At 57.0% G+C, this 57,671-nt stretch carries 54 protein-coding genes (2 of these 54 only partly in view); 47 read left to right on the top strand and 7 right to left on the bottom strand.

The window, feature by feature from the left end:
- The 5 genes from accB to scfB all read left to right on the top strand — a co-directional run.
- Positions 1-427 carry the 3' portion of an acetyl-CoA carboxylase biotin carboxyl carrier protein gene (gene accB, locus HW273_RS08715; protein WP_179011577.1) on the top strand. It extends 38 nt beyond the left edge of the window, so only the last 427 of its 465 coding nucleotides appear in the window; its start codon lies beyond the left edge, outside the window; the stop codon is at positions 425-427.
- A 13-nt stretch (positions 428-440) separates the two neighbouring features.
- Positions 441-1,811 (top strand): acetyl-CoA carboxylase biotin carboxylase subunit, encoded by a 1,371-nt coding sequence (accC, locus tag HW273_RS08710; RefSeq protein ID WP_179011575.1) that lies wholly within the window; start codon positions 441-443, stop codon positions 1,809-1,811.
- Entirely contained in the window at positions 1,792-2,559 is a 768-nt protein-coding gene (locus HW273_RS08705; RefSeq protein WP_179011573.1) for a LamB/YcsF family protein, read from the top strand. Before accC ends, HW273_RS08705 begins: the two co-directional genes overlap by 20 nt.
- Positions 2,560-2,783: 224 nt before the next feature.
- Positions 2,784-2,930 carry a six-cysteine ranthipeptide SCIFF gene (gene scfA / locus HW273_RS08700; protein WP_179011571.1) on the top strand — a complete coding sequence of 49 codons (147 nt, stop codon included), beginning with the start codon at positions 2,784-2,786 and terminating at the stop codon, positions 2,928-2,930.
- 141 nt (positions 2,931-3,071) lie between these two features.
- Entirely contained in the window at positions 3,072-4,511 is a 1,440-nt protein-coding gene (scfB, locus tag HW273_RS08695) for a thioether cross-link-forming SCIFF peptide maturase (RefSeq protein ID WP_179011564.1), read from the top strand.
- 99 nt (positions 4,512-4,610) lie between these two features.
- Here the strand turns inward: scfB and HW273_RS08690 are convergent, their stop codons facing one another.
- The gene (locus tag HW273_RS08690) at positions 4,611-5,177 is read right to left on the bottom strand and encodes a zinc-ribbon domain-containing protein (protein ID WP_179011562.1); all 567 of its coding nucleotides are present in this window, start codon (positions 5,175-5,177) and stop codon (positions 4,611-4,613) included.
- Between the two features lie 11 nt (positions 5,178-5,188).
- Entirely contained in the window at positions 5,189-6,013 is an 825-nt protein-coding gene (locus HW273_RS08685) for a Cof-type HAD-IIB family hydrolase (protein WP_179011560.1), read from the bottom strand.
- A 107-nt stretch (positions 6,014-6,120) separates the two neighbouring features.
- Here HW273_RS08685 and HW273_RS08680 point away from each other — a divergent pair, with 107 nt between their 5' ends.
- The 12 genes from HW273_RS08680 to HW273_RS08625 all read left to right on the top strand — a co-directional run bounded on the left by HW273_RS08680 (position 6,121) and on the right by HW273_RS08625 (position 22,057).
- Positions 6,121-7,827: an AAA family ATPase gene (locus HW273_RS08680; RefSeq protein WP_179011558.1), complete on the top strand. Its 1,707-nt coding sequence runs from the start codon at positions 6,121-6,123 to the stop codon at positions 7,825-7,827.
- A gap of 84 nt (positions 7,828-7,911) precedes the next feature.
- Positions 7,912-9,111, top strand: a complete 1,200-nt coding sequence (locus tag HW273_RS08675; protein WP_179011556.1) for a sigma-70 family RNA polymerase sigma factor — start codon at positions 7,912-7,914, stop codon at positions 9,109-9,111.
- A 25-nt stretch (positions 9,112-9,136) separates the two neighbouring features.
- A complete protein-coding gene (locus HW273_RS08670; RefSeq protein WP_179011554.1) occupies positions 9,137-10,366 on the top strand; it encodes a M20 family metallopeptidase in 1,230 nt (409 codons plus the stop codon).
- A 249-nt stretch (positions 10,367-10,615) separates the two neighbouring features.
- On the top strand, positions 10,616-11,254 hold the full coding sequence (locus tag HW273_RS08665) for an RpiB/LacA/LacB family sugar-phosphate isomerase (RefSeq protein WP_179011552.1): 639 nt from the start codon (positions 10,616-10,618) through the stop codon (positions 11,252-11,254).
- Positions 11,255-11,622: 368 nt separating this feature from the next.
- A complete protein-coding gene (locus HW273_RS08660) occupies positions 11,623-14,205 on the top strand; it encodes a transglycosylase domain-containing protein (RefSeq protein ID WP_179011550.1) in 2,583 nt (860 codons plus the stop codon).
- 59 nt (positions 14,206-14,264) lie between these two features.
- Positions 14,265-14,879: a YigZ family protein gene (locus HW273_RS08655; RefSeq protein WP_179011548.1), complete on the top strand. Its 615-nt coding sequence runs from the start codon at positions 14,265-14,267 to the stop codon at positions 14,877-14,879.
- Positions 14,880-14,961: 82 nt separating this feature from the next.
- Positions 14,962-16,800 carry a translational GTPase TypA gene (gene typA, locus HW273_RS08650; protein ID WP_179011545.1) on the top strand — a complete coding sequence of 613 codons (1,839 nt, stop codon included), beginning with the start codon at positions 14,962-14,964 and terminating at the stop codon, positions 16,798-16,800.
- An 84-nt stretch (positions 16,801-16,884) separates the two neighbouring features.
- On the top strand, positions 16,885-17,769 hold the full coding sequence (gene dapA, locus HW273_RS08645) for a 4-hydroxy-tetrahydrodipicolinate synthase (protein WP_179011543.1): 885 nt from the start codon (positions 16,885-16,887) through the stop codon (positions 17,767-17,769).
- Between the two features lie 292 nt (positions 17,770-18,061).
- The gene (gene dapB / locus HW273_RS08640; RefSeq protein ID WP_179011541.1) at positions 18,062-18,817 is read left to right on the top strand and encodes a 4-hydroxy-tetrahydrodipicolinate reductase; all 756 of its coding nucleotides are present in this window, start codon (positions 18,062-18,064) and stop codon (positions 18,815-18,817) included.
- A 25-nt stretch (positions 18,818-18,842) separates the two neighbouring features.
- Positions 18,843-20,279 carry an adenylosuccinate lyase gene (gene purB / locus HW273_RS08635; protein ID WP_179011539.1) on the top strand — a complete coding sequence of 479 codons (1,437 nt, stop codon included), beginning with the start codon at positions 18,843-18,845 and terminating at the stop codon, positions 20,277-20,279.
- 222 nt (positions 20,280-20,501) lie between these two features.
- Positions 20,502-20,687, top strand: a complete 186-nt coding sequence (locus HW273_RS08630; RefSeq protein ID WP_179011537.1) for a phosphate ABC transporter substrate-binding protein — start codon at positions 20,502-20,504, stop codon at positions 20,685-20,687.
- Between the two features lie 83 nt (positions 20,688-20,770).
- Positions 20,771-22,057: an adenylosuccinate synthase gene (locus HW273_RS08625; protein ID WP_179011535.1), complete on the top strand. Its 1,287-nt coding sequence runs from the start codon at positions 20,771-20,773 to the stop codon at positions 22,055-22,057.
- Between the two features lie 71 nt (positions 22,058-22,128).
- Here HW273_RS08625 and HW273_RS08620 read toward each other — a convergent pair whose 3' ends face one another.
- Positions 22,129-23,445 (bottom strand): ATP-binding protein, encoded by a 1,317-nt coding sequence (locus HW273_RS08620; protein ID WP_179011533.1) that lies wholly within the window; start codon positions 23,443-23,445, stop codon positions 22,129-22,131.
- A gap of 428 nt (positions 23,446-23,873) precedes the next feature.
- Between HW273_RS08620 and HW273_RS08615 the strand changes: the two genes are divergently transcribed.
- The 10 genes from HW273_RS08615 (at position 23,874) to HW273_RS08570 (ending at position 34,774) form a co-directional block, all read left to right on the top strand.
- On the top strand, positions 23,874-25,169 hold the full coding sequence (locus HW273_RS08615) for an ATP-binding protein (RefSeq protein ID WP_179011531.1): 1,296 nt from the start codon (positions 23,874-23,876) through the stop codon (positions 25,167-25,169).
- A gap of 166 nt (positions 25,170-25,335) precedes the next feature.
- The gene (locus tag HW273_RS08610; RefSeq protein ID WP_179011529.1) at positions 25,336-25,863 is read left to right on the top strand and encodes a cysteine hydrolase family protein; all 528 of its coding nucleotides are present in this window, start codon (positions 25,336-25,338) and stop codon (positions 25,861-25,863) included.
- Between the two features lie 936 nt (positions 25,864-26,799).
- Positions 26,800-28,455, top strand: coding sequence for a biosynthetic-type acetolactate synthase large subunit (ilvB, locus tag HW273_RS08605; RefSeq protein ID WP_179011527.1), 1,656 nt, complete (start codon positions 26,800-26,802; stop codon positions 28,453-28,455).
- A 12-nt stretch (positions 28,456-28,467) separates the two neighbouring features.
- Positions 28,468-28,716: an acetolactate synthase small subunit gene (gene ilvN, locus HW273_RS08600; RefSeq protein WP_179011525.1), complete on the top strand. Its 249-nt coding sequence runs from the start codon at positions 28,468-28,470 to the stop codon at positions 28,714-28,716.
- A 240-nt stretch (positions 28,717-28,956) separates the two neighbouring features.
- Positions 28,957-29,970, top strand: coding sequence for a ketol-acid reductoisomerase (gene ilvC / locus HW273_RS08595; RefSeq protein ID WP_179011523.1), 1,014 nt, complete (start codon positions 28,957-28,959; stop codon positions 29,968-29,970).
- Between the two features lie 147 nt (positions 29,971-30,117).
- The gene (gene ilvA, locus HW273_RS08590; RefSeq protein ID WP_179011521.1) at positions 30,118-31,317 is read left to right on the top strand and encodes a threonine ammonia-lyase; all 1,200 of its coding nucleotides are present in this window, start codon (positions 30,118-30,120) and stop codon (positions 31,315-31,317) included.
- A 40-nt stretch (positions 31,318-31,357) separates the two neighbouring features.
- Positions 31,358-32,992, top strand: coding sequence for a biosynthetic-type acetolactate synthase large subunit (gene ilvB / locus HW273_RS08585; protein WP_179011519.1), 1,635 nt, complete (start codon positions 31,358-31,360; stop codon positions 32,990-32,992).
- Complete coding sequence (gene ilvN, locus HW273_RS08580; RefSeq protein ID WP_179011517.1) at positions 32,992-33,480, top strand: acetolactate synthase small subunit; 489 nt, start codon at positions 32,992-32,994, stop codon at positions 33,478-33,480. Before ilvB (HW273_RS08585) ends, ilvN (HW273_RS08580) begins: the two co-directional genes overlap by 1 nt.
- A gap of 149 nt (positions 33,481-33,629) precedes the next feature.
- Positions 33,630-33,998: a RidA family protein gene (locus HW273_RS08575; protein ID WP_179011515.1), complete on the top strand. Its 369-nt coding sequence runs from the start codon at positions 33,630-33,632 to the stop codon at positions 33,996-33,998.
- A 323-nt stretch (positions 33,999-34,321) separates the two neighbouring features.
- Complete coding sequence (locus tag HW273_RS08570; RefSeq protein WP_243206774.1) at positions 34,322-34,774, top strand: type IV pilin protein; 453 nt, start codon at positions 34,322-34,324, stop codon at positions 34,772-34,774.
- Between the two features lie 152 nt (positions 34,775-34,926).
- Here HW273_RS08570 and HW273_RS08565 read toward each other — a convergent pair whose 3' ends face one another.
- The 3 genes from HW273_RS08565 to HW273_RS08555 form a co-directional block, all read right to left on the bottom strand.
- Positions 34,927-35,619: an MBL fold metallo-hydrolase gene (locus HW273_RS08565; protein WP_179011512.1), complete on the bottom strand. Its 693-nt coding sequence runs from the start codon at positions 35,617-35,619 to the stop codon at positions 34,927-34,929.
- On the bottom strand, positions 35,616-36,008 hold the full coding sequence (locus HW273_RS08560) for a VOC family protein (RefSeq protein WP_179011509.1): 393 nt from the start codon (positions 36,006-36,008) through the stop codon (positions 35,616-35,618). The genes HW273_RS08565 and HW273_RS08560 overlap by 4 nt, the downstream gene beginning before the upstream one ends.
- Before the next feature lie 148 nt (positions 36,009-36,156).
- Positions 36,157-36,999: a YitT family protein gene (locus HW273_RS08555; RefSeq protein ID WP_179011507.1), complete on the bottom strand. Its 843-nt coding sequence runs from the start codon at positions 36,997-36,999 to the stop codon at positions 36,157-36,159.
- Positions 37,000-37,312: 313 nt separating this feature from the next.
- Here HW273_RS08555 and HW273_RS08550 point away from each other — a divergent pair, with 313 nt between their 5' ends.
- From HW273_RS08550 to HW273_RS08515, 8 genes are all read left to right on the top strand, one after another.
- On the top strand, positions 37,313-38,050 hold the full coding sequence (locus HW273_RS08550; RefSeq protein ID WP_179011505.1) for a hypothetical protein: 738 nt from the start codon (positions 37,313-37,315) through the stop codon (positions 38,048-38,050).
- A 127-nt stretch (positions 38,051-38,177) separates the two neighbouring features.
- Positions 38,178-38,924, top strand: coding sequence for a pseudouridine synthase (locus HW273_RS08545; protein WP_243206773.1), 747 nt, complete (start codon positions 38,178-38,180; stop codon positions 38,922-38,924).
- The gene (gene ligA / locus HW273_RS08540; RefSeq protein WP_179011503.1) at positions 38,902-40,887 is read left to right on the top strand and encodes an NAD-dependent DNA ligase LigA; all 1,986 of its coding nucleotides are present in this window, start codon (positions 38,902-38,904) and stop codon (positions 40,885-40,887) included. Before HW273_RS08545 ends, ligA begins: the two co-directional genes overlap by 23 nt.
- A gap of 7 nt (positions 40,888-40,894) precedes the next feature.
- Positions 40,895-41,773 carry a prolipoprotein diacylglyceryl transferase gene (gene lgt / locus HW273_RS08535; protein ID WP_179011501.1) on the top strand — a complete coding sequence of 293 codons (879 nt, stop codon included), beginning with the start codon at positions 40,895-40,897 and terminating at the stop codon, positions 41,771-41,773.
- 113 nt (positions 41,774-41,886) lie between these two features.
- Positions 41,887-42,639, top strand: a complete 753-nt coding sequence (locus HW273_RS08530) for an enhanced serine sensitivity protein SseB C-terminal domain-containing protein (RefSeq protein ID WP_179011499.1) — start codon at positions 41,887-41,889, stop codon at positions 42,637-42,639.
- A gap of 91 nt (positions 42,640-42,730) precedes the next feature.
- Positions 42,731-43,954, top strand: a complete 1,224-nt coding sequence (locus tag HW273_RS08525; protein WP_179011497.1) for an NAD(P)-dependent oxidoreductase — start codon at positions 42,731-42,733, stop codon at positions 43,952-43,954.
- 209 nt (positions 43,955-44,163) lie between these two features.
- The gene (locus HW273_RS08520) at positions 44,164-44,391 is read left to right on the top strand and encodes a hypothetical protein (RefSeq protein ID WP_179011495.1); all 228 of its coding nucleotides are present in this window, start codon (positions 44,164-44,166) and stop codon (positions 44,389-44,391) included.
- 127 nt (positions 44,392-44,518) lie between these two features.
- The gene (locus HW273_RS08515) at positions 44,519-44,950 is read left to right on the top strand and encodes a NusG domain II-containing protein (RefSeq protein WP_179011493.1); all 432 of its coding nucleotides are present in this window, start codon (positions 44,519-44,521) and stop codon (positions 44,948-44,950) included.
- 124 nt (positions 44,951-45,074) lie between these two features.
- Here the strand turns inward: HW273_RS08515 and HW273_RS08510 are convergent, their stop codons facing one another.
- The gene (locus HW273_RS08510) at positions 45,075-45,245 is read right to left on the bottom strand and encodes a DUF362 domain-containing protein (protein ID WP_179011491.1); all 171 of its coding nucleotides are present in this window, start codon (positions 45,243-45,245) and stop codon (positions 45,075-45,077) included.
- A gap of 400 nt (positions 45,246-45,645) precedes the next feature.
- On the opposite strand from HW273_RS08510, the gene abc-f reads away from it, so the two are divergent.
- From abc-f to HW273_RS08450, 12 genes are all read left to right on the top strand, one after another.
- Positions 45,646-47,379 carry a ribosomal protection-like ABC-F family protein gene (gene abc-f, locus HW273_RS08505; protein WP_179011488.1) on the top strand — a complete coding sequence of 578 codons (1,734 nt, stop codon included), beginning with the start codon at positions 45,646-45,648 and terminating at the stop codon, positions 47,377-47,379.
- A gap of 142 nt (positions 47,380-47,521) precedes the next feature.
- Positions 47,522-48,163 (top strand): ABC transporter ATP-binding protein, encoded by a 642-nt coding sequence (locus tag HW273_RS08500; RefSeq protein WP_179011486.1) that lies wholly within the window; start codon positions 47,522-47,524, stop codon positions 48,161-48,163.
- A 91-nt stretch (positions 48,164-48,254) separates the two neighbouring features.
- Positions 48,255-48,584 (top strand): ribosome maturation factor RimP, encoded by a 330-nt coding sequence (gene rimP, locus HW273_RS08495; RefSeq protein ID WP_179011484.1) that lies wholly within the window; start codon positions 48,255-48,257, stop codon positions 48,582-48,584.
- 32 nt (positions 48,585-48,616) lie between these two features.
- Entirely contained in the window at positions 48,617-49,879 is a 1,263-nt protein-coding gene (gene nusA / locus HW273_RS08490; protein WP_179011482.1) for a transcription termination factor NusA, read from the top strand.
- Positions 49,876-50,142 carry an RNase P modulator RnpM gene (rnpM, locus tag HW273_RS08485; RefSeq protein ID WP_179011480.1) on the top strand — a complete coding sequence of 89 codons (267 nt, stop codon included), beginning with the start codon at positions 49,876-49,878 and terminating at the stop codon, positions 50,140-50,142. Before nusA ends, rnpM begins: the two co-directional genes overlap by 4 nt.
- A complete protein-coding gene (locus tag HW273_RS08480; RefSeq protein ID WP_243206844.1) occupies positions 50,132-50,455 on the top strand; it encodes a L7Ae/L30e/S12e/Gadd45 family ribosomal protein in 324 nt (107 codons plus the stop codon). Before rnpM ends, HW273_RS08480 begins: the two co-directional genes overlap by 11 nt.
- Entirely contained in the window at positions 50,439-53,201 is a 2,763-nt protein-coding gene (infB, locus tag HW273_RS08475) for a translation initiation factor IF-2 (RefSeq protein WP_179011475.1), read from the top strand. The genes HW273_RS08480 and infB overlap by 17 nt, the downstream gene beginning before the upstream one ends.
- Positions 53,198-53,614, top strand: a complete 417-nt coding sequence (gene rbfA / locus HW273_RS08470) for a 30S ribosome-binding factor RbfA (RefSeq protein ID WP_179011473.1) — start codon at positions 53,198-53,200, stop codon at positions 53,612-53,614. The genes infB and rbfA overlap by 4 nt, the downstream gene beginning before the upstream one ends.
- A gap of 2 nt (positions 53,615-53,616) precedes the next feature.
- Positions 53,617-54,612 carry a DHH family phosphoesterase gene (locus tag HW273_RS08465; protein ID WP_179011471.1) on the top strand — a complete coding sequence of 332 codons (996 nt, stop codon included), beginning with the start codon at positions 53,617-53,619 and terminating at the stop codon, positions 54,610-54,612.
- Positions 54,613-56,220 (top strand): tRNA pseudouridine(55) synthase TruB, encoded by a 1,608-nt coding sequence (truB, locus tag HW273_RS08460; protein WP_179011469.1) that lies wholly within the window; start codon positions 54,613-54,615, stop codon positions 56,218-56,220.
- A gap of 133 nt (positions 56,221-56,353) precedes the next feature.
- Positions 56,354-56,620, top strand: a complete 267-nt coding sequence (gene rpsO / locus HW273_RS08455; RefSeq protein WP_179011467.1) for a 30S ribosomal protein S15 — start codon at positions 56,354-56,356, stop codon at positions 56,618-56,620.
- Positions 56,621-56,820: 200 nt separating this feature from the next.
- Positions 56,821-57,671: the 5' portion of a polyribonucleotide nucleotidyltransferase gene (locus HW273_RS08450; protein WP_179011465.1), read on the top strand. The gene runs 1,240 nt beyond the window's last position; 851 of the gene's 2,091 nt are visible here — the first part of the coding sequence; it begins with the start codon at positions 56,821-56,823; its stop codon lies beyond the right edge, outside the window.

Raw genomic sequence — 57,671 nt, 5'->3', positions numbered from 1 at the left:
GGAGGGCTCTTCCCTGAAGACCATGAAGCTCCGTGACGGAGAATTCGAAATCAGCATGAGCAAGCTGGACAATGCGCCGGTACTTGCATCTCCGGGGCTTCCGGCATTTCCGGGCTACAGCGGAGCGGGAAGCGCGACAGCGGAGGGGAAGGAGAGCGCTGCAGCGGGAGAGGAGCAGGAGGATCTGGAATTTCATATCACGAGCCCCATCGTAGGAACCTTTTACTCCGCTGCGGGCCCGGACATTCCCGCTTATGTAAAGGTGGGAGACCGTGTGCGGGCGGGAGACACCGTCTGCATCGTGGAGGCAATGAAGATGATGAACGAGATCACGGCGGACTATGACTGCGAGATCGAGGCAGTGCTGGTTTCCAATGAGCAGAAGGTGGAGTACGGACAGCCGCTGTTCCGTGTGAAGAAGCTTTGAGCAGGAGGTCGCTGTGTTGAAACGGGTTTTGATTGCAAATCGTGGGGAGATCGCGGTCCGCATCATTCGGGCGCTTCGGGAAATGGAGATTCCCTCTGTCGCGGTCTATTCCAGAGAGGACAGGAATTCCCTCCATATCCGGCTCGCGGACAGCAAGGTCTGCATCGGGGAGGGCGCAGCACGGAATACCTATCTGAATATGGACGCATTGATCACCGCGGCGAAAAATATGGGCTGCGACGCGGTGCATCCCGGCTACGGCTTTCTGTCGGAGAATAGCCGCTTCGCGGAAAAATGCAGAGAAAACGGGCTGATATTTATCGGACCGGAGCCGTCGGTGATCGACAGCATGGGCAATAAATCCGCAGCGCGGGCAATGATGAGGCGTGCGGGAGTGCCTGTGGTGCCGGGCAGCAGAGAGGCGGTTTATGATGCGGCGGAGGCACAGCGGATCGCGGAGGAGATCGGCTTTCCGGTGATGATCAAGGCATCCTCCGGCGGCGGGGGCAAGGGAATGCGGGAATGCTATGCTGCGGAGGACTTCGAAAATGAGTTCATCACAGCGCAGCGGGAATCCGCCAATGCCTTCGGGGACGACGCTATGTATATCGAGAAGCTGATTCTCCACCCGAGGCATGTGGAGGTGCAGATTCTGGGAGACAGCGAGGGGCATGTGGCAGCACTGGGCGAACGGGACTGCTCTGTGCAGAGGAACCATCAGAAGCTGATTGAGGAGTCTCCCTCTCCTGCGGTGACGGAGGAGAGGCGGCAGGAAATGCTTTCCGCGGCGGTGCGGGCAGCGGAGGCGGTTCATTATACCGGAGCAGGTACCATTGAGTTCATCGTGGATCAGGACGGGGCATTTTATTTCATGGAAATGAATACCCGAATCCAGGTGGAGCATGGGGTGACGGAGCTGGTCAGCGGCATAGATCTCGTAGCGGAGCAGCTCCGGGTGGCGGCGGGGGAGCCGCTTTCCTTCACACAGGAGCAGGTGCTGCTCCGGGGGCATGCCATCGAGTGCCGGATCAATGCGGAAATCCCGGAGCAGAACTTCATGCCCAGCCCGGGGCGGGTGACGCACCTGCACCTGCCGGGTGGGAACGGCGTGCGGGTAGATACGGCACTGTATACCGGCTATGTGATTCCTCCGGACTATGATTCCATGATCGCGAAGCTTATGGTCTATGCGGATACCCGTGAGGCGGCGATCCGGAAGATGCGGGCGGCGCTGGATGAGACAGTGATACTGGGCGTAAATACCAATCTGGATTTCCAGTACAAGATCATGCAGGCGGACGCCTTCCGGGAGGGAAGGGCAGATACCGGCTTCGTAGAGGCATTCATGCAGGGAGGACGGGCGGATGAGAGTAGATCTGAATAGTGATATCGGAGAGAGCTTCGGACGCTATACGCTGGGAATGGACGAGCGAATCATTCCTTTGGTCAGCTCTGTCAATGCCGCCTGCGGCTTTCATGCCGCAGATCCCTGCGTTATGGAGAAAACCGTAGAGCGGGCTGCTGTAGCCGGGGCGGCGGTAGGGGCACACCCGGGCTTTCCTGATCTCATGGGCTTCGGAAGACGGAATATGCAGCTGAGTCCCGCAGAGGCAAAGGCGTATGTGCTATATCAGCTGGGGGCGTTGGACGCCTTCCTCCGGGTAAGAGGGCAGAGGATGCAGCATGTGAAGCCCCATGGCGCGCTCTACAATATGGCAGCGAAGGATCCTGTGCTTGCCCGCGCCATCTGTGAGGCGGTGCTTGCTTTCGACCGGGAGCTGATCGTGCTGGCGCTTTTCGGCGGTGCGCTTTATCAGACGGCGAAGGAGCTGGGGCTCCGGACGGCATCGGAGGTCTTCGCGGACAGAGCCTATGAGGCGGACGGGACGCTGGTGCCCCGTAGTAAGCCGGGCGCGATGCTTACGGATGAGACCCTCGCTATTGCCCGGGTCGTACGAATGGTGACAGAGGGAAGGCTCACCGCTGTCGACGGGCAGGATATCCCCATCCGCGCGGATTCCATCTGCGTTCATGGAGATGGGGAAAAGGCGCTCCTCTTCGTAGAGAGGATCCGTGCAGCGCTCGAGAGGAAAGGCGTGGAGATCTGTCCGCTTAGGGAGATGGCGCTGTAGGCAGGTTTTCTATATAAGCTTCCGTGCAGCGCCGGAGTTCGGCTTTGCTTGACAACAGAGGGACGCTCCGTATAATATATTTATATAGGTCCCCCCGGCAGGCAGTCGAATGCGGGGAATGTCTGCATGCACAAGCATTGGGACATTGGATGCGGACTTATGCAGAATGTGATGCCGGAGATCTCGGCAGAAACGTTTATTCAGATAGAAAGAAGGGAAAATCTATGAAGCACATCATGACCTTAGGAACCCGCGATATGGAGAAGTCCATGGAGCACGGCGGCTGCGGTGAGTGCCAGACCTCCTGCCAGTCCGCCTGCAAGACCAGCTGCGGTATTGCGAATCAGCAGTGCGAGAACGAGAACAGGTAAGCTTACTTGCACGCAAGAGGGAGATCTACTGTGCCGGGGCGCTCAAGCGTTCCGGCACAGTTTATGTGTCGGGAATACGCTGCACGTAGAAGAATGAGCGCAGCGTGATGTATCCTATAAGGTTTTTTTTCAGGGAGAACAATGATTCATCAGTATAAACTAAACGGCTACCATATCGTGATCGATGTATTCAGCGCGAGCGTGCATGTCACGGACGAGCTCGCCTATGATGCGATTCACCTGCTGGACGAGGGGAAGAGCATGGAGGAGGCGGAGACGCTGCTCCATGCTCTTCATCCGGAGGCAGGCGCGGAGGACATCCGGGACTGCTTCGAGGATATCCGGGAGCTGATCGCGCAGCGGAAGCTTTTCGCGAAGGATATCTATCAGAATATTGCGGGGACGCTGAAGAAGCGGAATACGGTCGTGAAGGCGCTTTGCCTGCTTGTTGCGCATACCTGCAACCTGAACTGCTCCTACTGCTTCGCGGCGCAGGGCAAGTTCAAGGGTGAGCATGGGCTTATGGATTTCGAGACAGGGAAGAGGGCGCTGGATTTCCTGATCGAGAATTCCGGCACGAGGAGAAACCTCGAGGTTGACTTCTTCGGCGGAGAGCCGCTCGTGAATTTCGAGGTCTGCAAGCAGCTGGTCGCCTATGCGCGTTCTGTCGAGAAGGCGCACAATAAGAATTTCCGTTTCACGTTGACGACGAACGGGATCGGGCTTACGGACGAGGTGATCGACTGGGCGAACCGGGAGTGCTACAATGTCGTGCTGTCCCTCGACGGTCGGAGGGAGGTCAACGACCGCTTCCGCGTCGATCTCGCAGGGCGCGGCAGCTATGATCGGATCGTGCCGAAATTTCGGAAGCTGGTGGAGAAGCGGAACGGACAGGGCTACTATATGCGGGGCACCTTCACGCATTACAATACCGACTTTACGGAGGATATTTTCCATATGGCGGACGAGCTTGGCTTTACGGAGCTCTCGATGGAGCCGGTGGTGAGCGATCCGTCGGAGCCGTCTGCGCTGACTGCGGAGGATCTGCCGAAGCTCTTCGAGCAGTATGAGCTTCTCGCGAAGGACATGATCCGCAGGCAGAGGGACGGGAAGCCGATCACCTTTTATCATTATATGCTCGATCTCACAGAGGGACCCTGTATCTATAAGAGAGTCTCCGGCTGCGGCTCCGGTACGGAATACCTTGCGGTGACTGCCTCCGGTGATCTCTATCCCTGCCATCAGTTCGTGAACGACCCGGAGTACAAAATGGGGAATGTCTGGGAGGGCATTACGAAAACGGAGCTCCGGGAGGAATTCAAGGAGTGCAATGTCTATTCCCGTCCGGACTGTAAGGATTGCTGGGCGCGGCTTTACTGCGCGGGGGGATGCGCGGCGAACTCGCTGCATTCTACGGGAGACATTCACGGTACCTATGAATACGGCTGCGAGATCTTTCGGAAGCGCATGGAGTGCGCCGTCATGCTGAAGGTGGCAGAGAGCGTAGCAGTTTCCATAAAGGAAACTGCGGAGCGATCTGGCGCAGACAAAGTCTGCGTCCGGCAAAGCCGGATTCACTGAAATCGTGTTTTATGTACAAATGCGCCGCGGATTTCCGCGGCGCATTTGTGACATTTCCTTTCCTTGGCACATGGCTTTATGAATTTATCCGATGCCTCCTCAGAAAATGGTCTGGGAAACCAATATGCCGCAGCCGAAGAACAGGATGGCGGCGAGAGAGGCGAGCACGACCAGCAGAAGATAGGCGCGGCTCAGGTTCCGGAGGTTTTGATTCTGGCTGGCGCCTGCCGCGAAAACAATCATACAGATGAAGCCGATCAGCGGGATCGAGAAGAGAAAGAGGTAGCAGAAGTATTCCAGTGTGCTGAGCGGGCGGAGCGCCTCCGGAAGCTGCATGCCCGGCTGTCCGCCTGCGGGAATGCCCGGCTGCGGCGTGCAGCTGCCCTGCGCCTGATAATAGGCATTGAAATCCGCTACAGGATCCGGCGCAGCGTTTCCCGCGGGGGCTGTGTCGGAATACCCGGCTGGCTGTGCTGTCTCCGGCGCTTCTGCGCCGATGCTGTCCTCTGCCTCTTCAGCAGGCGTCGCTTCGGCGGATTCCTCGGAGAGGGCCGCCTCCTCGGCGGACGCAGGCTTCTGCTTTACGGCAGGGAGCACGACGCCGCAGTTGATGCAGAACTTTGCGCCGTCCGGATTGTTTTGTCCGCAATTTATGCAGGTTTTCATTGATTCTCCTTTCAAAATGCGGGGGTCTCCCGCAGGAGGAATTTCTCTACCACCTGCGCGACACCGTCATTGTCGTTGGTATCTGTGATATAGTCGGCGCGATCCCGCAGGGATGGCTGGGCATTTTCCATCGCCACGCCGAGACCGGCGTAGTCGATCATTGTAATGTCATTGAGCCCGTCTCCGCAGGCGATCAGCTCGGAACGGTCACCGCCCAGAAGATGGAGCAGTGTTTCGAGACTCGCCGCCTTCTCGATCCCCGGCGGGACGATCTCCAGAAAGTAGGTTTCGGAGAAGAAGACATTCAGCTGCTTCGGATAGTGTTCTCGAAGGTAACGCTGAAATTCCCGCAGTCTCTCATGCACACCGACAGCGAGGAATTTGCAGACCGTGCCCTCTATTGCAGGATAGAGCGCTGCGACCCTGTGCGCCTCAATCCGGTTGATGCGGCATTCGAGCCGGACATAGGGATCGTCAGGATTCTCTGTAATGACGCCGCCCTGCCCATAGGTGAGAAGCTCGACCGAAAAACGGTGATAGCTCTCACAGATGTTCGGGTAGAGCGCAGCAGAGATGCTTCGCCGGAGAATATCCTGTCCGGTTTTGCAGTCGATAATGCGGCTTCCGTTATAGGCGAGAATATAGCCGCCGAGCTCCCGAAGCCCGAGCGTCTCTGCTACAGGGAAGATCCCCGCCTCAGGGCGTCCGGAGGCGAGGATGATGCGGACACCCCTTTTCGCCGCCCGGCGAAGAACCTCGACGGTGTGCGGGCTGACCTCCTTCTTCGAGTTCGTCAGCGTTCCGTCGAGGTCAAGAGCAATAAAGTGATATGCCATGCTTTTTCCTTTTCCTCTTGGTTTGCATTTTCTGTAGTATAGCATTAAAATGATTTCAGTGTCAAAAGTCTGAAATTTTATCCATAGTCAGAAGGGAGCTTGGCCTAATGGAGGAGAGAGGGGAAACGACAGAGAGAAATGCGGCAGAGCTTACGGAGCGCGGCGCAGAGAATGCGCCGGAGAAGCAGGCGCTGCGCCGCATGGAACGACGGCGCGAGCTGCAGCCGCTGTACCGCTACTGTGCAGAGCTGCAGCGTATCGCGGAGGGGCTGGATAGGGCGCTCTTTCTCGATTTGATGACGGATCGGGTCGTGCTGCTGGCGGTCAATCTCGGGGCGGGGGTGAATGGATTCTCTGCCATGTACTTCGACTTCCTTTCGGAGGAGGGGCTGCTGCCGGGAGAGGGTGGCGGGGCGGAGATCCGCCTGAATGAGGGAGAGGGGCAGGGACTTACACTCGCAGAGGCGAAGCGCTTCGTGCTGGAATCCGGCGGTGCCATGTTTTCCATCGATCTGACCGAGTGGGTGGAGCGGCTCGAGAGCCCGGAGCTTCGGGAGTTCCTGCTTTTTCTATATTCACAGGCAGAGGGCTTCCGCTATGTTTTCCGCATCCCGTATCTGGAGAAGCGGATGGTGAAGCGCGTCGCGGCGATCCTGAGCGATATCTTCACGGTGGATACGATCTCCCTGCCGCCGATCCGCTACCAGGATATCCGTGAAACCGCCGCGGCACGGCTCTCAGAGTACGGCTATACGGCGACAGAGGAGGCAATGGAGCTTTTCGAGAGACGGCTCTTCGAGGAACGCTCGGACGGGCGCTTCTATGGGATCAATACTGTGGAGAAGGTCGTCCGTGAGATGGTAGTGGAGAAGCTCAGACGGCGGAGCCCCGGGGAGGAGCAGACGCTGATCTACGCCGCGGATCTGGAAAATATCCTCGCGGAGGAGCAGACAGAGCGGCGGAACCCGGAGGAGGAGCTCGCTTCGAGAGTGGGGATGGCGGAGATCTGCCGCAAATTAAAAGGGATTCTCGCGGAGATGGAGCAGGGAAGCCGGGAAAATGCTTTCTATAATATACGCTTTATCGGGAACCCGGGGACGGGCAGGACGGAAGCGGCGAGACTCTTCGGTGCAATGCTGCGGGAGCGGGGAATGCTGACGCGCAGCGGCTTCCTCGAGTATCGCGGAGAGGAGCTGCTCGGCGCGGTTCCCGGTGAGACCTCGCCGAAGGTCATGGTGATCTGCCGGGATGCGGAGGGCTGCGTCCTCTTCATTGACGGCTTCTCGCTCCGGGAGAAGGAGGAGACGGGTACAGGGGCGGACTACCGAAGGGAAGCGATCGAGACGCTGCTCGCCCAGCTTCGGCAGGAGACGGGCGCATTCCTGCTGATTCTCGCCGGAACCGGACAGGAGCTTCAGGAGCTTTCTGCGGAATATCCGGAAATACAGGAGCTTCTGCCCTACAGCGTGGAGTTCCCGGACTATACGAAGGAGGAGCTGCTGGCGCTCTACCGAGATATGGTGCAGAAGGCGGGAATGCATCTTAGGGAGGATGCAGAGAGGGAGCTTGCGCGCTATTTTTCCGAGCTGCCGGAGGAGGTGCTCCGGCAGGAGGAATTCGCCAACGGCCGCTTTGTACGCAATCTTTTCGAACGGACGAAAAGCAAGGCGGCGCTTCGGGCGGAGCTCTACGGTAATGACGGACTCATGATCTGCCCCGCGGATTTCCGTCCGGCGATGTCTCGCGACATTGCGCAGCTGAACCAGAGAGAGGTCAAAAAATATCCGATGGGTTTTCGTTTAAGGGACTTGTGATTTTCCATGAAATAGGCTAAAATACGGCTTTGCGGCATGGTGGCGATTCGTCTTTGGACGAATCCTGTTCGTTTAGGGTGAGAAATGCAGAATACAACAAAAAAGGATGGCAGCGACAGCGGAAAACAGCTCGATCGACCGGCACTTTTGAAAATCGTGGAGGAGCTGATCCGTAAGGGAAAGAGCAATAAAAACGCTGTCGACGAGAGTGAGCTTGCCTATGCCTTTCGCGGCTATGAGCTGGCAAGCGGGCAGATGGAATATATCATAAAATATATTGAGGAAAGAGGAATCGAGATCAATCCGGACGTAGATGAGAAGAGCCTGCAGCGGATCGAATCAGGCGGGGACAAGGCGGACAGCGCGATTCTGGAGGAGGACGAGGACTTCGAGGAAGAGGAGGATGACGATAATGTTGACCTCGAGTCTCTGAACCTGCTGAGCGGCATTGACACGGACGATCCGGTTCGCTTTTATCTGAAGGAAATCGGTACGATCTCTCTGCTGACACCGGAAGAGGAGCTGGAGCTCGCGAAGCGGAGCCGGGATGGAGATATGGCAGCGCGGCAGAGATTGGTGGAATCCAATCTCCGGCTGGTCGTTTCTATCGCGAAGCGCTACACCGGACGCGGCATGAGCATCCTGGATCTGATACAGGAGGGCAATCTCGGACTCATGAAGGGCGTTGAGAAGTTTGAACCGGACAAAGGCTTCAAGCTCTCGACCTACGCGACCTGGTGGATACGGCAGGGCATCACGAGAGCACTCGCAGACCAGTCTCGGACGATCCGTGTCCCGGTACACATGGTGGAGAGTATTAACAAGGTGACCCGGATGCAGCGGCGGCTGACGCTGGAGCTCGGCTACGAGCCCTCGGTGAAGGAGCTCGCGAAGGCACTGGAGCTGAGCGAGGAAAAGCTGAAGGAGATTCTCGATGTCTCGAAGCAGCCGACCTCGCTGGAGACGCCGGTTGGAGATGAGGAGGATTCCAATCTTTCCGACTTCGTGGCAGATGAGAAGATGGTTTCTCCGGAGCAGAACGCGGCGAACGTGATGCTGAAGGAGGAAATCGACAAGCTGCTCGAAAATCTGAAGGATCGGGAGCGGGATGTATTGATCTACCGTTTCGGACTGCACGGGGAGGAGTCCCACACACTGGAGGAGGTAGGGCAGATGTTCGGCGTCACGAGGGAACGTGTCCGGCAGATCGAGGCGAAGGCATTGAAGAAGATCAGCCTCCCGAAATATAAAAATGCCCTTGCAGGCTTCCTCGAGGACGTATAGAAGAAAGGGGATAGAGGACAGAGAGATGTTTCGGTTTACCGATTACGGAGAGGAAGATGCGATACGGCTCTGCAAGGAACTGGTACGGATCGAGAGCACGGATCCCGGAAGCTATGAGGGACGTATTTCGGAATATATCTATGAAACGCTCCGGCAGGAGCTCGGAGCGGACGGCGTGCGACTCTGCCGTTCGGAGGTTTTGACGGGGAGGCGGAACCTTCTCGCAGAGCTTCCGGGCTCTTCGGCTCCGGCAGGCTCCGGCAAAGAGGAGCCTGCTCTCGTTCTGATCTGCCACATGGACACCGTCGTGGCGGGAGAGGGCTGGAGCGAAGAAACGGGAGGCCCGTTCTCCGCGGCGGAGCGGGATGGGCGCATCTACGGGAGAGGCTCCTGCGATATGAAGTCCGGACTTGCCTGCGCTTTGACTGCATTCTGCCGGGAAGCCGGGGAGAGAAGGCTGCGGCAGGGAGAGAAGGCTCCGGAAAAGTACAGAACCCTCCGCTTTATTGCAAGTGTGGACGAGGAGGACTTCATGCGCGGAGCGGAGCGCGTGATCCGGGATGGCTGGGTCAGCGCGTCGGACTGGGTTATGGATCTGGAGCCGACGGATGGCAGAATACAGAACTGTCACAAGGGAAGAGTCTGGTTCGAGGCAGAGGCGGAGGGCGTCACTGCGCATGCGAGTATGCCGGAGCAGGGAACGGATGCCATACTGGCGCTGTCTTACTTCATTTGTGCTCTGCGTGAGGAGGTAGCGAAGCTTCCCGAGGATGAGAGGATGGGGAGAACCACCATTACCTTCGGGCAGATCACAGGAGGCTATCGTCCCTATGTCGTACCGGATCATGCGAAGGTATGGATCGATCTGCGGACTGTGCCGCCGACGGACAGCCGGATGCTGCGGGAGCTGCTCGGCAGAGCGGAGCGCGCGGCAACGGAGAAAGTGCCGGGAAGCAAATTCCGGATCCTTCTGACCGGAGACCGGCAGAGCATCCCGCCCTGTCCAAAGAGCAGACTCCTGCAGAGCCTTCGGCAAGCCGTGCGGGAGGCGACCGGAGAAGAGGCAGTGGTGTCGCTGTTTCCGGGCTATACGGATACGGCGGTCATTGCGGGAACGCTTGGGAATGAAAACTGTCTGTCCTACGGGCCGGGGAAGCTCAGACTGGCACACAAGCCGAATGAGTATGTGGATATTTCCGATATCCGCAGGGTAATGCGGGTGCTCCGCTGTCTTTTGAGGGAACCGCTCCGCTGAGCAGCTCTTCCGCGGCGGGCTCCGTGCCGTTCCTCCATTGCCCGTCCGCTCTCATTTATTGCTGATTTTCCTTGATTTACTTGAAATATCGTGTAGAATCGATGCCCCGGGCAATAAGTACAGGGCTTTTCCTTTGCTTTTAAGAGCCTCCGGGCATCCTCTGCCCTCGGGCTCCGCTCTTGCTTTTTTCTTGCGGATACAGTAAAATGTCTTACAGTTGGTAAACTGGTTTATAAAGGAGTAGAGAAGATGAGAATTGCACTAATCAACGAGAATAGTCAGGCAGCGAAAAATCCGCTGATTTATCAGGCGCTCCGGAAGGTTGCGGATAGACTGGGCTATGAGGTGGACAACTACGGGATGTACAGCGCGGAGGACAGCGCGCAGCTTACCTATGTGCAGAACGGAATCCTCGCGGCGGCGATCCTGAATGCGGGCGCAGCGGACTTTGTCGTGACTGGCTGCGGCACGGGAGAGGGCGCGATGCTCGCGCTGAATTCCTTTCCGGGCGTGATCTGCGGACATGTCGAGTCTCCACTGGATGCGTATACCTTTGCGCAGATCAATGACGGCAATGCGATTGCGCTTCCGTTCGCGCTCGGCTTCGGCTGGGGCGGCGACCTGAATCTCGAATACATTTTCGAGAAGCTCTTCTCCGAGCCGTTCGGCGGCGGATACCCGAAGGAGAGAGTCGTGCCGGAGCAGAGGAACAAGAAGATCCTCGATGAGGTGAAGAAGCACAGCTACCGCCAGAATCTCGTGGAGATCTTCCGCGAGCTCGATCCGGAGCTTGTCAGAGGTGCCTTCGCAGGAGAGAAATTCTCCGAGCTCTTCTTTGCGCACTGCAAGGACGCAGAGATCGGCGATTATATCCGCTCCATTCTCTGAGGTGCGGGGGAAGCAGGGGGGCACTGATTACTTCCATGTCGGAGGCTTCGGCACCATCAATCATATAAGTCCTGCGAGCTGCTCCGCTTCTTCGAAGCTCTCGAGCTGCTTCGCTTCTTCGAAGTTTTGTGTGCTGCTCCGCATCTTTGAGGTTCTGCGCGCTGCTCCGCTTCTTCGAAGCTCTCGCATCGCGAACAGAGAAGCAATTCCAGGCGGAACATTCGACGAAAACCGGGAAGGGAGCCGGGGGATAGGGGAAAACGACAAATCGTTTTGCCATATCCCCCTTTTTTATTGCAAAGGGTTTTCAACTTCGCTATACTTTATACGAAAAAATATGTTCGTTTCCCGGATGCGAAAGGCAGAAGATGAAATATACCCGTTACCATATCGAAAACACGCTCTATGAGATGGAGAGCCCATGGATCCGGATCTGGCACCGCTTTACCGGTTTTCTGGGCGCAGCCCTCCTCATGGGTGTGATCGTATCGATCCTGCTCGCCGGAGCGCTGGGCTTCGGGATGTTCCGCGGGATATTGGATTCGGCGCCGGATATCCATACGATACACATCGGGCCGACCGCCTATGCGACGAAGACCTACGACAGGGACGGAAATCTGGTGGCGACGCTGGTGACGGAGGGCTCTAACCGGGAACGGGTCAGCTATGAGGAGATTCCGAAGGATCTGGTCAATGCCTTCGTCGCCATCGAGGACGAGCGCTTCTGGCAGCACAACGGTATCGACCTGAAATCTATTCTGCGTGCGGCGAAGGGCGTGCTCTCCAATGACGAGGGAGCCGGCGGCGGCTCTACGCTGACCCAGCAGCTCCTGAAGAATAATGTCTTCGGCGGCGGGCTCCACGAGAGCGGCTTCCAGCGTTATGTTCGAAAATTTCAGGAGCAGTATCTCGCGCTGGAGATCGAGAACCAGCCGGAGCTTTCGAAGCAGACGGTGAAGGAGAGCATCCTGACAGAGTATCTGAACACGATCAACCTCGGCGCCAATACGCTGGGAGTCAAGGTGGCGGCGCGCCGCTACTTCAATAAGGAGGTATCTGAACTGACCCTCTCCGAGTGTACTGTCATTGCCGCGATCACAAAGAATCCCTCCCGCCTGAACCCGATCACGCATCCGGAGAACAATGCACTGCGACGGAAGCAGGTGCTGAAAAATATGCTGGAGCAGGGCTATATCACAGAGCAGCAGTATGAGGCGGTGCTGGCGGATGATGTTTACACACGGATACAGAATGTCAATACCCAGATCCGGGAACGGGGCAGCACCTATTCCTACTTCACGGACGAGCTGACGGAGCAGGTCATGGAGGCGCTGGAGCAGCGTCTCGGCTATACGAAGGAGCAGGCGGCGAAGCTCCTGTATTCCGGCGGCCTCAGCATCTATACGACGCAGGATCCGAAGATACAGGCGATCGTAGACGAGGAGGTCAACAATCCGGACAACTACGATACGAAGAAATATTCCCTGAGCTGGAGACTGACGATTTCGCACAGCGACGGAACGGTGGTCAACTATTCGGAGAAGGATCTGCTCCGCTATATCACCGAGGTGCGGGGCATCTCCTTCAACGGGCTCTACAAGTCGGAGGAGGAAGCCGAAAGCTATGTGGAGCAGTACAGGGAGAGTCTGCTCCTCTCGGACGACCGCGTTCTCGGCGAGCGCTTCGATACGACGCTGGAGCCGCAGGTATCCTTCGTGCTGATGGATCCGCACAGCGGGGAGGTGCTGGCGATTTCCGGCGGACGGGGAGAGAAACGGGCGAGCCTCTCGCTGAACCGTGCGACCAATACGCTGCGGCAGCCGGGCTCGACCTTCAAGGTCGTGAGCGCTTTCGCTCCGGCGATCGACAAATACGGCGCAACGCTCGCCACGACCTATTATGACAGCGAGTATACGCTCGGACAGAAGACCTTTCGGAACTGGTATTCCGGCGGATATCTGGGCTATCAGAGCATTCGGGACGGCATTATTTATTCGCTGAATATCGTAGCGGTGCGCACGCTGATGGAGACGGTGCAGCCGAAGAACGGCAGAGCCTACGCGGAGTCGCTGGGGATCACCTCTCTGACGGATGAGGACGAGAGCGGTGCACTGGCACTCGGCGGACTGCGGAGAGGGGTTTCCAATCTGGAACTCACGCAGGCGTACAGTGCGATCGCGAACGACGGGAAGCTCAATCGGGCGAAGTTTTTCACGAAGATCGTGGATCAGGACGGGAAGGTACTGATTGATACGACAGAGGATGCTCCGGAGCAGGTGATGCAGGAGAGCTCTGCCTACCTCCTGACGGATGCGATGAAGGATTCCATGCTGCCGCACCGGGCGTTCGCCGCCTCGCTAAGTGTCAGCTCGACTTCGACCAGAGCCCATTTCGACGGGATGAGCCTTGCGGGGAAGTCAGGCACCACAACAAATAACCGGGATATCTGGTTTGTGGGCTTCTCTCCCTACTATATCGGCGGTATCTGGGGCGGCTGCGATGAGAACCAGTCCCTCCGCGATGCGAAGACCGGAGAGTATAATGGCGGCACAGGCTACCACAAGGACATCTGGCGGAAGATCATGAGCCGCGTACATGAAGGCTTGTCCGATCCGGGATTCCCGGAGCCGGAGGGGATTGTGCAGGCACGGGTCTGCCGGAAGTCGGGGCTTATGCCGACAGAGGGCTGTTACAGAGATTACCGCGGCAGCGCGGTAATCACAGAGCTGTTCGCTGCCGGTACCGAGCCGAAGCTGCACTGTGATGTCCATACGAGCTGGGGTGCTGTCCTTCCGCCGCGGGGCGAGGAGGGGAAGTATACGGATGACAGGTACTTCGAGCCGGAGCCGGAGACAGAGGAGAAGCCCTCCGGAGAAGAGGGTGACAGCGTAATCATCGGAGAGGGCCCGACAAACAACCATGACGGCAGCCCGATCATCAGCGGTGCGTAGAGGGTTCCGCAGGGATATCCGTCGCAGAGCTCCGGCGGCAGTAGAGAGGGGAAGCGGATTTGAAGTATGTAAGGGAAAAGTCCACCGGAGAATATGAGGAGAAGAAGTCACGCTTTTTCGCGGAGCTCTTTCCGATTTCTTCGGAGACGGAGGCAGAGGAGCGGCTTGCCTCCGTGCGGAAGCGCTACTATGACGCGCGGCACCATTGCTATGCCTATGTGCTGGGACGGAACTGTGAGACGCAGAAGCAGTCGGACGACGGAGAGCCCTCGCAGACGGCGGGATTGCCGATCCTCGGCGTCCTGAAGGGGGAAGAGCTCCGGGATGCGCTTCTGGTCGTGACGCGCTACTTCGGCGGAACCCTGCTCGGAACCGGCGGACTGGTGCGCGCCTATACTGCAGCCGCGAAGGAGGCAGTGCGGAACGCTGTGCTTATGGAGGCGGTGTGCGGTTACCGCGGAACCGCCGAGTTTGACTATACGCTGCTGGGGAGGCTGCGCTATCTCACGGAGCGGCTGTCTATCCGAGAGGAGAGCACCGACTATACAGACAAGGTGCGGGTGAGCTGGCTGATTCCGGAGGAGGCGCTCCCGTCCTTCGAAAAACAGCTTGAGGAGCTCGGACACGGCGGCATTTCACTTGAAATAGAAAGAACACAGTGGTATACTCTGTGAGTTTGAGCGGAGAGATTTCCCATCAGGGAAATCCGGAGCGAACTTGCGTCCCGGCGGAGAGGATAAAGAAGGAAGTCAGAAAATGTCAGAGAGAAGAGAAGATATCAGAAACGTGGCGATCATTGCCCATGTCGATCACGGCAAGACGACGCTGGTGGATGAGCTTTTGAAGCAGTCCGGCGCGTTTCGTGAGAATCAGGAGGTCGGCGTCCGCGTCATGGACTCCAACCCACTGGAGAGGGAACGAGGCATCACGATTCTGTCCAAGAATACCGCCATTTCCTATAACGGCACGAAGATCAACATTATCGATACGCCGGGGCACGCGGATTTCGGTGGAGAGGTAGAGCGCATCCTGAAGATGGTGAACGGCGCGATCCTGCTCGTCGATGCCTATGAGGGCCCGATGCCGCAGACCCGCTTCGTGCTCCAGAGAGCGCTGGATCTGCGGCTCCCGGTGCTGGTTGTCATCAACAAGATCGACAAGCCGATGGCACGTCCGAAGGAAGTCGTGGACGACGTACTGGAGCTGATGATGGATCTGAATGCCAGCGATGAGCAGCTGGACTGCCCCTTCCTCTTCGCCTCCTCCAAGAACGGCTATGCGAAGAGAAATCTGGAGGATCCGGAGACGGATATGAAGCCGCTCTATGAGACCATTCTCGATTACATCCCGGCACCGGAGGGCTCGGAGAGTGCGCCGATGCAGCTTCTGGTATCCACGATTGACTACAATGAGTTCGTGGGACGGATCGGGATCGGTAAGGTGGAGAACGGTACGATCCGCGTGAATCAGGATGCGGTCGTCGTGAACCATCACGATCCGGACAAGAAGAAAAGGGTTCGGATCACGAAGCTCTATGAATTCAACGGTCTGCAGAAGGCCGATGTAGATATGGCGCGCTTCGGCGATATCGTGGCGGTTTCCGGCATTGAGGATCTTCATGTGGGAGATACGATCTGCAGTCCGGAGAACCCGGAGCCGATCCCGTTCCAGAAGATCTCCGAGCCGACCATTTCCATGGACTTCATGGTCAATGATTCCCCGCTCGCGGGCACGGAGGGGAAGTTCGTGACCTCCCGCCATATCCGCGACCGTCTGTTCCGGGAGCTGAATACAGATGTTTCGCTTCGTGTAGAGGAAACCGATACGCCGGACTGCTTCAAGGTTTCCGGGCGCGGCGAGCTGCATCTCTCGGTGCTTGTGGAGACGATGCGGCGCGAGGGCTTCGAGTTCGCGGTTTCCAAGGCGGAGGTTATCTTCCGTACCGATGAGGCGGGCAGAAAGCTGGAGCCGATGGAGATCGCCTATATTGATGTTCCGGACGACTGCACCGGCGCAGTTATCCAGAAGCTGACGCAGAGAAAGGGGACACTCAATGGAATGAGCCCGCTCGCAACCGGCTATACGCGGCTGGAATTCGAGATTCCGTCCCGCGGACTGATCGGATACCGCGGCGAGTTCATGACCGATACCAGGGGCAACGGTATCCTGAATACGGAATTTGACGGCTACGGAGAGTACAGGGGGGAGCTTGCATACCGGCATCAGGGCTCGCTGATCGCCTTCGAGCAGGGCGAGGCGGTGACCTACGGTCTTTTCCAGGCACAGAACCGCGGTACGCTCTTCATCGGACCGGGAGAGAAGGTCTACAGCGGCATGGTGATCGGGCAGAGCCCGAAGTCGGAGGATATCGAGCTGAATGTCTGCAAGACCAAGCATCTGACCAATACCCGTACCTCCAGCTCCGACGAGGCGCTGAAGCTGGTTCCGAAGAAGCTCATGTCACTGGAGCAGTGTATCGACTTCATTGACAATGACGAGCTTCTGGAGGTGACGCCGGAGAGTCTCCGCATCCGTAAGAAGATTCTGGATCCGACGCTTCGGAAGAGAGCAGGCTTCGCCCGTAAGCAGGGATAAACGGGAGCTGAGACACTTAGAGGCGCGGGTATCGGAATCGACGAATTTACAACAGTTCAGGTAAGCAGAAGAGGAGGATTTCACATGGCTGTATTTCAGGGCGCCGGCGTGGCGCTGATTACGCCGTTCCATGCGGACGGTTCCGTGAACTATGAGAAGCTTGCCGAGCTGCTCGAGGAGCAGATCGCGGGCGGTACTGATGCGATCATCGCCTGCGGCACGACGGCGGAGGCGGCGACGCTCTCTGAAGAGGAGCACAGCGAAGTGATCCGTTATTGTGTCAGGGTGGTGAACCATAGGATCCCTGTAATCGCAGGCACCGGATCGAACTGTACAGCTACCGCCGTGAAGCTTTCACGGGAGGCAGAGGCGGCAGGCGCGGACGGACTGCTGCTCGTGACGCCGTACTACAATAAGGCGACGCAGGACGGGCTGTTCCGCCATTTCGCACAGATTGCGGAATCGGTGCGGATCCCGTGCATCCTCTACAATGTGCCGTCCCGTACCGGTATGACGATACTGCCGGAGACGATGGCGAGGCTCTATCATGAGGTGGAGAACATCGTCGGCGTGAAGGATGCGACCGGCAACATCGCGATGAGCTCTGCTCTGATGGCGCTCGTGGATGAGCGCTTCGAGCTCTTCTCCGGCAATGACGACGAGATCGTCCCGCTGCTCTCCATCGGCGGCTCCGGTGTGATTTCCGTCCTCTCCAACATCGCGCCGCGGCAGACCCACGAGATCTGTCAGCGCTGGTTCGACGGCGATATCGCGGGTGCCCGCAGGGAACAGCTCCGCGCGCTGCCGCTGATCCGCGCGCTCTTCTCCGAGGTCAATCCGATCCCGGTCAAGGCAGCGGCGAATCTGATGGGGATGGAAGTCGGCTCCCTCCGCCTCCCGCTGACGGATATGGAGGAGAAGAACCGGGAGGTTCTGGAAAAAGAGATGAAGAAGTACGGCATCCTCTGATGCCTTGTTTCGGCAGAGAGCAGTTCTTGAGGGCTGCTCTCTTCTGCTGACAGCACTGCCCGCCGGCAGCGCATCGGACGGTACGGCGGGAGAGCCGCTGTGTTCATAATACATGCAGCAGTTCAGAGAAGCGGCGCGCAGGACGGATACGATTGGCAGTGCCGAAGCTTTCGGCATGGAGCTTCGAATTTATAGCAATCGTTTCCGCTTCGGCGGATTATGAATGGCTTACCTGAGCTGCTGCTGATTCGTCGCATAAGTATATAGCATTCAAGAGAGGTAGGGAGAGAAAATGCTGAAAATCTTACTGCATGGTGCGCTGGGGGTGATGGGAGGTAATGTTGCGCGTGCCGTCGAAGGGGATGCGGGCGTGCAGATCGTCGCAGGCGTGGATCGCATCGCCTCTTCGACGGAGGGCTTTCCGGTCTATGATGATTTCTCGAGGGTGAGGGAGGATTTCGATGTCGTCGTCGACTTCTCCGCCGCCGCTGCGGTTGATGGATTGCTGGACTTCATGGAGCATAGCGGAAAGCCGCTCGTGCTCTGTACGACAGGGCTTTCGGAGCTGCAGCTTAGGAGAGTGGAGGAGCTGTCGAAGCGTACAGCGATTCTCCGCAGTGCGAATATGTCCATCGGCGTAAATTTGCTGCTCGAGCTGGTACAGACTGCGGCGCGAAAGCTCTTTGAGAAGGGCTTTGACATCGAGATCGCAGAGCAGCATCACCGGCGCAAGACGGACGCTCCCTCTGGGACGGCGATGGCGCTTGCTGACGCAGTCAATGCGGCGCTTGCCGGTCAGATGCGCTATGTCTATGGGAGAGCCGACCGGCGGATGGCGCGTCCGAGAGAGGAGATCGGCATCAGCTCGATACGCGGCGGAAGCATCGCCGGCGTGCATGATGTGATTTTTGCCGGAGAGGATGAGGTCATCACTTTGAATCATACCGCCTATTCCAGAGCAATCTTTGCACAGGGGGCATTGACGGCGGCGAGGTTCCTGCAGGGGCAGGCGCCGGGGCTCTATAGTATGCAGGACGCGCTCGCGTAATTACAGACGAAGAAGGAGAAGAGTCATGGCAGATCACAGCCGCTATACAAGTCCGCTTACCGGACGCTATGCTTCCGAGGAAATGCAGTATATTTTTTCACAGGACTTCAAGTTCCGCACCTGGCGGAGGCTTTGGGTCGCGCTGGCGGAGACGGAGCGGGAGCTCGGACTTCCCATCACGGAGGAGCAGATTTCGGAGCTTCGGGCGCATCAGGACGAGATCAACTATGCGGAGGCGGAGAAACGGGAGCAGGAGGTTCGGCATGATGTGATGAGTCATGTCTATGCCTACGGACTGCAGTGCCCGAACGCCAGAGGCATCATTCATCTCGGTGCGACCTCCTGCTATGTCGGGGACAATACGGATCTCATCACGATGCGGGAGGGGCTGCAGCTTCTTCGAAAGAAGCTGCTCAATGTGATGCAGGAGCTCTCGGATTTCGCGATGAAATACAGGGCGCTTCCGACGCTTGCCTTCACGCATTTCCAGCCGGCGCAGCCGACGACGGTCGGAAAGAGGGCGGCACTCTGGCTGCATGATCTCCTGCTTGATCTGGAGGAGCTGGATTTCGTGCTGGAGAGTCTCCGGCTTCTGGGCTCCAAGGGTACGACCGGCACACAGGCCTCCTTTCTCGAGCTCTTCGACGGGGATCATGCGAAGTGCCGGGAGCTCGACTGCAGAATCGCGAGGAAGATGGGCTTCCCGGGCTGCTATCCGGTTTCCGGACAGACCTATTCCCGCAAGGTGGATTTCCGCGTGCTCTCCGTGCTTTCCGGCATTGCCCAGTCCGCGCATAAGTTTACGAATGATATCCGTATGCTGCAGCACATGAAGGAGGTGGAGGAGCCCTTCGAGAAGCAGCAGATCGGTTCCAGTGCCATGGCATACAAGCGGAATCCGATGCGCTCCGAACGAATTGCCTCTCTCGCCGACTTCGTGATGAGCGACCTGATGAACCCGATGCTGGTGGCGTCGACCCAGTGGTTCGAGCGGACGCTGGATGACTCCGCCAACAAGCGCCTGTCCGTACCGGAGGGCTTCCTCGCAATCGACGGTATCCTCGAGCTCTACCTGAATGTCGTAGACGGGCTCGTGGTCTACCCGAAGGTGATCGAGAAGCATCTGATGGCGGAGCTGCCGTTCATGGCGACCGAGAATATCATGATGGACGCGGTCAAGGCAGGCGGCGACCGGCAGGAGCTGCATGAGCGCATCCGCCGTCTCTCGATGGAGGCAGGGCGGAATGTTAAGGTGGAGGGGAAGGACAACAATCTCCTCGAGCTGATTGCGGCTGATCCCTCCTTCCAGCTCTCGCTCGAGCAGCTTCGGGCGGCAATGCAGCCGGAGCGCTATGTCGGACGTGCGCCGGAGCAGACGGAGGAATTCATCAGGGAAGTGATTCATCCGATCCTTGAGAAGAACAGAGGACTGCTCGGGCTCCGCGCGGAGATCAGGGTCTGAGAAATGCCGGCTTTCCTTGAAAAGCGCTGGAAATCAGGGTATAATATGAGCGGTTCTGCGCCGGGGGATAGGGAATAGCGCGAAGAGTGCAAGGCGGGTCGAAGGTATGAGAATCGCAGGGCATCCATGATGCAAAACGATCCATTCGAGGGCATGTAGGGACTGCAGCAGAATACTGCCTGCGGCTTCATAGAGGGCGGCAGAGAAGGACGGGGGGAAGAGATGGAGTGGAAGAGGCTTTTGGCGCGGCTCGCGCTGGTTCTGATCGGGCTGCTGCTTCTCCTGCTGCTCTTCTTCGCCTTTACCGGCGCGCCGCAGGAATACATGCTGGCGATTCTTTTCGGAATGATGGTTGTGCCCTCTGTAATCTATATCTTCATCTGGTTCGCGGGACTGACGAAGAAATAGCGTTTTCACACAATTCCTCCTCCACGAATCCGGCGCTCCGCTCGAAGGGAGGCTGAAAAGGTGGAGAGAAACAGGAGAAAAAAATGGTTCGAGCAATCGTAGGTGCAAACTGGGGCGACGAGGGCAAGGGGAAGATCACCGATATGCTGGCGGAGACCTCGGACATCGTGGTGCGCTTTCAGGGCGGAGCCAATGCGGGGCATACCATCATCAATGATTATGGGCGCTTTTCCCTGCATCTGATGCCCAGCGGGATCTTCTACCGGCATACGACCTGTGTGCTTGGCAACGGTGTGGCACTGGATATCCGCAAGTTTGTGGAGGAGCTGCAGGCGATTGTTGCGGCCGGCGTTCCGGAGCCGCGGATCCTCGTCTCCGACCGTGCACAGGTAATGATGCCGTATCATAAGGCGCTGGATGCCTATGAGGAGGCGCGGCTCGCCGGGAAGAGCTACGGCTCGACGAAGTCCGGCATCGCGCCCTTCTTCTCCGACAAATACGCGAAGATCGGGCTGCAGGTGGCGGAGCTTTTCGACGAGACGGTGCTGACAGAGCGTCTCCGCAAGGTAATCGAGATCAAGAACGCGCTGCTGGAGGGACTCTACCATGCGGAACCGCTGTCCTATGATGTGCTGCTCGCCGAGCTGCACGCCCAGCGGGATCTGATCGCCCCGTTTGTCGCGGATACCTCCAGGTTCCTCAGGGAAGCGCTCAGGAAGGGCAAGACCGTACTTCTCGAGGGGCAGCTCGGAACCATGAAGGATCCGGATCACGGCATCTACCCGATGGTAACCTCCAGCTCGACCCTCGCTGCCTACGGCGCGGTCGGCGCGGGGATTCCGCCCTATGAGATCAAGGACATCATTGCGGTGACGAAGGCATATTCCTCCGCAGTCGGCGCGGGCGACTTCGTATCCGAGCTCTTCGGAGAGGAGGCGGAGGAGCTTCGCAGAAGAGGCGGGGACAAAGGCGAGTACGGCGCGACGACAGGGCGTCCGCGGAGAGTCGGCTGGTATGATGCCGTCGCCTCGAAGTATGGATGCCAGCTGCAGGGCGCGACCGAGGCGGTACTGACTGTGCTCGACCCGCTGGGCTATCTCCCGGAGCTGAAGGTCTGCGTCGGGTATGAGATCGACGGAGAGATCACGACAGATTTCCCGGTCACCACGAAGCTGAACCGCGCAAAGCCGGTCTATGAGACGCTTCCGGGCTGGCAGTGCGATATCCGCGGCATCAAAAGCTATGAAGCGCTGCCGGAGAACTGCCGGAGCTATATCGACTTTATCGAAAAGCACATCGAGACACCGATCACGATGGTCTCCAACGGACCGGAGCGGGAAGCGATTCTTCACAGAACTCCGAAGCTTTGAGGAAGGAAGAGGGAGTGTAAAAAAGCGATTGCACGGGCAATCGCTTTTTTCATGGAAAAGGGAAGCACAGGCTATAAGGACAGCCTCGGTGCGAGTGAATTGATGAACTGCTGCGCGATCCGCCCTGTACAGCCGCCTTTTCGAACTGACCAGGTATTGGCACGGCGGATCAGCTCTTCGTCGGAGAGCAGGATGTCGTAACGTGCCGCGAGCTTTCGTACGATCTGGAGATACTCCTCGTGCGTCGGACGGGAGAAGAGGATATTCAGCCCGAAGCGATCCACGAGCGAGAGCTTCTCCTCTACCGTATCAGAGTGGTGCAGATCCTCCTGATCGATCATATCTTTCCGGTCGGAGAGGTTCTCCTTGATGAGGTGACGGCGGTTCGAGGTCGCCACGATCATAATATTGTCCGGTCTCGTCTCGAAGCCGCCCTCGATGACCGCCTTCAGATACTTGTATTCGATCTCGAATTCCTCGAAGGAGAGGTCGTCCATGAAGAGGAGGAAGTGATAGTTCCGGCTCTTCACCTGCGAGATCACTTGCGAGAGGTGTCGGAACTGGTGCTTGTAGATCTCGATCAGCCGAAGCCCCTGCGGATAAAATTCATGCAGCGCCGCCTTCACCGAGGTGGATTTGCCGGTACCGGCATCGCCGTAGAGCAGCATATTATTGAAGGCTCGTCCCTCGAGAAAGGCGCCTACGTTTCCGCGGATCAGAGCCTTCTGGGACTCATAGCCGAGCAGATCCTCGAAGTGCACCTGTTCCAGATTGTGGATCGGCTCCAGCTCCGACGTGCCGTCCGGCAGCTCCCGGATGCGGAACGCCTTATTGAGACCGAGGAGCCCGACCCCGTAATCCCGGTAGAAATCCTGCATCAGCTGCGGCAGTGCGGCAGAGTCCTGCATCAACCGTTCTCTCAGACTGTTGACGATCTCCGAGAGGGAGCGAAAATACATTCGTTCGTTTTTCTGCACGGCATGATAATGCCGGAGGGTAGAGAGCACGGCGGTTCCGAGCTTCTCCTCGAGGGAGGAAAAATCATAATGCAGGAGAGCATGGATCTTCTTGAGATCCATCTCGAAAAGATCCGCGGCGGAGCCGTTCGGCATTTCCCGTTTCTCGCTGACGAGAGCCAGCGGATGCTCGTCGGTCATCATACGCCAGGTAAGGTAACCGCCCCAGAGGTCGTCGCGGAAGCCGTAGCGGGTAGCTGTCTCGAGAATATGGTGCACCTCCGAGAAAAGCCGTGCACGGAGCGCGGAGAGATGTGCGGCATCCTCCGCAGCGCTGTATTCTGCTTCGGAAAGGATCTCCGCAATCTGCCGGAGCACCGGATCTGTTTTCAGGCTGTCAAAAAGAATCAGTTCAGATAATAAGGCTTTCATTTCCTTCCATTTCCTCTCTTTTCTCTCTTTCCCCGTAGTTCTTCGCCTAAGGCGGGAATGCTTCGATACGGCAGGCTTTTCCCGAAGTATAGCACAGCGGAAATCAGACCGGTAGCGGGAAATCGGAGGAAAGGTGCTATAATTTAGACTGAATTATTTTAACTTGCAAAGACATGGCAGGACGAGGTGGACTTATGAGAATTTCCTACAACAGACTATTAAGTGGGTGTATTTGTGTGAGAAGGTGTGAGTCGTGCCGGGTTTGCCAAAGACAACGGAATTCAGCAAAAAATACAAGGCTTGAAATAAAAAGGTGGAAATCCACCTGATTTTTTTATCTATTATTGATTGGCTTACCGATTTATGATAGAATAAACTCGAAATAAAAAGGCGGAAATCCACCTGAATTATTCTTGTGAGGCAGTTATATGAGAATTGAACGAGATTATTATCTAAAGAAAATTATAGATAAAAGAGAAAACGGCAGGATAAAGATTATTACGGGGATAAGAAGATGTGGGAAATCATATCTATTATTTAATTTGTACCAAGAGTACCTATTGTCTAAAGGCGTCAAAGAAAATCAAATTATATCTATTGCACTTGATGAAATAGATAATCTTGAATATAGAAATCCATTCAGATTGAACGAGTACATTAAGGAAAAAACTAAAAATAGAAGTACAAAATACTATATTTTCATTGATGAAATTCAATTATCTATTGCGGTGAGGAATCCTTATGTGGATAGTAAAGAAAAGAATGTAACCTTTGTTGATGTCTTGCTCGGGCTTATGAAACAGAGCAATTTGGACATTTATGTAACAGGCAGTAATTCTAAAATGCTTTCATCCGATGTGCTGACACAGTTTAGAGATCGCGGTGATGAGATACATGTAAATCCTTTATCATTTGCGGAAGTTTACGATTTGCATGAAAACAAAGAGTCAGCTTTTGAACATTATACCGTATATGGAGGCATGCCGTATATTTATAGCTTAAAAAGCGATGAGGAAAAAAATCAATACTTGAAGGACTTATTTAGGGAAACATATATAAAGGATATTCTTGAAAGAAATAACATACAAAATGAGAAGGAGGTACTTGAATTACTCCTTGACTTCACATCTTCCGCCATTGGTTCACTCACCAATCCGACTAAACTTTCAAGAAGATTTTTGTCAGAGAAGCAGATAAAAATATCTTCCAATACTATTTCCAAATATCTTAGTTTCTTTGAGGAGGCATATGTTATATACCATGCCAACAGATATGATGTTAAGGGTTCAAGATACTTTTCAACGCCGCTTAAATATTATTTTGCAGATATAGGTCTTAGAAATGCAAGATTAAATTTCAGGCAGGTAGAAGACACACATATTATGGAAAACATCATCTATAACGACTTGCTTCGTAGAGGATACAATATAGATGTCGGTGTGGTAGAACACGATTTTAAGAAAGACGGAAACAGAAGAAAGGTTCAGCTTGAGGTTGATTTTGTCATAAACAAAGGACATCAAAGGTACTATATACAATCAGCTTTGAATGTAGACAGTACAGAGAAAAGAGAACAAGAAACGGCATCACTTAAGAAAATAGATGATTCATTTAAAAAGATTGTTATTGTAAGGAAGCACATTATTCCTAAACATGATAATGATGGTATTTTATACATTGGAGTAGAGGATTTTTTGCTTAATGAGGCAATCATAGATTTATAAAAATATTTTGTGTCATTCGCCTGACACGAGAGGGCTCAGGCGAGCTTGTCTATGATGTGGTGGACAGTTACCAGAGCCTGCTGGATTTGGTAGCGAAGTAAGGTGATATACGAACGCTGCACCCCCCGTGGCTTGAGCGAAGCACTAAAAAAATGAGGACAAAGAGATGAGAAAAATACTGGTTGTCATCGACATGCAGAACGATTTTATAGATGCCGCGCTGGGGACGAAGGAAGCGATCGCTATCGTGGAGGCCGTGAAGGAGAAAATCCGGTCTTATCCTGCGGCAGATGTGATCGCCACCATGGATACCCACGGTGCCAATTACATAGAGACACAGGAGGGAAGGTACCTGCCGGTGCCGCATTGCATCAAAGGTTCGGACGGCTGGCAGATCCGTCCGGAGATTGCAGAGCTTTTGGCCGGTGCGAAGATCTATGAGAAAATGACCTTTGGCAGCCTGGCGTTGGCTGCGGATTTGATGATGATCGCCTCGCGAGAGGAGATTGAGCTGGAGCTGATCGGCCTCTGCACGGATATTTGTGTGGTTTCCAATGCGCTTTTGCTTAAGGCTTCCATGCCGGAGGTGAAGATTTCCGTGGATGCTGCCTGCTGTGCCGGGGTTACGCCGGAGAAGCACCTGGCCGCGCTGGATACCATGCGTTCCTGCCAGATCCAGATCATAAACGGGTGACGGCGTTGCGGTATGAGAACATTACTACGGGAATATTTACAGATCGTCCCAATCGGTGCATCGCCCATGTGGAGGTGAATGGCCGGACGGAGACTGTCCATGTGAAGAACACCGGGATCCGGACGGATGGTGTGACGGAGGTCAGGTAGAGCCGGGCAGTTTGGTGATTCTGCCGGGAGTGGAGCTTGAAGAGCGGTGTAAAAAATAGAGCGTCATGAGAATTGCGATATAGGAGCCATAACCGATTTATTGTTGACAGCCCTGATATTCCGTGGGATAATAACGAAAAATCAGGAAAGGGAGACGCAGGGCTGTGAATATTACCATGATTCTATCCGTCATTATGATTCTGGTGAACATTATTGTCGTGGACAGTAATGGCTGTTTGCGTCACGCTTTTCAGGGTAGATAAAGAAAGCAGGATTCCAAACCCTTACAGCGTTGCGCAGCGCTGTAAGGGTTTTTTACTGCATAAGTCCCCGGACGGCAAACATGCGGATGCCGTGCTTGCATGGGCAGACGCATGTTTATCGGACGGGACAACAGGTATGAGAGCGTAGAAGTCTGCCATCAGGCAGACTCGGAGCGTAATTGACCACATCTCGAAGAGGTGTGCCTCCCAACTGCCCCGATCAGAGATCGGGGCAGCCACGCGGCTTTGAGCGGTTCAGAGCAATCGCTTGCGATTGCTACACTGAGGGAGGTCGGCTGAAGCCTCCCGGGCGAAGCCGAGTCGCACGAAGCGATGCGGAAGCATCGCGAAAGTGCGAATAGCTGTCAGCGGCACGAAAGCAGCGAAGCCGCGAAGTGCCGCGAGGACTTATGCAGAAAGAGTGAGAGGATCCGGCTTGCTTGCAGAAGCATTTGACGATATGACGGGACAAGAATTAAAGCGGAGATTCGCAGGACACGAAAACGGAGACGGGGGAGAGGGAGATGAAACTGAATGGCGCCAGAATATTGATCGAGGAGCTGATCCGACAGGGCGTGGACACGGTCTTCGGTTATCCGGGCGGTGCGGTGCTGAATATCTATGACGAGCTTTACAAGTGCAGCGATCGAATCGACCATGTTATCAGCGCGCATGAGCAGGGCGCATGTCATGCGGCGGACGGCTATGCGAGAGCCTCCGGCAAGACCGGCGTCGTGATCGCGACCTCCGGACCGGGGGCGACGAACCTCGTGACCGGTATCGCCAATGCAAACCTCGATTCCGTGCCGCTGGTCGCCATCACCGGTAATGTTTCGATGCAGGCGCTGGGCAGGGACAGCTTTCAGGAAGTAGATATTGTCGGCATTACCCAGCCCATCGTGAAACACAACTTCATGGTGCGCGATGTGACAGAGCTGGAGCAGACGATACAGGAAGCGTTCCTGATTGCGAATGCGGGCAGGAAGGGGCCGGTGCTGATCGACATTCCGAAGAACGTGCAGACCGGAGAATGTGAGTATGGGATTGCCGTGGTGCCGCGAATGCCGGAGAAGGCGAAGCTGACCTATCACAGGGACAAGGTGCTCGAGGCGATCCGGACTGCCGAGCGGCCCTTCATCTACTGCGGCGGCGGCGTTCTCGCGGCGGATGCGGGGGAGGAGCTGCTGGAGCTTTCGCGGCGGCTGGACGCGCCGGTCGGGCTCAGCATGATGGGCAGGACGGCATTGTCCGATTCCTATGAGTACAATCTGGGGCTATGCGGGATGCATGGAAATTATGCGGCGAGCAAGGCGCAGGCGGAATGCGACCTGCTGATCGCGGTCGGCGTCCGTTTCTCGGATCGGGCGACCGGAGATCCGGAGGAATACCGCAGCAAGTGCACCGTCATTCACATTGATATTGACAAGGCGGAGCTCGGCAAGAATATCCGGCCGGATCTCTCGGTGCAGGGAGATGTGAAGGAGATTCTCCGGGATCTTCTCCGGGATCTCTCCGGCGTGCGGCACCCCGCGTGGAGGGAGGCAATTGAGGAGTATAAGCAGACTGTGGTTCCGGATCGACCGGGCGAGTTCTATCCGAAGAGCATCATTGAGACGGTACGGCGGCATACGGAGGATGACACGGTAGTGGCGACCGATGTCGGGCAGCACCAGATGTGGACGGTGCAGTATTATCATTTCGAGAAGCCGCACACGCTGCTGACCTCAGGCGGGCTCGGAACGATGGGCTACGGGCTCGGTGCCGCGATCGGCGGCTGTATCGGCTCCGGAAGGAGACGTACAGTGCTCTTCACCTCCGAGGGTTCCTTCGGGATGAATCTGAATGAGCTCTGTACGGTAGTGAGTCAGGAGCTGCCGATCCTCATCATTCTGCTCAACAACAATGTCCTTGGCATGGTGCGGCAGTGGCAGGGAATTTTCTATGGAGAACGCTATTCCCAGACAACGCTGGATCGAAAGACGGACTTTCCTGCATTGGCACGGGCGTTCGGACTGCCGGGCTACCGCGTTGAGACGCTTTCGGAGCTGGAGCGGGTGCTCACGGAGATCGACGGCGCGGGAGGGCCTGCACTGCTGGACTGCCATATCGATATGGATGAGAAGGTGCTTCCTATGATTCCGCCGGGGCAGTCGATCAAATCGATTATCTTAAAGGGATGAGAGAGGAAAAGTATGAGCAAATTCACCATTGAGCTCTGGGTTAATAACTGCTTCGGCGTACTGAACCGGATCACCGGACTCTATGCGCGCCGCTGCTACAATATCGAATCCATCAATGCCGGGCCGACCGAAATTCCGGGCGTGACCCACATTGAAATCGTATCCACCGGAGACGACTATATGCGGACGCAGGTCGTCGCGCAGCTTGAGAAGCTCTATGATGTGCGGAAGGTGGAGATCACGAAGGAGGACCGGTCCTGAGACCGGAGAGACAGAGTTTTAAGCAGAATGCTTTGAATGAGGCAAAATGCTTTTAACGAGGGAATGCCGATGCTGCCGAAAAGTCCGCCCGCCAGCGGCGCGTGAGACAGGGATAAATCGGCGCTTTCCCAAATCCCTATTAGGAATGGTGCAGCGCCGCCGCATCGCGAAGCGGTATGACGGCGAAGGCGCTGAACGATTCCCCCATTTTAATGCTGCCTAAGGGCGAGAGGAGAGAAAATGGCTGTTATGTACTACGAGAGAGACTGTGACCTTAATTTACTGAATGGGAAGAAGGTGGCGATTATCGGCTACGGCTCGCAGGGACATGCCCATGCGCTGAACCTGAGAGACAGCGGTGTGGATGTAGTCATCGGTCTGTACGAGGGGGCGAAGAGTGCGGTGAAGGCAAGAGAGGACGGCTTCACGGTGCTGACGACCGCGGAGGCGGCGGAGGCGGCGGATATCATTATGATCCTCGTCAATGATGAGAAGCAGGCGGCGCTCTACCGCAGCGATATCGCGGCGAATCTCTCCGCGGGCAAGACCCTCGCCTTTGCGCATGGCTTCAACATTCATTACAGCTGCATTGTCCCGCCGAAGGATGTTAATGTCATCATGATTGCGCCGAAGGGACCGGGGCATACGGTACGCTCCCAGTATGTGGACGGGAAAGGCGTTCCCTGCCTCGTCGCCTGCTATCAGGATCCCGCAGGGAACTCTATGGATGTGGCGAAGGCATATGCGGCGGGCATCGGCGGTGCGAGAGGCGGGATTCTCGAGACGACCTTCAAGGAGGAGACGGAGACCGATCTCTTCGGAGAGCAGGCAGTGCTCTGCGGCGGTGTCTGTGCGCTGATGGAGGCGGGCTTCAATACGCTCGTAGAGGCAGGCTACAAGCCGGAGAACGCCTATTTCGAGTGTATCCATGAGATGAAGCTCATTGTAGACCTGATCTTCAATGCGGGCTTCGAGGGCATGCGGTATTCCATCTCCGACACCGCAGAGTACGGCGACTACATTACCGGACCGAAGATCATCGGAGACGAGGTGAAGAAGGCGATGAAGCAGGTGCTTTCCGATATTCAGGACGGCAGCTTCGCGAAGGACTGGATCCTCGAGAATCAGGCAGGACGGCCGCATTACAATGCGATGAAGGCGGCGCACGCAGCGACACCGGCATCCGAGACCGGACGGGATCTTCGTGCGAAGATGGGCTGGAAGCAGGTGCAGGATCTCGACAACGCGAGATAAGCGGAGACAAAAAGAAGCAATCGCAAGCGATTGCTCTGAACGGCTCAAGGCTCTTCGCCAGAGGTTTATCACAGGGCTTGTCCTGCGATAAACCGCGTGGCGCTCCCAATCAGAGATTAGGGCAGAATAGGGAAAAGAGGGAAAACCATGGCAGAATTAACCCTTGACCGGGTTTATCAGGCGGCGCATGCCCTCCGTCCGGTCATCAACAGGACGGAGCTCGTACATGCGACGCGCATCGATACGGACTGTGATCTCTATCTGAAGACGGAGAATCTCCAGAATACCGGTTCCTTCAAGATCCGCGGCGCGTACTTCAGGATCTCGACGCTCAGCGAGGAGGAGAGAGAGAGGGGGGTAGTGGCGTGCTCTGCCGGGAATCATGCGCAGGGCGTCGCCCTCGCGGCGACGAAGGCAGGCGTGAAGTCCACGATCTTCCTGCCTGCGACCGCGCCGATCTCGAAGGTCGAGGCGACCAAGGGCTACGGCGCGGAGGTGCGGCTGATCGACGGCGTTTATGACGACGCTTATCATGCCGCAGCGGCGTATCAGCAGGAGAGCGGGGCGGTCTTTGTCCACCCCTTCAACGATATTGATGTCATCGCCGGACAGGGAACGATCGGGCAGGAGATCTGTGAGCAGCTCGCGGATGCGGATGCGGTGCTCGTCCCCGTCGGCGGCGGCGGGCTGATCTCCGGCGTCTCCTTCGTAGTGAAGAAGCTGAACCCGCGCTGCAGGGTCTACGGCGTGCAGGCGGCGGGCGCGCCCTCCATGGAGCACGCCTTCCATGCGCACAGGATGGAGGCGCTGGACAGCGTACACACCTTCGCGGACGGCATCGCCGTGAAGCAGCCGGGGGATCTGACCCTCCCGTTGGTGTCGCAGTATGTGGATGAGATCGTGACCGTCAGTGACGACGAGACGGCAGCGGCGATCCTGACGCTGCTGGAGAAGCAGAAGGTCGTCTCGGAGGGGGCAGGTGCGGTTTCCGTCGCGGCGGCGCTCTTCCATAAGCTCCCGCTCGCGGGCAAGAAGGTCGTCTGCATCGTTTCCGGCGGCAATATCGACGTAAACATCCTCTCCCGCGTCATTACCCGGGGTCTGATGAAGACCGGGCGCAAGGCAAGTCTCACGCTGGAGCTCCTCGACAAGCCGGGACAGCTGGAGGAGGTGTCCTCTATCATTGCACATCTGGGCGCAAATGTGACGAAAGTCGATCACAACAGCACGGAGGAGGACACGGACATCAACGGCTGCTACCTCACCGTACAGATGGAAACGAGGGATTTCGAGCATATAGAGGAGATCCGCAGCGAGTTCGTGCGGAGGGGCTTCAAGCTCGTATGAGTCCGGGAGCAGCGCTCCGGCAGAGAAAGGTTGGGAAAGCATGAACGGTGCGGATATACTGGCGAAGTGTCTGGAGCAGGAGCGGGTAGAGTACGTCTTCGGCTATCCGGGGGTGGCGATCGCGCCCTTCTATGACAGCATCCTGAATACGGAGATCCGGACGATCCTCGTCCGCACGGAGCAGAATGCCGCGCATGAGGCGAACGGCTACGCGCGGATCAGCCGGAAAGTCGGCGTCGCCGCTGTCACCTCCGGGCCGGGTGCGACCAATATCATCACCGGGATCGCGACTGCCTTCGCGGACAGCATTCCGCTGGTGGTGCTCACGGGACAGGTGGACAGTCAGCTGCTCGGCTCCGATGTCTTTCAGGAGGCGGACATCTGCGGCGCCTGCGAGTCCTTCGTGAAGTACAGCTACCTCGTGCGGCGGGCATCGGACATCCCGCGGATCCTGCGGGAGGCGTTCTATATCGCGAATTCCGGGAGGAGGGGACCGGTGCTCATCGACATCCCGATCGACGTGCAGAGGATGCAGGTCGAGGACTTCATTTATCCGGAGGAGGTAAAGCTCCGCACCTATCGTCCGACCGTGCAGGGCAATGCCGTACAGATCAAAAAAATGTTCCGGCGGCTGGAGGAGGCGAAGCGCCCGATCATCTGTATCGGAGGCGGCGTCCAGCTCGCGGGAGCCGCGGAGCGGGTCAAGCTCTTCGCGGATCGGAACCAGATCCCCGTGGTCTGCACCATGATGGGCATCGGGGTGATGGAGACGAACAACCCGCTCTACTTCGGCATGGTCGGCAACAACGGCAAGAGCTACGGGAACCGTGCCATGAATGAGGCGGATGTGATCATCATGGTAGGTGCGCGCGTGGCGGATCGCTCGATTTCCCAGCCCGATCTCATCACGGAGAACAAGACCTTCGTCCACATCGACGTCGATCCTGCGGAGATCGGGAAGAATGCGGGACCGGAGATCCCGCTGGTAGGGGATATCGCGAGCGTCTTCGACGCCTTCAATACGCAGGAAATCCGGACAGACTATTATGACTGGCTCGAGAGGCTGCGGGGCTACCGAAGGGAAGCGGAGGAGAAGCACGCTGCGAAGCTGCTCGAACGCATACAGTGCGCGGAGCAGGTAACGCCGGAGGAATTCGTCTACAAGCTTTCGATGAAGATGGAGCGGGACAGCGTCTATGTCGCGGATGTCGGGCAGAACCAGCTCTGGTCCTGCGCCAGCTATCAGATGCGGAACGGGCGCTTCCTGACCTCCGGAGGAATGGGAACGATGGGCTACGCCATCCCGGCGGCGATGGGCGCGAAGCTCGCCGATCCGAGGCGGCAGGTCGTCGCGGTCTGCGGCGACGGCTCCTTCCAGATGAGCTTCATGGAGCTTGCGACGATGCGGCAGTATGATATCCCTGTCAAGATCGCCGTGCTGAAGAACGGCGTGCTCGGTCTGGTACGGCAGTACCAGCATTTTACCTATCATGACCGTTTCTCCGTGACAGATCTCGACGGCAGCCCGGAGCTCTCGAAGATCGCTGAGGCATACGGAATGCGCTTCCTCCATATCCGAAGCAATGCGGAGCTGGAGGAGAAGCTCGCAGACTTCCTCTCGGGGCAGGACTCCGTGCTGCTGCAATGCGATGTGGACAGATCGGAGGTGGCGTGATGAGGAGGATCTATTCCGTACTCGTGGAGAACCGCGCCGGTGTGCTGGCGAAGGTGGCGGGGCTGTTCTGGCGGCGCTGCTTCAACATTGACTCCCTCGCGGTGGGGGAGACGGAGGATCATGCCGTCTCCAATATGGTGATCGTGTCCAGCGGCGACGAGAGAACTCTCGAGCAGATCGAGAAGCAGCTCAATAAGAAGCTGGATATTATCAAGGTACGAACCTTCCGGGAGGAGGAGGGCATCTGCCGCGAGCTCGTGCTGGTGAAGATCCGCTACAACCGTGATAACCGGAAGGATATCATGGAGAATTGCCAGATCATGGGCGCGCGGATTGTGGATCTCGGTAAGAGCTATATGACGATACAGATGTGCGATACCCCGGAGCGCATTCAGATGTTTTTGGACACCCTCCGCTCCGTCAGCATCGTGGAGCTCGCCCGCACCGGAACCCTCGCCCTTCTGAAGATCGGCAGTCAGGAGAGCTAGAGAAAGCGCGGATTCGCCGACAGAGCTGCGGATTAAGGGAGGTTTAATGACTTGCATTCTCCGGGATTTTGCGCCATAATAATATTTAGATAACCTGAATATTTTTGCTGCTTCAAGAAGAGCGGCTCTTACAGGGAAAGGAGAACAGGATGAAGCTTATTTCAACAGACAAGGCACCGGCGGCGATCGGACCCTATTCGCAGGGCTATATCACGGGAGGACTCGCATTCCTCTCCGGACAGATTCCGGTGAATCCGGCGGACGGCACGGTGCCGGAGGGGATCGAGGCGCAGACCGAGCAGAGCTGCCGGAATGTGGAGGCGCTCGTGGCGGCGGCGGGCTCTGATATGGCGCATGTCGTGAAGACCACCTGCTTCCTCGCAGACATGGCGGATTTCGCCGCCTTCAATGCGGTATATGAGAGGCACTTCCTCTCGAAGCCCGCGCGCTCCTGCGTGGCGGTCAAGACGCTCCCGAAGGGCGTGCTCTGCGAGATCGAGAGCATCGTGGAGCTGTAAAGAACTGCAAAGGGAAAGAGACAGCAGAAGATCAGGCAGCCGCCTCCGCACATTTTATGTGTGGAGGCGGTTTTCGTGAGGGCTTGGTTTCTGTCAGCTGGTTTCACAGTAAATGCTGCCGGATTCGGAGATAAGATGTATTGGCTGTTTTATTCCGGCGGATTGCGCAGGGAATTGATACAAGATTTCATTGAAATTTCGACAGGGCATGCTATAATAGCCGCATAACCGCCTTAAGAAAACAATAAGAATTTTAAATGATGCATGGCAGGACGGGAAGGCTCTCTGCCGGAGGGCGGAGTGCATGAAATGGAGGAGAAGATATGGTTCAGAAGATGAAAGAGAAAAAGGGCTTCACGCTTGCCGAGCTGCTCGTGGTGGTGGCGATCATCGGCGTACTGGTAGCGGTGAGCATCCCGATTTTTACAAGTCAGCTGGAGAAGAGCAGAGAGTCGGTTGATATTTCCAACATGAGAGCCGCTTATGCTGTTGCTCAGGTTGATGTTTTAACAGAAGGATATAAGGATATAGATCGTTATACTGCTTCGGGTTCTACATATTCTGGTTACTATGATATTTCTGGTAATATGAAAGCCACTAAGGCAGGTATTGCGACCTATGGGAAGTCTTCTGTTACTGGGAAGCAGACAACAAGTGATTTACCGGTAAACGGTAACTTCGATTGGGATGGAAATGTAAGTGGAAAGCTCATAAAAGTCACTATTAAATCTGATGCAACTGACGGAAAGTATGTAACAGTTGCATGGGAAAATTGATCTTATGATTAAAATACGGCGTTCATTTTAAACTAAGTGGGCGTCTTTTTTTGTTTAACAGTCTTTTTTCGGCAATCGAGGTCTTTATCGCAAAAATCAAACTCTTGAACACTTTCACTTTTTTTGAAGAGAATGATTTTCATAAATCTATATCAAACCTCCGCTGTTACCCCCTCCCGCAGCGGCAGGAAGCGTGTCCTCCGATTTAGCTCCGCGAACGCTGGAATTGCCCGGAAGCGTTCGATGACGGAGGGATCCGCGGAGAAGTGCATCGGCACGAGGCAGTCGGTACAGGCATAGTCGAGGAAATCGAGGATTCCCTTCTCGGGAGAGCGGAGCCGCGGGTCGAGCGGGACGAAGGCGAGCCGGAAGTGCGTACCGCGGATCCGGGAGAGCTCCCCGCGGTACTGCCGTTCGAGCGCTTGATCCTCCGCATCGCCGTCCCACCACCAGTTGTTGAGATCTCCGGCATGGTAAAGCTGTTCCGTGCCGAGCCGGAGCAGGAAGGCGACGCCCAGATCATTGGAACGGAGCGTACGGATCTCGCAGTCCGTGCGGGGCAGCGGGAGCGAGAGCATCTCGTGCGGCTTCATGCGGTGGCAGCATTTCCCCTCCATCTCGCGGCAGGGCGGGATCTCATCGGAGAGGATGTAGTGAAGCCCCGCGGGATGGGAGAGCCGGAAGATCTCCCGCGAATAGTGGTCGGGGTGGCTGTGGCTCACGAAGACCAGCAGCGGCTTCTCCGGATCGAGAGGCGGGAGCGTCCCCCGCCAGTAGTCGAAGAGCAGGGAAGCGGAGCCGGTCTCTACGAGAAAGCTGCTGTGAAAGAGGGAATGTACGATCATTTCGTATGCGCCTCCATATAGCTGCCGCTCCGCGCCGGGACGATCTCGATCCAGTAGCCGTCCGGATCCTCGAGGAAATAAATGCCCATCTCCGGATTCTCGAAGCAGATGCAGCCCATCTCCGCGTGCTTTCTGTGCGCGAGCTCAATATCATCCGCAGTCAGTGCGAGGTGATATTCCTGTTCCCCGAGGTCATACGCCTCCTGCCTGCCCTTCAGGCAGGTCAGCTCCAGACGGAAGCCGGTGCGCTGATCGCCGAGGAAGACGATAATGAAGTCAGCTGTCTCCTTGCGGCTGAGCTCCAGAAGTCCCAGCGCTTCCCGATAGAAACGGAGGCTCTTCTCCAGATCTCTGACATTGAAATTGAAGTGATTGAACGAAAAATTCATCTGTATTCTCCTTTTAAATTATAACAGTTTAGATAAGCTTATCTGTGATTTGCTGAAGCAGAAGCGATTTCCGTGAACTCGAAATAGAATTTCAGCGAATGGCGAAGAAGGGCGTCTGTCAGACGGGGCTTCTTGTCTGAACTGTTCCTTAAAATTTCGGCTTCGGAAGATAGCGCATATCCGAGACATTGTAAACAGTGAGGAAGGCCTCCGGGTCATGCCGCTCGATCCAGCTCATCAGCTTCTGGTATTCCGCCTTATCGACGACGGTGATGATCTCCCGGCGGTGCTCGAGGCGGTAGGCGCCGCAGGCGTCATAGACGGTTGCGCCGCTGTGCAGCTCGGAGATGATGAAGCGGCGAACCGCCTCGAAGTCCTTCGAGACGATGCAGACCCGCTTCTTGATATTCTGCCCGAGGATGAAGCGGTCGATGGCGATGCCGTTCAGATAGGTGCCGAGGACGGAGAGCACGACCGTGCGGCTGCCGAAGACCAGCGCCGAGGAGAGCGCCACCGCCATACCAGAGAGGGACATGGCGTTCCCGAGCGGGACGCGCAGGAAACGGTTCATCAGCTTCGCGACGATGTCCAGTCCGCCGGAGGAGGCGTTCCGGTTGAAGAGCACGGCAATCCCGATGGAAACGAGGAAAACATAGGCGGCAGCATCCAGGATATCACTGCCTGTGAAGGAGCGGAAGTCCGGGAAGAGCCGCTCGAAAAGCCCGAGGAAGAGCGGCAGCAGGATAGAGGTGTAGACGGTCTTGTAGCCGAATTCCCTGCCGAGCAGCAGGAAAGCGAGCAGCAGGAGCAGCAGATTCATCAGCATGGTGAGCGCGGAAACCGGCAGGGGGAGCAGTGCAGAGAGAACGATGGCGAGCCCGGAAATGCTGGAAATGCTGGCATGGCTGGGAATCAAAAAGAAAAAGACCGCGGCGGCGATGAGGAGTGTCGCCAAGGTCAGGATCACGAGTTCCTTCACGATTTTCTTCATAAATAAAATCCTTTCAGCTGTCGCAGGCGGAAACCTGCTGTCTCTATTCTACCCATTTGGCCGGCGCTCCGCAATCAGAGATTACGGCTTTTGTGAATCCGGCTTATATGGAGCTTTTCCGCTTTTCATTTTCCTGAAATAAGAATATAATAGAACGGCTTTCAGAGGACAGCACCAGACAGGGGGAGCGCATATAGCTCCTGCGATCATCAGAGAAACGCTGCTTAAGTCGGAAACGCTGCGTGCCAACGGGGCGTGATGCCGCAAAAGCGGCACGGGGCACCTTTTCGGGATGGAGGAGAGAGGGATTTTCATGAGGCTTCATAGGGGATTTTGCCGGGTGCTTCTGCTCTGCATGGGATTGTCCATGGCGGCATGCGGAAAGCGCAGCGAAACGGAGACGACACAGAATGCGACCGGAGACCGGCTGCATGTCGGCATGAATTATAAGGAGCAGCGCTTCCGGCTCGTGGAGAAGTCGGATACGGATGGAGAGCCTGTGCTGGTTGTGGAGAATTCGGATCTCGGCACGCTTCGGGTACATGTCTCGGAGACGATCTATCAGAAGTACAGTGCGGGGGAGGAGCTGGGGATCGGACAGAGCAAGAAGTTCGACGTGAACGCGGATTCCTTCGGTGTGGCATACTATATCGATGGAGAAGAGGTTCGGATCGAGGATCCGGAGTATACGCCGGAGGAGGCGCAGGCGCTTCAGGAGAGGCGGAATGCGGAGCGTACGGGAAACGGAGCGGAAGCTTCGGCGGAGGGTGCTTCGGCGCAGGATGCTTCAACGCAGGACACTCATGCAGCAGGGGACGCTCCGGCAGAGTCCGGCGAGGCTGCCGAGGTCTTTGACTTCGGCGAGGCAATGGCGCGGCTCGTACAGGGCGGACATGTCCGCCGTGCGGGCTGGGAAGCGGATCGATACCTCTACCGCGACGGGGAGCGCACGATGCTGCATACGAAGGACGGTACACAGCCCTATTCGCTGGACGGCGCTGCTGCGGAGGGGGCGCTCACGGCACAGGACTGGAGCGCGGTTGACGGCTAAAGTGCTGCGGATTTATGCCTGATCCGGATGATGCGCGGAGGACAGGCGCTGTGTATCGCAGGGATTGTCCTGCGATGCCTCTCCGGCAGAGAAACGTGCCCCTCCGGCAGGGAAACGGAGAGGCAGGATGGAGAAGAGAATGAGAATCAACAAACGGCTTTCGGAGCTGGGTGTCTGCTCCCGCAGGGAGGCGGATCGTCTGCTCGCCGCGGGCAGGATCACAGTCAATGGCAGTGCTGCCGTGCCGGGACAGCAGATCACAGAGGAGGACACTGTCGAGCTGGACGGCAGGGTGCTCGCGAGGGAGAGGGATATGCCGGTGCTTCTGGCATATTACAAGCCGAGAGGGATCGTCTGCACGAGCTCGGAGAGGGACCGTGCGAAAAATATCATAGAGGCGATACGGTATCCGATCCGGGTCTACCCGATCGGGCGGCTGGACAAGGAGTCGGAGGGGCTGATCCTCCTGACGAATCAGGGCGGGCTGGTGAACCGCATCAACCGTGCCCGGCATTTTCATGAGAAGGAATATGTGGTGACGGTGGATAAGCCTCTGCAGCGTGCGGCGCTGGACCGGCTTGCGGACGGCGTATATCTGCCGGAGCTTGAACGGACGACCCGTCCCTGCATGATCTGGCAGGATCGGACGCTGCCGCCCGCAGTCCGCGCGCGCCAGTTCCACATTGTACTGACTGAGGGACTGAACCGCCAGATCCGCAGGATGTGCGGAGCATTGGGCTATGAGGTGAAGCGGCTCCGGCGAATCCGGATTCTTCAGCTTCGCCTGGAGGAGCTTCGTCCGGGAGAATACCGGGAGATCACATTGGAGGAGCTGGGGCTATCGGCGGAGGATGGAGGAGAGAATGCAGGATAGAATGCGGGAGCTCGTTCAGCTCCTGAACGAGGCGGGCAGGGCGTACTATCAGGAGGGACGGGAGATCATGCCGAATCTCCGCTATGACGCGCTCTATGACGAGCTGGTCATGCTGGAGCAGAAGACGGGAATTGTGCTTTCCCAGTCTCCGACGCAGAAGGTGGGCTATGAGGTGCTTTCGGAGCTTCCGAAGGAACGGCACCAGTCGCCGATGCTCTCCCTCGCCAAGACGAAGGAAAGAGAGGAGCTTCGGAGCTGGCTCGGGACGCAGGAGGGGCTGCTCTCGTGGAAGCTGGACGGGCTGACGGTGGTGCTCAGCTATGAGGGCGGCAGCCTCGTGAAGGCGGTTACCCGCGGCAATGGGGAGATCGGAGAGGTCGTGACCGGAAACGCCCGGGCATTTCAGAACGTACCGGCGCGTATCCCGTTTCCGGGCAGTCTGGTGCTTCGCGGGGAGGCGATCATCAGCTATTCGGATTTCGCGAGGATCAATGCGGAGCTGCCGGAGGCGGACGCGAAGTACAAGAATCCGCGGAACCTCTGTGCGGGCTCGGTACGGCAGCTGGATCCCCGCATTACGAGGGAACGGAATGTCCGCCTGCTCGCCTTCGCCCTCGTTTCCGCGCTTTCTCCGGAGGGGGAGGCACTGGACTTCGAGAACAGCAGAGAACATCAGTTTGCGTTTCTTTCTGAGCAGGGCTTCACCGTCGTGGAGCATCGGCGGGTGAATGCGGAGACGGTTTCCGCGGCAGTGCAGGACTTCGAGAACCGCATTGCGGACAATGACTTCCCCTCGGACGGGCTGGTGTTGCTCTATGAGGATATCGCCTACGGGGACGCACTCGGGCGTACCGCCAAGTTTCCGCGGAATGCCATTGCCTTCAAATGGTCGGATGAGGAGGCAGAGACGGTGCTCCGCGAGGTGGAATGGTCGCCATCCCGGACGGGGCTTATCAATCCGGTAGCGGTATTTGATCCGGTGGAGCTGGAGGGAACGACAGTGAGCCGTGCGAGCCTCCACAATCTTTCCTACTGTGAGGAGCTCCGGCTCGGCATCGGAGACCGTATCACGGTTTACAAGGCAAATATGATTATCCCGCAGATCGCGCAGAACCTGAGCGGCTCCGGAACCCTCATCCCGCCGCATCTCTGCCCTGCCTGCGGTATGGAGACGGAGATCCGGCAGGACAGGGATGCGAGGACGCTCTACTGCGGGAATCCCGACTGTCCGGCGAAGCGGCTCAAAAACTTCGCACTTCTTGTGAGCCGCGATGCGCTGCATATCGACGGGCTCTCCGAGATGACACTGGAGAAGCTGCTGGGGCACGGCATCCTTCGGAGCTATCGGGATCTCTTCCATCTGGAACAACACAGGGAGGAGATTGTCGCACTGGAGGGCTTCGGGGAGCGCTCCTATGAGAAGCTCTGCGCTGCGGTTGAGGCGGCGCGGAGGTGCTCTCTCTCCCGTGTTCTCTATGGAATGGGGATCGAGGGCATCGGCCTCGCCAATGCCAGAGAGCTCTGCCGGCATTTCGGGGAGGATATATCGCGGCTCCGCGCGGCCTCGATAGAGGAGCTGACCGCGGCCTCGGGGATCGGCGAGGTGCTGGCGGAGAATCTGCGGCGCTTCTTTTCCGACCCGAAGCGGACAGAGGAGCTTCTGGGTGTCCTTGCGGAGCTTCGGCTGGAGAAGGAGCTGACCGGGGAGGAGGGCGCGCAGACGCTCGCCGGAAAGACGGTGGCGATTACCGGCACACTCCTGCATTTTTCCAGCCGGAAGGAGCTGGAGGAGCGCATCCGCACCGCGGGGGGGAAGGTATCCGGTTCTGTATCCGGGAAGACCGCCTATCTTGTAAACAACGAAGTCGCCAGCGCCTCCGCAAAGAACCGGAAGGCACATGAGCTGGGGGTTCCGATTGTGACGGAGGAGGAATTTCTCCGGCTGCTGGAGGGAGAGGAGTGAGGTGAGCATGGATTTTGCAAATTATGATATCTATTTCCCGCATCTCGGGATCGGGATCGAGCATCTTCGGAATTCGATTTCCCCCTTCGGCTTCCGGATTGCCTTCTATGGGATCCTCATCGGCATCGGAATGATTCTGGGAATACTGGTCGCGTCCCTCGACTACCGCCGCCGCGGCAGGAATCCGGATGAGATACAGGACTTCGCGCTCTATGCGATCATTTTTTCGGTGCTGGGCGCGCGGGCGTATTATGTAATTTTCCAGTGGGATTACTATTCACAGCATCCGGCGGAGATTCTGGCGATTCGGAACGGCGGACTCGCGATCTACGGCGGCGTACTCGCGGCGATCCTCAGCTGTGCGGTGTTCACGAGGCTTCGGAAGCTCTCTTTCTTTGACATTGCGGACAGCGGCGTACTCGGGCTGATCCTGGGGCAGGCGATCGGGCGCTGGGGAAATTTCTTTAATGCGGAGGCGTTCGGCGGCTATACGGATTCGCTTCTCGCGATGCGGATACGGCAGAGCATCGTGAACCCGAATATGCTCGGGGGAGATGTGATGCAGCATATCCGGCATATCGACGGGGTGGATTACATTCAGGTACATCCGACATTTCTCTATGAGAGCTGCTGGAACCTGCTGGTCTTCCTGCTGCTTCTCTTCTTTTCGCGGCGGAAGAAGTTTGAGGGAGAAATCTTCTTTCTTTATCTGGGACTCTACGGACTGGGACGCTTCTTCATCGAGGGGCTCCGCGCGGATTCGCTGCTGTTCTTCGGCACGGGGATTGCGGTTTCCCAGGCGCTTTCGCTGCTGCTCGTGCTGCTCAGCATTGTCAGCATAGGTGTATTATGGTACAATAAGACCCGTTCTCAGGCCGGAGTGTAATGCAGGACGGGGCGAAGGCATGAAATTGTCCTGCATCCGAAATCCGTTCGTGAGATCGGGCCGGTGCGGGAGCGTGCCGCCGCTTCGACAGGACGCTGACGATGGAGGTTTCAATGGAAGACGAGAGAGAGAAGAAGAACGCCCGCCTGCTGATGGCGATGCACGCCCTGCAGTCAGAGGAGAGCGCCGGGGCGCAGGAACGGCTGCTGAACGAGCTGATTCATCATGCGGAGCTGTATCTGCCGGTGAAGCAGGCGAAGGACGGAGAGGATACCAAGATTGCATTTGCGGTCGTAAATGACGGACAGAAGCATCATTACTATGCGCTCTTCACCTCGAGGGAGCGCGCACAGGCATGGAGGGAATCGGAGCAGGAGTTCGCAGTGGTGAATTTCCCGAAGCTCGCGAGCATGTGCATGGGAGATCCGCGGATCTCCGGTGTGGTGATCAATGCCAATACGGAGAACCTGATCCTCGGACGGAAGCTCCTCTCCGATGCGAACCGGATGCTGCAGGCGGAGCTTATGGGGCAGAAGGCGGTGCCTGCGGCAGAGCCGGTTATGTTTCGGGAGCCGAGCGGCGAGTATACGGAGATGCTCGAGGCAGTGCGTGAATATATCAGGGAGGACAGGAACATTTCCGCGGCATATCTCCGGGAGGCGGAAATCGGCGGAGAGCTCTGCTATGTCTTCATCGTGAATCATATCGGCAGCATGCAGCCGAGCTTCGCGAATATCACGACGGTCGCGCAGGACTTCCGGAAGGAGAGGCGTCCCGTCGCGGTCATGTCCGCCCGCGCACCGGAGGCGGAGGCCGTCATCAAGGACATCCTGCCGTTCTACCGAAGACCCTTCGTCATCTCCTAGCCCGTGTTAAATATATATCTTTTGTTGACAGAGAAGCCCTTTCTGCATACCATGATTGCATACAATGATGGCAGGCAGGAGGGACTTTTTTATGGCGGTACATGTGATTGACGAGGCGAAGCGCTGCTTGAACTGCAAGAAGCCGAGATGCAGGGAGGGCTGCCCGATTCATACCAATATCCCGGAGATGATACAGAAGCTCCTGAACGAGCAGGTCATGGAGGCGGCGGAGATGCTCTTCCTGAACAATCCGCTCTCCATCGTCTGCTCGCTGGTCTGCGATCACGAGAAGCAGTGCGAGGGGCACTGCGTGCGCGGGATCAAAGGCTCTCCGGTGCACATCTCCGCGATTGAGAACTATATCTCCGATTCCTGCTTCGAACGGATCCGACTTGAGATGAAGCCCGCGAACGGCAGGAAAGTCGCGGTTATCGGTGCAGGGCCTGCCGGAATCACGATTGCCGTTATTCTCGCGACCCGCGGCTACAAGGTCACGATCTTCGAGGGCAGAGAGAAGATCGGCGGTGTCATGCGCTATGGGATTCCGGCGTTCCGCCTGCCGCGGAGCATCCTTGACCGCTACTATGAGAAGCTCGTGGAGCTGGGTATCCTCTTTCGGCCGAACTTCAATATCGGAGGCTCTGTCAGCATTCAGGATCTTTTCAATGACGGCTACCGTTCGGTATTCATCGGCACCGGAGCATGGAGACCGCGCCGCCTGATGATTCCGGGAGAAACCTTCGGCAATGTTGCCTATGCGATCAACTATCTGAATGATCCGGATGTATACCGGCTCGGAGACCGCGTCGCGGTCATCGGCGCGGGCAATGCGGCGATGGATGTCGCGCGGACGGCGATCCGGCATGGCGCACGGGAGGTTACGGTCTACTCCGTCACGGAAATCCCCGCTGCCTCTCCGAAGGAGGTCGAGTATGCGAAGCTGGACGGCGTGCATTTCGAATACCTGAAGACCGCAGTGGAGATCCGGGACAGCTCTGTCATAGTCTGTGATGTGAGCTGGGACGAGGGCGGCAGGATGCAGGTGGACGAGAGCACGCGGACGGAGGTTCCATGCGATTTCGTGATTGTCTCGATCTCGCAGGTGCCGAAGGACAGGCTGGTCAGCAGAGACAGGGAGCTGAAGCTGAACGAGCACGGCACTCTGCAGACGGACGAGCATGGAGAGACGACGATGCCCGGCGTCTTCGCCTCCGGCGATGTCGTGACCGGCGCGAAGACGGTCGTGGAGGCGGTGCATCGCTCGAAGCAGATCGCGGACGACATGGATCGCTATATGCAGAGCCTGTCGGACTGAGGACTGCACGCGGCAGGGATCCTGCCGTACAGACAGCCCCCTGCGAACCGTTCTGCCATGTATTTACCCGTAGAAGCGGGAAAGCAGGCAGTATAGGAACAAAAGACAGAACACAGATTTCCAGAACGGATTTTTGCGAAAATGTGTTTACAAAACGTTTGTACAGTGCTATACTCTCTTCATCGAAGGATGGAAGAGAGGTAGGAAGCATGCGGATAAATTTGAGAACCTTTGGGATGCTGACGATGCTGCTCACTGCGGTGGGCTTCGTTCTGGGACTTTCTACGATTTTTGAGTTCCGGATTCTGGGGCTGGCGCTTCTGGGACTGGGGATCTATCTGTTTCATCTGCTGGGGGAGGAAAAGAAACGTCTCCGGAAAAGACAGGACTTCTATCAGCGTGTCGGCAGGCTGATCGCAGCGCGGCTGGATGCCTGACGCTCGGCGGTGCAGTACGGACGACGCTTCGCACAGCGCAGCGTGCTCTGCCGTTTTACGGAGTGGATATACTGTGCTTTCTGCCTTTACAGATACAGGGGCATTCCGGGAGGGCGAAAGGAAAGGAATGGAAAAAACAGAAGAGAGGGAGAGTCGGAGGCGGAGTCTGCTCTTTTACGGATTGCTCGTCCTCCTGCTGCTTTGCAGCGGGGGCGGCTTCTATATCTATCAGCAGATGAAGACGCCGGAGACGGCGGCGGTCATCCGCCTCGGGGATCAGGAGCTGCTGCGGGCACCACTCTCGCGGGATGCCCGTTACCTGCTGAAGGACGGAGAAATCACAGAGGTGGATATGGATTATACGATGGCAGCGAATTTCAGCGCGGAGGAGCTGTCGGAGCATGCTATCAATGTCCTCGAGATCCGGGACGGCAGGATTCGCTGCATAGAGGCAAATTGTCCTGATCTGACCTGCGTGCACATCGCCCCGATGGGAGCGGACACGGACGGCATTCCGATCGCATGTCTCCCGCACGGGATGATTATTACGATAGAGTAGGGGATTTTCTTTTCGGACAGGTGGGATTACCTTCTGCGAGGGAAGGCAGACATAGAGAAAAGAGGCACTGACCGCAGTCAGTGCCTCTTTTCTCTATGTCTGCCTTACAGTGAAATTTCCTGAATTATTCCGCTGTGATCGCGCCGGTCGGACAAGCCTCCTCGCAGGCGCCGCAGTCGATGCAGGTATCCGCATCTACGACATACTTGGTCTCGCCCTCGGAAATCGCCTCAACAGGGCAGGTAGAAGCACATGCTCCACAGCTTACGCACTCATCGCTAATAACGTGTGCCATTTCGAAATCCTCCTTATAGAAATAAATAGTATCTAAGTGTGTGTGCACCCTCCGGTGCAGCTACCCGTATTTTAAACCATTTTACCCGGACTTACAAGAAAATCTCCACGGAATCATGTATTTTTTTCGAACATTCTTTCTGAAATTCCTAGCGTAAATATAGGAGATAGTTAGGACTAATCCTGTAGAAGCGCGAATCCAATTGCAGGGGTTACGGAGCAGCAGAGATACATTGACGGCACGCAGCTTCCTCGATGGATCAGTGTTTTCCAAAGGAAAAGCGTTCCCAAAGAGAGGGAAAGGGAAGAAAACGCTGCTTTCATGGCAGGATTCCGGAAAGTATGCTATGATATTCCGGCAGTCAGGGAAGGAAAAGCAGACGATAAGGATCAGAAGCAGTATGATTTTAAATATTTCGAATTTGAGTAAGGCATTTCTGGAAAAGCCGATTCTCAGGGAGGTTTCCTTCCACATCGAGGATCATGAAAAGGCGGCGATTGTCGGGATCAACGGCTCCGGGAAAACGACGCTTATTCGCTGTATTCTCGGAGAGGAGGAGCCGGACAGCGGCATCATTGCCCTTTCGAAGGACAAGAGGATAGGATATCTCGCGCAGCAGCACGCGGATATGGAGCAGGGGGCTTCGGACTTCGACACGCTCTCCGGCGGGCAGAAGACGAAGCTTCGGCTGGAGCAGATCCTGCTGGACAAGCCGGATCTGCTGATTTTGGACGAGCCGACGAATCATCTGGATATCGAGGCGATTCAATGGCTGGAGAAGGTGCTGAAGCGTTATGACGGGGCGGTGCTTCTCGTCAGCCATGACCGTTACTTTCTGGATCGCGTCGTGACGAAGATCATCGATCTGGACAATGGACGCTGCCGGATGTACCGCGGCAGCTATACGGAGTATGCGGAGAAGAAAAAGCAGCTTCGGGATGCCGAGCTCCGGGCATATCTGAATCAGCAGGAGGAGATTCGGCGGCAGGAGGCGGTCATTGAGAAGCTGAAGAGCTTCAACCGGGAAAAGTCCATCAAGCGGGCAGAGTCCCGCGAGAAGCTCCTTGGCAAGGTGGAACGTCTCGAAAGACCGGAGGAGATCCGGGATGAGATGCGACTCATGCTGACACCGGGCATTCCGTCCGGGAACGATGTGCTCTCAGTGCGGGAGCTCTCGAAGCGCTTCGGAGAGAAGACGTTGTTCTCGAAGGTTTCCTTCGAGTTGAAGCGCGGGGAGCATGCCGCTGTGATCGGTGCGAACGGGACGGGAAAGACGACGCTTCTGAAGATCCTGAACGGTCTGGAGGAGGCAGATCAGGGGGCATTCCGTCTCGGAGCGAATGTACGGATCGGCTACTACGATCAGGAGCACGCCGTCCTCCATATGGAAAAGACGATCTTCGACGAGATCCGGGATGCCTATCCGACGATGAACAATACGAGGGTACGGAACGTATTGGCGGCGTTTCTCTTCACGGGAGATGATGTCTATAAGCAGATCGGGGATCTCTCCGGCGGCGAGCAGGGCAGAGTGAGCCTCGCGAAGCTGATGCTGTCCGACGCGAATTTCCTGATTCTGGACGAGCCGACGAACCATCTGGACATTCAGGGCAAGGAGGTGCTGGAGGACGCAATCCGGAGCTATGAGGGGACGGTGCTCTATGTGAGCCATGACCGTTACTTCATTAACCGGACGGCAGGGCGTATACTGGAGCTTTTCGAGAACCGTTTCGACGACTATATCGGGAATTATGACTATTATCTCGAAAAGCGGGAGGACGTTCGCCGCTACGGGCTGCTGCAGAGAGGGAATACCGGAAAGGGAAAGAAGGCGGAGCCGCTTCCTCCGGCAGAGAATTTCAGTCAAGGCAGGCTGGACTGGGCGCAGCAGAAGGAGTATCAGGCGGCGTTCCGAAAGGCGGAGAACGGGCGCAGCCGTGCAGAGAAGGAAATTCAGCGTCTCGAGGAAAGGAATGAAGCGTTGAATCAGGATATGGCGAAGCCGGAGATTGCGTCGGATATCGGGCGGTTGATGGAGCTGCATCGGGAGAAGGAAGCGAACGACGAAAGCCTCACGCGGCTCTATGAGGAATGGGAAACGTATTCCGAGCAGCTGGAACGGCTGAACGGCTGAGGGAACGGGGAGAAAGGGGATATTCTATGGAGGTGGCCTATGGGCTGTTGATTCCGTTTGCCGGCACGACGCTGGGCGCGGCATGTGTATTCCGCCGGCTTCACGATCATGATGGCACTGGATGCGGCACTGGGGTGATAGGATGATAGAGCTTGACCGGCTGTATAAGCGTTACGGGGAGCAGGAGCTCTTTCACGGGAGGAGCTTCCGCTTCGAGGAGGGAATCACTCATGTTCTTTTCGGTGCATCCGGGAGCGGCAAGACGACGCTGCTTCGTCTTCTGATGGGACTGACTGAGCCGGATCATGGCAGTATCCGCGGTCTGGAGGGGAAGCGGATTTCTGCCGTCTTTCAGGAGAATCGTCTCTGCGAGAGCCTGACGGTGAGCCGGAATATCCGCAGTCCGCTTCCTAGGGGCTCGCGGGAGGAGCGGCAGCGCCTCCTCCGGAGGATCGAGACGGCGCTTAGAGAGCTCGGGATGCCGGGGACGGCGGGGCAGAGGGTCTCGACGCTGTCCGGCGGCATGAAGCGCCGGACGGCGATTCTCCGCGCACTTTTCTGTCCGGCAGAGATCTATATTTTTGATGAGGCATGCCAGGGACTGGACGGAGAGAACAAAAGACGCGTCATGGAGCGGATTCTTCGGACGACCTGCGGCAGGACGGTCTTCTGGGTGACCCATGACAGGGAGGAGCTTCTGTATTTTCCGGATGCAAGATGCTGGGAGCTTGGCGATTCTTCGATTTCTTTTGCGAAAAATGAGGAAAACCCTTGCAATGTATAGTGTTTCGTGTTACTCTCTTAGCGTATTTATTGACTGGTTGGAAGGAGCAAGCGCCGCGCTTGCTCCTTTTCAATAATGTAAAGGAAGCGCTATGTATACAAAAAGAGTAGAGGAGCATCTGCGCGCGGTACTGCCGGAGCAGGGCTATGGACTGGACAGCGTGACATTCACGAGGGAAATGGGCATAAACTACCTGCGTGCCTTCATTTTTCGCACGGACGGGGCGGATATGACTGTGAACGACTGCGTGAGGGTTTCGAGGCCGCTGTCGAAGTGGCTGGATAAGGAGGACTTTATCGCGGAGGAATATATGCTGGAGGTCTGCTCTTTGGGCTTCAAGGAAAACCCCGGGAACGAGGACATCGGGGCGGCAGAGACAGAAGAGGGAAGCGGTGCAGAAGCGGAGAGCGCTTCGGAATAATTCAGAGGAACGTCCTACAGGAGGAGAGGAAGATGAATACAGAACTGCGCGAGGCATTGGAAATTCTGGAAAGGGAGAAGGGCATCCCCAAATCGGCGCTGATCGAGGCGATCAAGGGCTCCCTGCAGACGGCATGCAAGAACCACTTCGGCTCTGCGGACAATGTGCGGGTGGAGGTCGATGAGGAGAGCTGTGCGTTTTCCGTGATTGCAGACAAGACGGTCGTAGAGAAGCCGGAGAATCCGGCCACGGAGATCTCCCTCACGGAGGCGAAGCTGATGGATCCAGGCTATGCGCTCGGCGATATCGTGCAGGTGCCGATCGATTCCAAGAGCTTTGGTAGGATCGCGACGCAGAACGCGAAGGGTGTGATCGTGCAGAAGATCCGCGAGGAGGAGCGGAGAGTGCTCTACAATGAGTATTACTCCATGGAGAAGACCGTCGTGACCGGCATCGTAGATCGGGATACCGGCAGATCCGTGATCGTAAATCTCGGCAGGGTCGACGGTTACCTCGCGGAGAATGAGCAGGTGAGGGGTGAACGGCTTTCGCCGAACGACAGGATCAAGGTCTATGTGGTGGAGGTCAGGGACGCGCCGCGCGGCCCGCGCGTGATGCTTTCCAGAACGCACCCGGAGCTTGTGAAGAAGCTCTTCGAGGAGGAGGTCACCGAGGTGCGGGACGGGATCGTCGAGATCAGGGCGATTTCCAGAGAGGCGGGCTCCCGTACCAAGATGGCGGTATGGTCCAACGATCCTGACGTCGATCCGGTCGGCGCCTGCGTCGGTCTGAACGGTACCCGTGTCAATACGGTGGTGGATGAGCTGAAGGGAGAGAAGATCGACATTATCAGCTATGACGAGAACCCGGCATACCTGATTGAGAATGCGCTTTCTCCTGCGAAGGTCATCGCGGTCATCGCGGATCAGGATAATAAAGACGCGCTGGTCATCGTGCCGGATACGCAGCTTTCCCTCGCGATCGGCAAGGAGGGGCAGAATGCGCGCCTCGCCGCGAAGCTGACCGGCTACAAGATCGACATCAAGTCCGAGTCGCAGGCGGCAGAGCAGGGAATTTTCGATGAAATGGGGATCGACTACCATGGAGAGGGCGGCTTCGAGGACTACAGCGGAGAGCTGGAGTTCGAGGAGGACGAGGATGCTTATGAGGATTACGATGGCGAAACCGACGAAGGGGTCGATGAGGAAACCGACGAAGGGATCAATGAGGAAACCGGCGTAGAGACCGGTGAAGAGGGGAATGGAGAAGAGGAGGCGGCAGACACAGAGGAATGAAAAAGCTGCCGGAGAGAAGCTGTATCGGCTGCGGGGAGAAAAAGGGGAAGAACGAGCTGATTCGGATCGTTCGTTCACCGGAGGGGGAATTTTCGCTGGACGAGAGCAGCAGAAAAAATGGAAGAGGCGCCTATCTTTGCAGGAATGCGGAATGCCTCCGGAAGGCATGGAAGCGGAGAGGACTGGAGAAGTCCTTCCGGGAAGCGATTTCCGCCGAGGTTTATGAGGCGCTTCGAGAGGAGTTTGAGAAGATTGCAGGATAAATTCATGGGAATGCTGGGGCTCGCGATGCGCGCCGGGAAGCTTCGCTCCGGGGAATTCGGCACGGAGAAATCCGTCAAGGAGGGCAGGGCAAGACTGGTGATTCTCGCCGGAGACGCTTCGGACAATACCAAAAAAAAGTTCCGAAATATGTGCGAATACCGCTCGGTTCCGTACTGCGAGCACAGTACGAAGGCGGGGCTGGGCAGTGCGATCGGGAAGGAAGAACGGTCTTCACTCAGTATCGAGGATGAGGGCTTTGCGATACAGATGAAACGGATACTGGAGGTAAATGCGAATGTTGGAAGAGAATAAGAATCTAAAGGCAGAGAAGGCCGCGAAGCCGAAGGAGGGCGCCGCCGCGCCGAAAAAGAAAAAGCTGGCGGTGGTTTTCCATTCCCAGAATTCGGTCAATCACAAGGATCACCCGCTGGGAGCGAAGACAGCACGGAAGGCAGCGCCGAGGGGTGCAGAGAAGAAGAGCTCACCGAACGGAAGACCCCTTCCGCCGGGAACGGCACGGGTGACGCCGCTTCGGGAGCTGAACGCGATCCAGCAGAAACGCGAGGAGCAGGCGCGGAGGGCAGAGCAGGAGAGGCTCGCAGCGGAGCAGGAGAAAAATGCGGCGGAGATGACGAAGAGGGATTCTGTGCCGGAGCCTAAGAGAGAAAATGCGGCGGAGACAGTGAAGAGGGAGCAGCCGGCGGTACGGGTACTGAAGGCGCCGGAAAAGCCGGCGGCAGAGAGACCGAAGCAGGATATCATGAAGGAGCTGAATGCACCGAGACCGGTGATCCGAAACGTATATGCGGAGATGAAGGCGCAGGAGCAGAGGGAGAAGGCGGCGCAGGAGCGGAGAGAGCGTCCGCTCTCCCGCGGAGACAGAGAGAACCGCGGTGCACGTCCGCAGGGAGACCGCCCGTTCCGCGGAGGAAGACCCGGCAGCACGCAGGGCGGAGAGAGACGGCCGTTCGGAAGAGATCCGCAGAGAGCGGCAGGCGGCCGTCCTATGCCCGGCAGACGGGACGGCGGCGTTTCCGGCGGTCTGGAGCTCTCGGAGAAGAGCGGAGGTCATCAGAGACATGAGGCGGTGAAGCCGCAGAGGAAGACCTATGGCAATAAGGCAGCGGAGAATGAGAAGGCAGCGCTTTCGCAGCGGAACCGTAACAGCCGGAAGCAGAATAAATACGGTGCTGCACAGTCCTACGAGAGAGACGATATGCAGCACAAGAGCCGCAGAACCGGCAAGGGTGCGTTTATCAGACCGGAGGTCGTGAAGAAGGAAGAGGAGCAGATCAAGGCCATTACGATTCCGGAGCTGATCACAATCCAGGAGCTCGCGGATAAGATGAAGCAGAAGGCGGCGGACATCATCAAGAAGCTCTTCCTGCAGGGAAAGCTTGTGACGCTGAATACGGAGCTTTCCTACGAGGAGGCGGAGAATATCGCCGTAGAGTACGACATCCTCTGTGAGAAAGAGGAAGAGGTCGATGTGATCGCCGAGCTCGTGCAGGATTCGCTGGAGGACAGCGAGGAGGAGCTCCGGCCGCGTCCGCCGGTAGTCTGCGTCATGGGACACGTCGACCACGGCAAGACCTCCATTCTCGACGCGATCCGCAATACCAATGTGACGAGCCGCGAGCATGGCGGCATCACGCAGTCCATCGGCGCATATCAGGTATCGGTGGAGGTGAACGGGGAGAACCGTTCGATCACCTTCCTCGATACGCCGGGACACGAGGCATTCACCGCGATGCGTATGCGCGGCGCACAGTCCACGGATATCGCAGTGCTGGTCGTAGCGGCGGACGACGGCATCATGCCGCAGACTGTCGAGGCGATCAATCATGCCAAGGCGGCAAATACGCAGATCATCGTTGCGATCAATAAGATCGATAAGCCGACGGCGAATATTGAGAAGGTGAAGCAGGAGCTGATGAAGTACGACCTCGTCTCTGAGGATTACGGCGGAGATGTCATCTGCTGCCCGGTATCCGCGAAGACCGGAGAGGGCATAGAGGAGCTGCTGGAGAATATCGTGCTCGAGGCGGATGTAATGGAGCTCCGCGCGAACCCGGATCGAATTGCCTACGGCGTTGTTATCGAGGCGGAGCTGGACAAGGGGCGCGGTTCCGTGGCGCGGCTGCTCGTGCAGAAGGGGACGCTCTCCGTCGGCGACGTCGTCGCGGTCGGCTCTGCCTACGGCAAGGTGCGTGCGATGGTAGACGACAAGGGGAAGCGGATCAGGAAGGCGACGCCGTCCATGCCGGTAGAGATCCTCGGGCTGAATGCGGTTCCGAATGCCGGCGAGATCTTCCAGGTGAAGGACAACGAGAAGGAAGCGAAGGCGTATGCTGCGACCTTCGTTTCCGAGAACAAGCAGAGGATGGTCGAGGAGTCCAAGAAGAAGGTCAGCCTCGACGCGCTCTTCGACCAGATCAAGGCGGGCGAGATCAAGGAGCTGCCGATCATCGTCAAGGCAGATGTACAGGGCTCCGTAGAGGCGGTGAAGGACTCTCTCGAGAAGATCCGGAACGAGGAGGTCATGGTCAGGGTCATCCACTCCGGCGTCGGCGCGATCAACGAGTCGGATATCAATCTGGCGATCGCTTCCAACGCGATCGTGATCGGCTTCGATGTGAAGCCGGACACCACGGCGAAGGATATCGCCGACAGAGAGCATGTCGATGTACGGCTTTACAACATTATCTATAAGGCAATCGAGGATATCGAGAATGCGATGAAGGGAATGCTGGCCCCGGTTTACGAGGAGAAGGTGATCGGGCACGCTGTGGTTCGTATGATCTTCAAGTCCTCCGACGTCGGCACGATCGCCGGCTCCTATGTGCTGGACGGCATGGTACAGAGAGGGGCGAAGGCGCGGATTCGGAGAGGAGAGGAGCTGCTCTTCGATGGCGCGATCGCTTCCGTAAAGCGCTTCAAGGATGATGTGAAGGAAGTTCGTACCGGTTATGAGTGCGGACTGGTCTTCGAGGGCTTCTCGGATCTTCAGGAGGAGGATCAGATCGAGGCCTATGTTATGGAAGAGGTTAAGCGTTGAAAAAACAGAATTTTAAGAACCAGAGAAGGAATGAGGATCTCCGGCGGGAGCTTTCCGTCCTCATCCGGGATGAAATCAAGGATTACAGGGTCTCTCCGATGACAAATGTCACCGGCGTCTCCCTGACGTCGGATCTCCAGTTCTGCAAGGTTTACGTTTCCGTACTGGGGGAGGAGGAGCAGCTGGAGAGGACAATCGAGGGGCTGCGTGCGGCGGGAGGCTATCTCCGGCGGGAGCTGGCACAGCGTCTGAACCTCCGGCATACGCCGGAGCTGCAGTTCGTTTCGGACCATTCCGTATCGTACGGTGCGAGGATGGACGCGCTTATCAGCCGGGTTTCCCGGGAGGATGCGGAGCGTCCGGTCGGTGTGCCGGTCAATCAGGATAATGTGTATGAGACAGAGGAAGAGTGAGGATGAAAGAGCAGTTTAACCGAATGATCGAAGAGGCGGATTCTGTCTGTGTGCTCGGGCATATCAATCCGGACGGGGACTGTTTGGGCTCGACGCTTGGAGTGAGGGCGTATATCCGAAACCGCTATCCGGGCAAGAGAGTCAATGTCTATCTGATGGAGGCAAATCGGAAATTCGCTTACCTTCCGGGCTTTGACAGCATTGTCCATATCCCCTCCGATCGGAAATATGATCTCGCGATCCTCTGTGACTGTGCGACACTGGATCGACTCGGCGATTTCGGTATACTCGCAAGGAATGCGAAGCAGACCTTCATCGCGGATCATCATATCACGAATTCGAATGCGGCATCCGGCACGGCGCAGATTCTTCCTCACGCCTCCAGCACCTGCGAGGTCGTCTTCGACCTGATGGAGCGGGAGAACATCGATCAGGACTGCGCGGTCTGTCTCTATACCGGTATTATCCACGATACGGGCGTCTTCAAGTACAGCGCAACGAGTCCGCACACGATGGAGATTGCCGGCTTCCTGATGGGGAAGGGCATCGATTTCGGGCACATCATCGATGACAGCTTCTACTTCCGAACCTATGCGCAGCAGCAGGTGCAGGGCAGGGTGCTGCTGGAAAGCATGCTGCTGATGGATCGGCGGGTGCTGGTAAGCTGGCTCACGATGAAGGAGATGCGCTTCTATAATGTGAGCTCGAAGGATATTGATGGGATCGTGGCGACGATGCGGGAGACCCGCGGCGTGGATGCGGCGGTTTTTCTCTACGAGATCGCGAATCAGGTTTACAAGGTCAGTCTTCGCTCCAACAATCCGGGAGTGGACGTCTCCGCGATTGCGGCGCATTTCGGCGGCGGCGGACACAGGATGGCGGCGGGTTGCTCGCTGGCAGGGTCTGCGCACGACGTCATTAACAACATTACGAGGGAGCTTTCGATCCAGATGGACGCAGCGGACTTCGTGAGCAACGCGGCGCGGGAACAGGAGTAGATGGACGGAATCATCAATGTTTATAAAGAGAAGGGGATGACGAGCTTCGATGTCACATACAGGCTCCGTTCCATCCTTTCCGAGAGAAAGATCGGACACGCAGGCACCCTCGACCCTATGGCAGAAGGGGTGCTTGTTGTCTGTGCGGGGAAAGCGACGAAGCTGGTGGACAGCATCGCCGCCGGTGAGAAGGTCTATGAGGCGGAGCTCATGCTCGGACTCGAGACGGATACCGAGGACATCACCGGAGAGGTTTCCCGAACTGCTCCGGTAGTGTGCAGCGAACAGGCAGTGCGCGAGGCGGTGCACTCCATGCAGGGAGAATGCTGGCAGATCCCGCCGATGTACAGCGCGAAGAAGCAGAACGGAAAACGGCTCTATACGCTCGCGCGGGAAGGAAAGGTTGTGGAGCGGAGGGCGAGCCGCATCACGGTCTATGAGATCCGGACGGACGGGATCGCCCTTCCGTATGTACGCTTCACGGTGCGGTGCAGCAAGGGAACCTATGTCCGGACGCTCTGCGCGGAGATCGGCAGGAAGCTCGGCTGCGGCGCGGTGATGTCTGCGCTTCGGAGGAGCAGGGTCGGCAGTTTTCGGGCGGAGGACAGCTTCACGCTTTCGGCGCTTTTGGAGAGGAAGGAGGCAGGGACGCTCTGGACCGCGGTGAAGCCGCCGATCTATATTCCGGAGGACACGGCGGTGACCTTCGGCAAATTCGACGGCGGGCACCTCGGGCACCAGCGGATTTTCGGGAAGCTTTTCGAAACGGCACGGGAGCAGGGCTTGAAGACTGCGGTTCTGACCTTCTCGCAGAATCCGGACGTCGTGGTACGGGGTGAGAACCGGCCCTCGATCTCGCCCGGCCCGGAGCATCTGTCCCGACTTCGGAACTTCGGCTTCGACTATGTATTTGAGTTCCCGATGACGAGGGAGACGATGCGGCTTCCGGCGGAGGACTTCCTCAGGGAGGTGCTGCTCGGGGAGATGCGCGCCCGGGCGATCGTGGTTGGAACGGATTGCAGCTTCGGATACCGTGCGGAGGGCAGCGCCGCTTTTCTCCGGGAGCGGGAGACAGTGCTCGGCTATCGGCTCTATGTCGTGGATAAGGTGACCGTGGCCGATTCGGACGGCAGTATCCGGGAAATCTCGAGCAGCCTGATCAAGGAAAAGATCGCAGCAGGAGAGATAGAGCTCGCGAACGCGTGGCTCGGGAGGTGCTTCTCCGTTGCCGGCGCGGTCATCCACGGACGGCGGTTCGGCGGGCCGCTGCTGTCTTTTCCGACGGCAAACATCAGACCGACGGAGGGGAAGGTAATACCGGCACTTGGTGTATATGTCAGCCGGGTCTTCCTGGACGGCGTACTCTACTGGGCGGTGACAAGCGTCGGTACGAATCCGACGATCTCCGAGGGCAATCCGGTTAATATCGAGACACACATCCTGGATTACGAGGGGGATCTTTACGGACAGAAGATCCGGGTGGACTTCCTGAAGCGGCTCCGCGGGCAGAAAAAGTTTGCCTCCCTCGCAGAGCTGAAGGCGCAGCTGCTTCGAGACCGGGAGGCGGCTCGGGCGTATGCGGCTGCGTTTCCGCGGATTTCTGATTGACGGGACGGGATTCTTCTGCTACTATTTCAGAGGACTTCGCGATAGCGTGATGGTTCGGACTCCTTCCGACGATTAGGCTATACGGAAGCAAAACGGCTGCCGCAGGGGCAGCACAGAGTGAAAGGAGAAAGAGATGATTACAAAGGAAAAGAAGGCGGAGATTATTGCAGCGTACGGGCGTAAGGCGGGAGATACCGGCTCGCCGGAGGTGCAGGTGGCCATCCTCACGGAGAGAATCACGGAGCTTACCGAGCATCTGAAGCAGAATCCGAAGGATCACCATTCCAGACGCGGTCTTCTGATGATGGTCGGTCATAGACGCGGTCTTCTGAATTATCTGAAGAATACGGATCTGGACAGCTACAGAGCGCTGATCGAGAGACTCGGACTTAGAAAGTAATAGGCATTTCGGCCGGCTGCAGTGTGCTTTGCAGCCGGCTTTTTTTCGCGGTGGTATATGGCATTTATTCCGCGGCTGTGCTATACTACTTTCGGTTTTTACGCAGATGTTCCGAGCTCACTGAGGAGGGCACGGCTTTCCGCGCCTTGCTCAGTGGATTTGGAATGCTGCTCGTTTTTTTTATGTATCAGGAGGTTCTTATGTATAAGAGTTATTCCATGGAGCTCGCCGGCAGGATGCTGACGATCGACATCGGCAGAGTATGCGCGCAGGCAAACGGCGCGGCGCTCCTGCACTATGGAGACACCACCGTGCTCTCGACCTGCACCGCCAGCGCGAAGTCGCGGGACGGTATCGACTTCTTCCCGCTCTCTGTAGAGTTCGAGGAGAAGATGTATGCGGTCGGCAAGTTCCCGGGCGGTTTCAAGAAGAGAGAGGGGCGTGCCAGCGACAATGCGATCCTGACCTCCCGCGTGATCGACAGACCGATGCGCCCATTGTTCCCGAAGGATTACCGGAATGATGTGCTGCTGGACAATGTGGTGCTTTCCGTAGATCAGGACTGCTCGCCGGAGCTTTTGGCGATGCTGGGCTCCTCGCTTGCGACCTGCCTTTCCGATGTTCCCTTCGACGGCCCCTGCGCTTCCACGCAGGTAGGCATGATTAACGGTGAGTTCATCCTGAATCCCGGCAATGCGGAGAAGGCGGTTTCCGACCTGCTCCTCACCGTAGCCTCCACCAGAGACAAGGTCATCATGATCGAGGCGGGCGCGAATGAGATCTCGGACGAGAAGATGATCGAGGCGATCTATCTGGCACACGATGTGAACCAGCAGATCATCGGCTTCTTCGATTCCATCATCGCGGAGTGCGGCAGAGAGAAGCATGCCTATACCTCCTATGCGGTACCGCAGGAGCTCTTCGACCGGATGAAGGCGGTCGTTTCTCCGGAGGAGATGGAGGAAGCGGTATTTACCGACGACAAGCAGCAGAGAGACGCCAATGTCGCGGCAGTCACCGAGAAGCTCACGGCTGCCTTCGCGGAGGATGC

It is taken from the genome of Oribacterium sp. oral taxon 102 (assembly GCF_013394775.1).
GTDB lineage: Bacteria > Bacillota > Clostridia > Lachnospirales > Lachnospiraceae > Oribacterium.
The sequence above is the reverse complement of the archived record's forward strand: the minus strand, read 5'-3'. Positions and strand labels throughout refer to the sequence as shown.

Excerpts from the sequence above, each read along its gene's own strand:
- ilvN (WP_179011517.1), top strand. The coding sequence starts at position 32,992 with ATGAGGAGGATCTATTCCGTACTCGTGGAGAACCGCGCCGGTGTGCTG.
- scfA (WP_179011571.1), top strand. The coding sequence starts at position 2,784 with ATGAAGCACATCATGACCTTAGGAACCCGCGATATGGAGAAGTCCATG.
- purB (WP_179011539.1), top strand. The coding sequence starts at position 18,843 with ATGGCAGATCACAGCCGCTATACAAGTCCGCTTACCGGACGCTATGCT.
- HW273_RS08685 (WP_179011560.1), bottom strand. The coding sequence starts at position 6,013 with ATGGCATATCACTTTATTGCTCTTGACCTCGACGGAACGCTGACGAAC.
- HW273_RS08500 (WP_179011486.1), top strand. The coding sequence starts at position 47,522 with ATGATAGAGCTTGACCGGCTGTATAAGCGTTACGGGGAGCAGGAGCTC.
- rimP (WP_179011484.1), top strand. The coding sequence starts at position 48,255 with ATGTATACAAAAAGAGTAGAGGAGCATCTGCGCGCGGTACTGCCGGAG.
- rpsO (WP_179011467.1), top strand. The coding sequence starts at position 56,354 with ATGATTACAAAGGAAAAGAAGGCGGAGATTATTGCAGCGTACGGGCGT.
- ilvA (WP_179011521.1), top strand. The coding sequence starts at position 30,118 with ATGGCAGAATTAACCCTTGACCGGGTTTATCAGGCGGCGCATGCCCTC.
- HW273_RS08620 (WP_179011533.1), bottom strand. The coding sequence starts at position 23,445 with ATGAAAGCCTTATTATCTGAACTGATTCTTTTTGACAGCCTGAAAACA.
- HW273_RS08690 (WP_179011562.1), bottom strand. The coding sequence starts at position 5,177 with ATGAAAACCTGCATAAATTGCGGACAAAACAATCCGGACGGCGCAAAG.
- HW273_RS08680 (WP_179011558.1), top strand. The coding sequence starts at position 6,121 with ATGGAGGAGAGAGGGGAAACGACAGAGAGAAATGCGGCAGAGCTTACG.
- HW273_RS08560 (WP_179011509.1), bottom strand. The coding sequence starts at position 36,008 with ATGAATTTTTCGTTCAATCACTTCAATTTCAATGTCAGAGATCTGGAG.
- HW273_RS08555 (WP_179011507.1), bottom strand. The coding sequence starts at position 36,999 with ATGAAGAAAATCGTGAAGGAACTCGTGATCCTGACCTTGGCGACACTC.
- HW273_RS08610 (WP_179011529.1), top strand. The coding sequence starts at position 25,336 with ATGAGAAAAATACTGGTTGTCATCGACATGCAGAACGATTTTATAGAT.
- abc-f (WP_179011488.1), top strand. The coding sequence starts at position 45,646 with ATGATTTTAAATATTTCGAATTTGAGTAAGGCATTTCTGGAAAAGCCG.
- infB (WP_179011475.1), top strand. The coding sequence starts at position 50,439 with ATGTTGGAAGAGAATAAGAATCTAAAGGCAGAGAAGGCCGCGAAGCCG.
- scfB (WP_179011564.1), top strand. The coding sequence starts at position 3,072 with ATGATTCATCAGTATAAACTAAACGGCTACCATATCGTGATCGATGTA.
- HW273_RS08615 (WP_179011531.1), top strand. The coding sequence starts at position 23,874 with ATGAGAATTGAACGAGATTATTATCTAAAGAAAATTATAGATAAAAGA.
- dapB (WP_179011541.1), top strand. The coding sequence starts at position 18,062 with ATGCTGAAAATCTTACTGCATGGTGCGCTGGGGGTGATGGGAGGTAAT.
- HW273_RS08575 (WP_179011515.1), top strand. The coding sequence starts at position 33,630 with ATGAAGCTTATTTCAACAGACAAGGCACCGGCGGCGATCGGACCCTAT.
- lgt (WP_179011501.1), top strand. The coding sequence starts at position 40,895 with ATGGATTTTGCAAATTATGATATCTATTTCCCGCATCTCGGGATCGGG.
- HW273_RS08520 (WP_179011495.1), top strand. The coding sequence starts at position 44,164 with ATGCGGATAAATTTGAGAACCTTTGGGATGCTGACGATGCTGCTCACT.
- ilvN (WP_179011525.1), top strand. The coding sequence starts at position 28,468 with ATGAGCAAATTCACCATTGAGCTCTGGGTTAATAACTGCTTCGGCGTA.
- HW273_RS08530 (WP_179011499.1), top strand. The coding sequence starts at position 41,887 with ATGGAAGACGAGAGAGAGAAGAAGAACGCCCGCCTGCTGATGGCGATG.
- nusA (WP_179011482.1), top strand. The coding sequence starts at position 48,617 with ATGAATACAGAACTGCGCGAGGCATTGGAAATTCTGGAAAGGGAGAAG.
- ligA (WP_179011503.1), top strand. The coding sequence starts at position 38,902 with ATGGAGGAGAGAATGCAGGATAGAATGCGGGAGCTCGTTCAGCTCCTG.
- HW273_RS08625 (WP_179011535.1), top strand. The coding sequence starts at position 20,771 with ATGGTTCGAGCAATCGTAGGTGCAAACTGGGGCGACGAGGGCAAGGGG.
- HW273_RS08550 (WP_179011505.1), top strand. The coding sequence starts at position 37,313 with ATGAGGCTTCATAGGGGATTTTGCCGGGTGCTTCTGCTCTGCATGGGA.
- truB (WP_179011469.1), top strand. The coding sequence starts at position 54,613 with ATGGACGGAATCATCAATGTTTATAAAGAGAAGGGGATGACGAGCTTC.
- HW273_RS08465 (WP_179011471.1), top strand. The coding sequence starts at position 53,617 with ATGAAAGAGCAGTTTAACCGAATGATCGAAGAGGCGGATTCTGTCTGT.
- HW273_RS08565 (WP_179011512.1), bottom strand. The coding sequence starts at position 35,619 with ATGATCGTACATTCCCTCTTTCACAGCAGCTTTCTCGTAGAGACCGGC.
- HW273_RS08570 (WP_243206774.1), top strand. The coding sequence starts at position 34,322 with ATGGTTCAGAAGATGAAAGAGAAAAAGGGCTTCACGCTTGCCGAGCTG.
- ilvB (WP_179011527.1), top strand. The coding sequence starts at position 26,800 with ATGAAACTGAATGGCGCCAGAATATTGATCGAGGAGCTGATCCGACAG.
- dapA (WP_179011543.1), top strand. The coding sequence starts at position 16,885 with ATGGCTGTATTTCAGGGCGCCGGCGTGGCGCTGATTACGCCGTTCCAT.
- HW273_RS08670 (WP_179011554.1), top strand. The coding sequence starts at position 9,137 with ATGTTTCGGTTTACCGATTACGGAGAGGAAGATGCGATACGGCTCTGC.
- HW273_RS08675 (WP_179011556.1), top strand. The coding sequence starts at position 7,912 with ATGCAGAATACAACAAAAAAGGATGGCAGCGACAGCGGAAAACAGCTC.
- typA (WP_179011545.1), top strand. The coding sequence starts at position 14,962 with ATGTCAGAGAGAAGAGAAGATATCAGAAACGTGGCGATCATTGCCCAT.
- HW273_RS08510 (WP_179011491.1), bottom strand. The coding sequence starts at position 45,245 with ATGGCACACGTTATTAGCGATGAGTGCGTAAGCTGTGGAGCATGTGCT.
- HW273_RS08705 (WP_179011573.1), top strand. The coding sequence starts at position 1,792 with ATGAGAGTAGATCTGAATAGTGATATCGGAGAGAGCTTCGGACGCTAT.
- HW273_RS08545 (WP_243206773.1), top strand. The coding sequence starts at position 38,178 with ATGGAGAAGAGAATGAGAATCAACAAACGGCTTTCGGAGCTGGGTGTC.
- HW273_RS08515 (WP_179011493.1), top strand. The coding sequence starts at position 44,519 with ATGGAAAAAACAGAAGAGAGGGAGAGTCGGAGGCGGAGTCTGCTCTTT.
- ilvC (WP_179011523.1), top strand. The coding sequence starts at position 28,957 with ATGGCTGTTATGTACTACGAGAGAGACTGTGACCTTAATTTACTGAAT.
- HW273_RS08665 (WP_179011552.1), top strand. The coding sequence starts at position 10,616 with ATGAGAATTGCACTAATCAACGAGAATAGTCAGGCAGCGAAAAATCCG.
- ilvB (WP_179011519.1), top strand. The coding sequence starts at position 31,358 with ATGAACGGTGCGGATATACTGGCGAAGTGTCTGGAGCAGGAGCGGGTA.
- HW273_RS08660 (WP_179011550.1), top strand. The coding sequence starts at position 11,623 with ATGAAATATACCCGTTACCATATCGAAAACACGCTCTATGAGATGGAG.
- HW273_RS08630 (WP_179011537.1), top strand. The coding sequence starts at position 20,502 with ATGGAGTGGAAGAGGCTTTTGGCGCGGCTCGCGCTGGTTCTGATCGGG.
- rnpM (WP_179011480.1), top strand. The coding sequence starts at position 49,876 with ATGAAAAAGCTGCCGGAGAGAAGCTGTATCGGCTGCGGGGAGAAAAAG.
- HW273_RS08525 (WP_179011497.1), top strand. The coding sequence starts at position 42,731 with ATGGCGGTACATGTGATTGACGAGGCGAAGCGCTGCTTGAACTGCAAG.